Source organism: Faecalibacillus sp. MSK20_93, assembly GCF_020589945.1.
Taxonomy (GTDB): domain Bacteria; phylum Bacillota_I; class Bacilli_A; order Erysipelotrichales; family Coprobacillaceae; genus Faecalibacillus; species Faecalibacillus intestinalis.
Genome location: NZ_JAJDKA010000006.1, coordinates 1 through 57671 on the forward strand (window position 1 = coordinate 1; position 57671 = coordinate 57671).

55 protein-coding genes, 1 tRNA gene, 1 pseudogene and 1 other annotated feature (1 of these 58 running past the window's edge) are annotated in these 57671 nt (G+C 29.8%); of the genes and pseudogenes, 6 read left to right on the forward strand and 51 right to left on the reverse strand.

The window, feature by feature from the left end; all coding sequences use genetic code 11:
- Positions 1-115 precede the first annotated feature (115 nt).
- From LJD34_RS03140 to LJD34_RS03200, 14 genes are all read right to left on the reverse strand, one after another.
- Complete coding sequence (locus LJD34_RS03140) at positions 116-424, reverse strand: type II toxin-antitoxin system RelE/ParE family toxin (RefSeq protein ID WP_227359154.1); 309 nt, start codon at positions 422-424, stop codon at positions 116-118.
- The gene (locus tag LJD34_RS03145; RefSeq protein ID WP_032089823.1) at positions 417-707 is read right to left on the reverse strand and encodes a hypothetical protein; all 291 of its coding nucleotides are present in this window, start codon (positions 705-707) and stop codon (positions 417-419) included. The genes LJD34_RS03140 and LJD34_RS03145 overlap by 8 nt, the downstream gene beginning before the upstream one ends.
- A 79-nt stretch (positions 708-786) precedes the next feature.
- Entirely contained in the window at positions 787-1449 is a 663-nt protein-coding gene (locus tag LJD34_RS03150; RefSeq protein ID WP_227359155.1) for a hypothetical protein, read from the reverse strand.
- Positions 1450-1508: 59 nt separating this feature from the next.
- A complete protein-coding gene (locus tag LJD34_RS16725) occupies positions 1509-1622 on the reverse strand; it encodes a DUF3789 domain-containing protein (RefSeq protein WP_370747613.1) in 114 nt (37 codons plus the stop codon).
- Between the two features lie 93 nt (positions 1623-1715).
- Entirely contained in the window at positions 1716-2795 is a 1080-nt protein-coding gene (locus LJD34_RS03155; RefSeq protein ID WP_227359156.1) for a hypothetical protein, read from the reverse strand.
- 22 nt (positions 2796-2817) lie between these two features.
- Entirely contained in the window at positions 2818-3057 is a 240-nt protein-coding gene (locus LJD34_RS03160) for a hypothetical protein (RefSeq protein WP_146137645.1), read from the reverse strand.
- Positions 3058-3641: 584 nt separating this feature from the next.
- The gene (locus LJD34_RS03165) at positions 3642-4598 is read right to left on the reverse strand and encodes a ParB/RepB/Spo0J family partition protein (RefSeq protein ID WP_227359157.1); all 957 of its coding nucleotides are present in this window, start codon (positions 4596-4598) and stop codon (positions 3642-3644) included.
- Positions 4552-5373, reverse strand: coding sequence for a ParA family protein (locus LJD34_RS03170; protein ID WP_227359158.1), 822 nt, complete (start codon positions 5371-5373; stop codon positions 4552-4554). The genes LJD34_RS03165 and LJD34_RS03170 overlap by 47 nt, the downstream gene beginning before the upstream one ends.
- 109 nt (positions 5374-5482) lie before the next feature.
- On the reverse strand, positions 5483-5935 hold the full coding sequence (locus LJD34_RS03175) for a hypothetical protein (RefSeq protein ID WP_227359159.1): 453 nt from the start codon (positions 5933-5935) through the stop codon (positions 5483-5485).
- 239 nt (positions 5936-6174) lie between these two features.
- Positions 6175-6251: transfer RNA gene (locus LJD34_RS03180), tRNA-Arg, on the reverse strand.
- Between the two features lie 133 nt (positions 6252-6384).
- Entirely contained in the window at positions 6385-7482 is a 1098-nt protein-coding gene (locus LJD34_RS03185; protein WP_227359160.1) for an AI-2E family transporter, read from the reverse strand.
- Between the two features lie 26 nt (positions 7483-7508).
- The gene (locus LJD34_RS03190; protein ID WP_117812544.1) at positions 7509-7691 is read right to left on the reverse strand and encodes a hypothetical protein; all 183 of its coding nucleotides are present in this window, start codon (positions 7689-7691) and stop codon (positions 7509-7511) included.
- A 22-nt stretch (positions 7692-7713) separates the two neighbouring features.
- A complete protein-coding gene (locus LJD34_RS03195) occupies positions 7714-8298 on the reverse strand; it encodes a phosphatase PAP2 family protein (RefSeq protein WP_227359161.1) in 585 nt (194 codons plus the stop codon).
- Position 8299: 1 nt separating this feature from the next.
- Positions 8300-9271, reverse strand: coding sequence for a glycosyltransferase family 2 protein (locus tag LJD34_RS03200; protein WP_032089814.1), 972 nt, complete (start codon positions 9269-9271; stop codon positions 8300-8302).
- Between the two features lie 110 nt (positions 9272-9381).
- Here LJD34_RS03200 and LJD34_RS03205 point away from each other — a divergent pair, with 110 nt between their 5' ends.
- Positions 9382-9660, forward strand: a complete 279-nt coding sequence (locus tag LJD34_RS03205; protein WP_227359162.1) for a hypothetical protein — start codon at positions 9382-9384, stop codon at positions 9658-9660.
- 10 nt (positions 9661-9670) lie between these two features.
- On the opposite strand, the gene LJD34_RS03210 is transcribed toward LJD34_RS03205, so the two are convergent.
- A complete protein-coding gene (locus LJD34_RS03210) occupies positions 9671-10264 on the reverse strand; it encodes a viroplasmin family protein (protein ID WP_227359163.1) in 594 nt (197 codons plus the stop codon).
- Positions 10265-10372: 108 nt separating this feature from the next.
- Here LJD34_RS03210 and LJD34_RS03215 point away from each other — a divergent pair, with 108 nt between their 5' ends.
- Complete coding sequence (locus tag LJD34_RS03215) at positions 10373-11272, forward strand: diacylglycerol/lipid kinase family protein (protein ID WP_227359164.1); 900 nt, start codon at positions 10373-10375, stop codon at positions 11270-11272.
- Between the two features lie 60 nt (positions 11273-11332).
- Here the strand turns inward: LJD34_RS03215 and LJD34_RS03220 are convergent, their stop codons facing one another.
- The 4 genes from LJD34_RS03220 to LJD34_RS03235 all read right to left on the reverse strand — a co-directional run bounded on the left by LJD34_RS03220 (position 11333) and on the right by LJD34_RS03235 (position 16204).
- Positions 11333-11974 carry an Rpn family recombination-promoting nuclease/putative transposase gene (locus tag LJD34_RS03220; RefSeq protein WP_318532708.1) on the reverse strand — a complete coding sequence of 214 codons (642 nt, stop codon included), beginning with the start codon at positions 11972-11974 and terminating at the stop codon, positions 11333-11335.
- 162 nt (positions 11975-12136) lie between these two features.
- Positions 12137-13987 (reverse strand): ABC transporter ATP-binding protein, encoded by a 1851-nt coding sequence (locus tag LJD34_RS03225; RefSeq protein WP_412301606.1) that lies wholly within the window; start codon positions 13985-13987, stop codon positions 12137-12139.
- Positions 13987-15717 (reverse strand): ABC transporter ATP-binding protein, encoded by a 1731-nt coding sequence (locus LJD34_RS03230; protein WP_032089808.1) that lies wholly within the window; start codon positions 15715-15717, stop codon positions 13987-13989. Before LJD34_RS03230 ends, LJD34_RS03225 begins: the two co-directional genes overlap by 1 nt.
- A 43-nt stretch (positions 15718-15760) precedes the next feature.
- On the reverse strand, positions 15761-16204 hold the full coding sequence (locus LJD34_RS03235) for a MarR family winged helix-turn-helix transcriptional regulator (protein ID WP_227359166.1): 444 nt from the start codon (positions 16202-16204) through the stop codon (positions 15761-15763).
- Between the two features lie 124 nt (positions 16205-16328).
- On the opposite strand from LJD34_RS03235, the gene pepT reads away from it, so the two are divergent.
- The gene (pepT, locus tag LJD34_RS03240) at positions 16329-17552 is read left to right on the forward strand and encodes a peptidase T (RefSeq protein ID WP_227359167.1); all 1224 of its coding nucleotides are present in this window, start codon (positions 16329-16331) and stop codon (positions 17550-17552) included.
- A 147-nt stretch (positions 17553-17699) separates the two neighbouring features.
- Here the strand turns inward: pepT and LJD34_RS03245 are convergent, their stop codons facing one another.
- From LJD34_RS03245 to pflB, 13 genes and pseudogenes are all read right to left on the reverse strand, one after another.
- Positions 17700-18989 (reverse strand): PTS sugar transporter subunit IIC, encoded by a 1290-nt coding sequence (locus LJD34_RS03245; RefSeq protein ID WP_022001620.1) that lies wholly within the window; start codon positions 18987-18989, stop codon positions 17700-17702.
- 12 nt (positions 18990-19001) lie between these two features.
- Entirely contained in the window at positions 19002-20405 is a 1404-nt protein-coding gene (locus LJD34_RS03250) for a 6-phospho-beta-glucosidase (RefSeq protein ID WP_199664653.1), read from the reverse strand.
- Positions 20402-21250: a MurR/RpiR family transcriptional regulator gene (locus LJD34_RS03255; protein WP_227359168.1), complete on the reverse strand. Its 849-nt coding sequence runs from the start codon at positions 21248-21250 to the stop codon at positions 20402-20404. Before LJD34_RS03255 ends, LJD34_RS03250 begins: the two co-directional genes overlap by 4 nt.
- A gap of 333 nt (positions 21251-21583) precedes the next feature.
- Entirely contained in the window at positions 21584-22513 is a 930-nt protein-coding gene (locus LJD34_RS03260) for an ABC transporter ATP-binding protein (protein WP_032089804.1), read from the reverse strand.
- Positions 22513-23598: an ABC transporter ATP-binding protein gene (locus LJD34_RS03265; RefSeq protein ID WP_032089803.1), complete on the reverse strand. Its 1086-nt coding sequence runs from the start codon at positions 23596-23598 to the stop codon at positions 22513-22515. Before LJD34_RS03265 ends, LJD34_RS03260 begins: the two co-directional genes overlap by 1 nt.
- 2 nt (positions 23599-23600) lie before the next feature.
- Positions 23601-24533 carry an ABC transporter permease gene (locus LJD34_RS03270; protein WP_227359169.1) on the reverse strand — a complete coding sequence of 311 codons (933 nt, stop codon included), beginning with the start codon at positions 24531-24533 and terminating at the stop codon, positions 23601-23603.
- Between the two features lie 2 nt (positions 24534-24535).
- Positions 24536-25480, reverse strand: coding sequence for an ABC transporter permease (locus LJD34_RS03275; RefSeq protein ID WP_032089801.1), 945 nt, complete (start codon positions 25478-25480; stop codon positions 24536-24538).
- Positions 25481-25568: 88 nt separating this feature from the next.
- Entirely contained in the window at positions 25569-27188 is a 1620-nt protein-coding gene (locus LJD34_RS03280) for a peptide ABC transporter substrate-binding protein (RefSeq protein ID WP_032089800.1), read from the reverse strand.
- A 304-nt stretch (positions 27189-27492) separates the two neighbouring features.
- Entirely contained in the window at positions 27493-29115 is a 1623-nt protein-coding gene (locus LJD34_RS03285) for a peptide ABC transporter substrate-binding protein (RefSeq protein WP_227359170.1), read from the reverse strand.
- 210 nt (positions 29116-29325) lie between these two features.
- A pseudogene (locus LJD34_RS03290) lies at positions 29326-30918 on the reverse strand (peptide ABC transporter substrate-binding protein).
- Positions 30919-31003: 85 nt separating this feature from the next.
- Positions 31004-31879, reverse strand: a complete 876-nt coding sequence (locus LJD34_RS03295; RefSeq protein ID WP_147580572.1) for an ROK family protein — start codon at positions 31877-31879, stop codon at positions 31004-31006.
- Positions 31880-32008: 129 nt separating this feature from the next.
- The gene (pflA, locus tag LJD34_RS03300; protein WP_147580573.1) at positions 32009-32764 is read right to left on the reverse strand and encodes a pyruvate formate-lyase-activating protein; all 756 of its coding nucleotides are present in this window, start codon (positions 32762-32764) and stop codon (positions 32009-32011) included.
- Between the two features lie 62 nt (positions 32765-32826).
- On the reverse strand, positions 32827-35091 hold the full coding sequence (pflB, locus tag LJD34_RS03305; RefSeq protein ID WP_032089796.1) for a formate C-acetyltransferase: 2265 nt from the start codon (positions 35089-35091) through the stop codon (positions 32827-32829).
- Between the two features lie 236 nt (positions 35092-35327).
- Here pflB and LJD34_RS03310 point away from each other — a divergent pair, with 236 nt between their 5' ends.
- Positions 35328-36017, forward strand: a complete 690-nt coding sequence (locus LJD34_RS03310) for a BglG family transcription antiterminator (RefSeq protein WP_052010826.1) — start codon at positions 35328-35330, stop codon at positions 36015-36017.
- Positions 36018-36042: 25 nt separating this feature from the next.
- On the opposite strand, the gene LJD34_RS03315 is transcribed toward LJD34_RS03310, so the two are convergent.
- From LJD34_RS03315 to LJD34_RS03350, 8 genes are all read right to left on the reverse strand, one after another.
- A complete protein-coding gene (locus tag LJD34_RS03315; RefSeq protein ID WP_227359171.1) occupies positions 36043-38529 on the reverse strand; it encodes an ATP-binding cassette domain-containing protein in 2487 nt (828 codons plus the stop codon).
- A gap of 142 nt (positions 38530-38671) precedes the next feature.
- On the reverse strand, positions 38672-39313 hold the full coding sequence (deoC, locus tag LJD34_RS03320) for a deoxyribose-phosphate aldolase (RefSeq protein WP_022002489.1): 642 nt from the start codon (positions 39311-39313) through the stop codon (positions 38672-38674).
- On the reverse strand, positions 39291-40757 hold the full coding sequence (locus tag LJD34_RS03325; RefSeq protein ID WP_032089793.1) for a UDP-N-acetylmuramoyl-L-alanyl-D-glutamate--2,6-diaminopimelate ligase: 1467 nt from the start codon (positions 40755-40757) through the stop codon (positions 39291-39293). The genes deoC and LJD34_RS03325 overlap by 23 nt, the downstream gene beginning before the upstream one ends.
- Positions 40757-42037, reverse strand: coding sequence for a tRNA (N(6)-L-threonylcarbamoyladenosine(37)-C(2))-methylthiotransferase MtaB (mtaB, locus tag LJD34_RS03330; protein WP_227359172.1), 1281 nt, complete (start codon positions 42035-42037; stop codon positions 40757-40759). The genes LJD34_RS03325 and mtaB overlap by 1 nt, the downstream gene beginning before the upstream one ends.
- Positions 42038-42045: 8 nt before the next feature.
- Positions 42046-42798, reverse strand: coding sequence for a hypothetical protein (locus tag LJD34_RS03335; protein ID WP_227359173.1), 753 nt, complete (start codon positions 42796-42798; stop codon positions 42046-42048).
- Positions 42795-43535 carry an RsmE family RNA methyltransferase gene (locus LJD34_RS03340; RefSeq protein ID WP_032089791.1) on the reverse strand — a complete coding sequence of 247 codons (741 nt, stop codon included), beginning with the start codon at positions 43533-43535 and terminating at the stop codon, positions 42795-42797. Before LJD34_RS03340 ends, LJD34_RS03335 begins: the two co-directional genes overlap by 4 nt.
- A gap of 182 nt (positions 43536-43717) precedes the next feature.
- Complete coding sequence (gene clpB / locus LJD34_RS03345; protein WP_032089790.1) at positions 43718-46285, reverse strand: ATP-dependent chaperone ClpB; 2568 nt, start codon at positions 46283-46285, stop codon at positions 43718-43720.
- Positions 46286-46526: 241 nt separating this feature from the next.
- Positions 46527-46811: a DUF4143 domain-containing protein gene (locus tag LJD34_RS03350; protein WP_394802867.1), complete on the reverse strand. Its 285-nt coding sequence runs from the start codon at positions 46809-46811 to the stop codon at positions 46527-46529.
- A gap of 78 nt (positions 46812-46889) precedes the next feature.
- Here LJD34_RS03350 and LJD34_RS03355 point away from each other — a divergent pair, with 78 nt between their 5' ends.
- Positions 46890-47129 carry a hypothetical protein gene (locus tag LJD34_RS03355; protein ID WP_147580578.1) on the forward strand — a complete coding sequence of 80 codons (240 nt, stop codon included), beginning with the start codon at positions 46890-46892 and terminating at the stop codon, positions 47127-47129.
- Between the two features lie 108 nt (positions 47130-47237).
- Here LJD34_RS03355 and LJD34_RS03360 read toward each other — a convergent pair whose 3' ends face one another.
- The 4 genes from LJD34_RS03360 to LJD34_RS16580 form a co-directional block, all read right to left on the reverse strand.
- A complete protein-coding gene (locus tag LJD34_RS03360) occupies positions 47238-48524 on the reverse strand; it encodes a diguanylate cyclase domain-containing protein (RefSeq protein WP_032089787.1) in 1287 nt (428 codons plus the stop codon).
- Entirely contained in the window at positions 48511-49056 is a 546-nt protein-coding gene (locus tag LJD34_RS03365) for a V4R domain-containing protein (protein ID WP_052010824.1), read from the reverse strand. The genes LJD34_RS03360 and LJD34_RS03365 overlap by 14 nt, the downstream gene beginning before the upstream one ends.
- A 361-nt stretch (positions 49057-49417) precedes the next feature.
- The gene (locus tag LJD34_RS16730) at positions 49418-49738 is read right to left on the reverse strand and encodes a MetQ/NlpA family ABC transporter substrate-binding protein (protein WP_412301610.1); all 321 of its coding nucleotides are present in this window, start codon (positions 49736-49738) and stop codon (positions 49418-49420) included.
- A gap of 310 nt (positions 49739-50048) precedes the next feature.
- Positions 50049-50627, reverse strand: coding sequence for a LytR/AlgR family response regulator transcription factor (locus tag LJD34_RS16580; protein WP_227359190.1), 579 nt, complete (start codon positions 50625-50627; stop codon positions 50049-50051).
- Positions 50628-50836: 209 nt separating this feature from the next.
- On the opposite strand from LJD34_RS16580, the gene LJD34_RS03380 reads away from it, so the two are divergent.
- The gene (locus LJD34_RS03380; RefSeq protein WP_147580581.1) at positions 50837-52000 is read left to right on the forward strand and encodes an FprA family A-type flavoprotein; all 1164 of its coding nucleotides are present in this window, start codon (positions 50837-50839) and stop codon (positions 51998-52000) included.
- A gap of 24 nt (positions 52001-52024) precedes the next feature.
- Here the strand turns inward: LJD34_RS03380 and LJD34_RS03385 are convergent, their stop codons facing one another.
- The 7 genes from LJD34_RS03385 to LJD34_RS03415 all read right to left on the reverse strand — a co-directional run.
- Positions 52025-52438: a peptide deformylase gene (locus LJD34_RS03385; RefSeq protein WP_227359174.1), complete on the reverse strand. Its 414-nt coding sequence runs from the start codon at positions 52436-52438 to the stop codon at positions 52025-52027.
- A gap of 2 nt (positions 52439-52440) precedes the next feature.
- On the reverse strand, positions 52441-52962 hold the full coding sequence (locus LJD34_RS03390) for a nitroreductase family protein (protein WP_227359175.1): 522 nt from the start codon (positions 52960-52962) through the stop codon (positions 52441-52443).
- Entirely contained in the window at positions 52962-53249 is a 288-nt protein-coding gene (locus LJD34_RS03395; RefSeq protein ID WP_227359176.1) for a putative quinol monooxygenase, read from the reverse strand. The genes LJD34_RS03390 and LJD34_RS03395 overlap by 1 nt, the downstream gene beginning before the upstream one ends.
- 86 nt (positions 53250-53335) lie before the next feature.
- Positions 53336-54202: a shikimate dehydrogenase gene (locus LJD34_RS03400; protein ID WP_227359177.1), complete on the reverse strand. Its 867-nt coding sequence runs from the start codon at positions 54200-54202 to the stop codon at positions 53336-53338.
- A 41-nt stretch (positions 54203-54243) separates the two neighbouring features.
- Positions 54244-54477 (reverse strand) — a binding site (T-box leader).
- A 98-nt stretch (positions 54478-54575) separates the two neighbouring features.
- Positions 54576-56309, reverse strand: coding sequence for a hypothetical protein (locus tag LJD34_RS03405; RefSeq protein WP_032089780.1), 1734 nt, complete (start codon positions 56307-56309; stop codon positions 54576-54578).
- A gap of 142 nt (positions 56310-56451) precedes the next feature.
- A complete protein-coding gene (locus tag LJD34_RS03410; protein WP_032089779.1) occupies positions 56452-56856 on the reverse strand; it encodes a GNAT family N-acetyltransferase in 405 nt (134 codons plus the stop codon).
- 9 nt (positions 56857-56865) lie between these two features.
- Positions 56866-57671: the 3' portion of an AEC family transporter gene (locus LJD34_RS03415; protein WP_022002318.1), read on the reverse strand. Its footprint extends 118 nt past the window's final position; 806 of the gene's 924 nt are visible here — the last part of the coding sequence; its start codon lies beyond the right edge, outside the window; the stop codon is at positions 56866-56868.

The following is a 57671-nucleotide window of genomic DNA, read 5'->3' on the forward strand; positions in this document are numbered from 1 at the left end:
ATATTTTGAATTTTCAGTAATTATCTATGATAAACTATTTACTTATTCTTTATCCGTATTTAATTCTATCATGTTTCTACATAATTTGATAATGATTTACTTATAAATCTAATTTCTACGAAAATAATTGACTTACATAGTTTTGAAGTCTATGAAGTATTCTTACGATATAGACATCCTCATTCTTTACCATGTAAAAGACAACATAGTTTTTATAATGAACATATCTGTACCCACTGTTTACATCATTTTCAAGATACCATATATTTCCAATATCTGAATGACTCTTTAGATTTTCTATCTTATCTAAAATTCCTGACACTGTATTCTTTGCAGCTATTGGACTACATAATTTATATTTAATATAATCATAAATTTCATCAAGATCTCGTTGTGACTTTGGTGAATAGTGTATCTTATTCATTTTCAAATCTTTCCTTAAAATGTGATCTCATTGAATCTTCATCAATCCAGCCTTCTTCATTTGCTGAAGCTAAGCCTTCATTTAACATTTTCATTACTTCCAGTTCTGCTACCATCTTGTCATACTTCCTCGCTTTTCTTGACATTTCTTCTTGTTCATTTATATCCATAATAGTATAACAACCATGTCCATTTTTTGTTAAATAAACAGGAGAACCAACAGTAACATCTTCAAGTACTGCACTATAATTTCTTAAATCAGAGATAGGTTTTATATTTGGCATATTCTCTCCTCCTTTTATTAAAATCATTATACTATTATTTTACGTCATATTCAACGTAATATACTTCGTAAAATTTCACTTAACTTTTTATCCAATTTTCATTTGTACCATATCGATAATGAGAAGCTCCACATACTTCTTCATTTCCAGCACAATGTCCTTCATCTAATAATTGATTAATCAAAGTTTTAACTGAATAATCATTGCTACTATAATAAGACTCATAATCTTTATAATCTATTGAATGTGTCAGTTCTTTTCCACAATCACATTTAACCCAATATGTCACTTTTAAAATCTTTGTTTGTTCTTCCTTTTGAGGTTGTTGTGCATTAGTAGTATTTCCACTTGATGCTGGCTGACTTGGTGTTACAGAAGAAGGCTGATTGCTTTCAACAGGCTGTATTGGTGTTTGTTTTGTTTCAACTTTCTTTTGTGTTTTATTTTCATTAGTATTTTGATTACTCGCTTTCTCTTGAGTGTGCACATCACTTTTTACAGATTCTTGATCTTCCTGAATCGTATTTTCTTCTGCTATTTGTTTGGATGTATCATTTACAGTTTCATCACTTTCATTGTTTTCATCTTTGGATACATCTTTTTTCTTTGATTTCTTTTTTGATGCCTCTTTTTGTGAAATAACTACTTCTTTTTTGTTTTCTACATGGTTGTTCATTGGTAGTGCATTACAAACAACCAACAGTGTAGATAATGCCAAAACTATAACATTCCTTTTTTTCATACTTTCTTCATCTCCTTTTATTCATCATTATTTATTTCATATACAGTTTAGACTTCTGTTTACTTATTATCAAATTTACTATTTCCTTTATTAATTTGTAAAAAGCACATTGTGAAAACACCTATTAGTGCACCAATTTGCATTGAAACAATAATAATTATTACTTCCTTCATAATATCCACCTTCCTTCAAAAAAAGACCTATAGTCATTGCTATAGGCCTTTTAACATATTTAGTTCTGATGTTAACTATTAAATTATTTCATTTTATGGTCTTGGTTTTAATCCATAGTAGATACCTAATCTTTCTGCTTTCCTCATTTGATAAGAATAATACAAGCCTGCAAGCGACAAAGTAGGTATTACATTTGCAAGTGTATCAAAATAGTAAACAACTCCAGATAAAACTGAAGAAAATAATCCAGTTGCTGCTCCTGAACCACTTAATTTATCTAATATATTTTTCACAAATCCGAAATACGTACTAGAAACCATCCCTTGTAATCCAGGTTCCAATTGGCTGTTCATATAATCTATTATTTCTTCTTCTTTTGTTTTTCCATTATCTAAAGCACCAGTAAATGCATTATACATTTTGGCACTTGTTGCTAAAATATCAGTACTATTTGTTATTCCAGCTGCATCAAGAGCTGTTATATATTTTGAATACTCATCATCCATATTTTCTTTTATTGATCCAAGCAATTCATTCATAAGTGTATAATTAGCACCATTTTCAATAAAATTCTTTATTCCGATTGTATAAGTTCTAAATGCTTTATAAATAGCGACACCTGCTTGTGCTTTATAAAATTGTTCATATGCATCTATATCATTTTGCGAAATAATATTTGCATATACAGGATGTCCGAAATTTTTTTCATCTGAAAAACTCTTATCATAGTTTATATTTTCAATATAATGAGAGGTATACAAATACAAAATATATATGCTTTCATCATGATTTCCATCGTTATATTCATTATCATATACAGATCTAATATATTTCATTCGATCTTTTTGTTCCCCTTTAGATGCAGGTGGGTTTCCATCATACAAATCTCCACTTCGTGATGATTGTATATTTACTTTTTTTGGTATAGATGTATCGAATAAATTATTTTTATCTAATGATAAAGTATCTAATAATTCATCGTCCGTTTGAGTTAGTGTAATTAAATTCAATAATTGTCCCGATGTAATACCAGCTGAATTATACTTATCTGAAATATCGATTATTTGATCAGTCACTTCATTTAATGTAATTTCATCTTCCGCATTTACTGTTGGAATAGTTATTAATATCATACCAGCCGTAACAATTCCAATAAGTATTTTTTTAATCATAAGTTTTCTCCTTTCTTTTCTCTTAATCAACATCTAAACTAAATAATGTAAACTGATTATAATTATTAAAACGGACAATCTTTTCCTTTTTATTTTGTAATCTTATTAGATAACTATTTTCTTGATTAACTTCATATGAATCTATTTTTCCAATAATATCTTCAATAACTTTAAAATCTTCTCCAATATCATTCTGATTTTTCATCATAAAAGTTGTATATCCCTTATTTCGACGAACGAGCGAATACTCTTTTGTTTCCAAAACATTACACTCTACATATGCTTTCGTCATGTATAAGTAATTTGCTTGTTTGAAGAAAGAAAAACTTAATCCAGATAACAGCAGAGTAATCGTCCAAAAAATAATAGATATCTTCTTAAAATGAAAATCGAGATAAACTAATTTTCGTCTCAACAAAAGTAATGTAAAATAAACTAAACCATCGAAGGATATTATATTAAGATATTTTTCAGCAATGATAATAAACAACAAAACTGGGTACAAAATCAAAAAATAATTTTCGCCCAATATCTCATACACTCTATCTGATAGTGTTGGATATATATACTTTTTCAAAGACCTCACAAGAATTCACCTCCATTTTATCTTTATTAAATTTTACTATGTAAGCTTTTTCATTGTCAATTTATATAATTATTCACATATATAAAATAAAAATTGTTTATTTTTCTCTTCTATACTAAATATTACTTTTCCCAGTAAGATAACAGGAAAGGGGTTCTTAGGGGAAAACCGAGTCACATTTCCCCACAAAAAAACAGACTCCCCCTTCACTAAGTCTGCTGAAATAAAATGTACAAAAAATACAGTTATATATGTAACTGTCATCTTTCTTGCTCTTTATTTCTTCTTTTTGCCCATCCTTTTAAAAGTTTCAATATAACTTCACTTTTTTCTCTAGGCGTATAGTTTTTTGGAAAGTATTCATTAATATCCTCCATTTTAAACGACAATTTTTCTTTCTGATTCGCTTTTTCTTCCGTCATTATTGAATAAATAACATTTTCATCTAGACGATTTTCTCTTGACAACTCCTTCATTCTTATTGTTTGAGCATGTGAGGGTGTTAAATCAAGTCCTTCTATATTTTTTACAACAAGTTGTTGATTTTCTTTTGAAAGATATGAAAGTTCTACAGCAGGATTAAATGCAATCTTTTTTCCATCACTTCTTATACCATCGACCATATCACGTAATGGCTCAATTAATTCTGTTAAACGTATAAAACGATGAATTTGATTTTTACTTTTTCTTTCTTCTTCAGCTAGTACCTCAATAGATTTTTTACCTTTTAAATGGTTCCCAACTTGGGAACCATTATCCTTAGGTCTCCCACTTTGTCTAATCATTGCATCTAATTTCATCTTATAAGCAAATCCTCTTTCAGTTGGCAAGATATTTTCTCTTTGTATATTTGAATCTACCATAATAATTGTTGCTTGGTCATCAGTAAGTTCTCTTACAATAACCTGTATCTTTTCTTGACCATTTACCATTGCTGCATTCATTCTTCTGTGACCAGAAATCATTTCGTATCCGTGACCATTTGGATGTGGTCTTACAAGAACAGGAACTAAAATACCATTTTCTGAAACACTTTTAACAAGTTCAGACATCTGTTCATCATTTCTAACTCTAAATGGATGATTTTTAAACTCCTGAATATCTTCAACAGGAACTTCCATTATCTTCTCCAGTTTTGCTTCCTGTCTTTGTTCTTCGTTGGTAAATAAATCATCGTACGTAGGAACTCTTATGTCGTTTATGCTCTTTTTCGGCATTTAAGATGACCTCCTTTGTAAAAGCTTCATAAGCTTTAGTTGCTGCACCTTTTGGATCATATTGAAATATGCTTTCTCCTATACCTGTACTTTCTGCTGCCTTTGTACATCTTGGAATTGTTGTATCAAATACCTTGATATGACCTCCAAAATTTTCTCTAACTTCGTGTGTGATTTTCTTTGATAGATTGGTTCTTTCATTTGTCATTGTAATCAACACACCTTCAATTTTTAAATCAAGGTTAAGGTTTCTTCTAACCATATTAATTGATCTTAATAAGTCAGCCATACCTTCAACTGCATAAGGTTCTGCTTGTACAGTTATAACAACTTTATCTGAAGCAGTAAGAGCATTAATAGGTAGATTATCCAGTGATGGATTTGTATCTATAATGACATAATCATAATCATCTTTTACGGTATCAATAAATCTTTTCAATACCGTTTCTCTACACATAGCACTTTCTAATTTAGAATTTATTCCTGCAAGAGAAATATTTGATGGAACAATATCAACATTTTCATTACTGTGAAGTATTAGCTGTTCTCTATCAAGTGGTATATCTTCAATAACTGATACAATAACATCCTTCATAGATAAAGGATATTGTGTTCTGTCATAAAATCCAAATGCTTTTGTTGAATGTCCTTGTGGATCTAAATCTAACAGCAATACCTTTTTGTTATTTAATGCAAGACATGCACTTAAACTGACAGATGTCATTGTTTTACCTACACCACCCTTTTGATTTGCAATTGCTATTACTTCGCTCATTTGTAATCACTCCTATCTTTATATATAGCATTAAATTGACCTCCTTTCTTTTTTGCCAATCAATGATTGGCTATGTAAAAAAGCCATCTACTATGATGACTTTTATATGCTATCTTTCTTGTTGTTTATGTTTTGTATTTTTACTGTAGTCTTTTAATGGAACTTTCTTATCCATTACATGCTCTCTAAGTTTAAAAAAATTATCATGACTTTCAGAAGCAATGATATAGTCAAAACAGAATTTTCCTCTGTCGGCTGATGGTTCAACTGTGCTTAAATACCTTTTACTATTAAAAGAAGAATATATAAAAGCATCTCCAACCACTAAATCTTTAGCAAGTCTTATATTACCCTCATAGAATAAAACGAAGGGTGGACATGCAATTTGTTTCAAAACTGTAGGATAGTTGTTATCTAAAATTGTTACATACTTTGTTTTCAATCCTCTTTTTAATTTAATAAATTCATTTTCATCTACAGGAACTTTTGCTTTTATATCATTATATATTTTTTCAAAGTCACCATCATGCTTCAAAGCAAAATAAAGCAATACATTATTCATAAATTCATCACCTCCTTTATATGAAAAAAGGAGATCCATTTTGAATCTCCTATGCTTATTAAATTGTTTACTTAGTCCCTCTCAATTTCTAATATGTTACCTAGTTTGTTAGAAAAAACCTATTTTTGTTAGATAAAAATTCAAGAAAAGTTCCACACTTTGTTAGAAAGAAAAAAGGATATTTAATAAGTAATAATACTTATCAAACATCCTATTTTTAATAGAAAAACCAATAAAAATGGCGGCACTTATGGGATTTGAACCCATGACCTTACGCTTAGGAGGCGTATGCTCTATCCAGCTGAGCTAAAGCGCCACATCTTTTTTCTGCCCGTTATAGCTCATTTAGGCTAGATACTGCTCTACGCTTAGGAGGCGATTGCATTATCCAGCTATGCTACGAGGACAAAGCCTCTATTATCCTAACAAATATTTATTTAAAATACAATCTATGTATCTAATTCTTTCATTTTATTACGAAAGTCAATGATATCATTAAAAAGCATACGAATGACACAAATCATTGGTACTCCTAGGAACATTCCAATAAAGCCAAAGAAATGTCCAAAGACGGTAATAGAAAGTAAAACCCAAAATGGTGAAATACCAACAACATCTCCTAAAATCTTTGGTCCTAAGAATAAACCATCAAATTGTTGTAAAGCAAAGACAAAAACTAAGACTGCTAAAGCATGGAATAAATCTCCTGTCATCAAGGCTACAAGAACAGCAGGAAACCCACCGATAAATGGTCCAAAATAAGGAATCATATTCGTAATCAAAATAAAGACAGCAAGAATTGGGAAGAATTTTACTTTTAAAATAGCGAGTCCAATAAATGCGATAATTCCAATAATTAACGAATCTAAGAATTTTCCATAAATAAATTGTCCAAAGATTTGATGTGATCTAACTGCATAATCATGAATAAGTTCTATTTTTTCTTTTGACATAAAAAGTGAACATAAACGATCAAAGATACTTACTAATTTTTTTGCTTCAATTAAAACATAAGGTGTAAATATTAAACCTAAAACAGCAGTAATAATCGTACTACCTGCTTTAAAGATTGTTCCAAGTGTTGCAATAGGATCTATAGCTTCAATTGAATTAACATATTTAACAACCATTTCATCTATTTTAATAATAACTTCACTTGCAAGATTGCTTCCTAAATAAGTTTCCAATGTTTTTTCAAAGTTTTTAATATACAAAGTTAAATTATCCGCAATATTGACAACATAATTGACAAGTGCAGGAATAATAGTAATTAATAATATCACAATAATTAAAACAAAGACAACAAAAACAAAAATAGAAGAAATTGTATGACTATATTTAATAAGCTTTTTATTTTGAAAAGAGTCTAAAAACATTTCAAATTTATAAACCAATGGTTGTAAAAAATAAGCAAGTATTGCTCCTACAATCAAAGGAATAAAAGCTGATAAAATATTGGAAAATAATGAAATATCAAATGTTTTATAAATAAAAATAATAACACACGCACACAAAATAATTCCTACATAATTCTTTACTGTCCTCATTTTAAACCACCTCAAACTTTTTTCCATTATATCACACTCTCTATATTTTTACGATGCTTATTCCAACTTCTTAATAATCTTCTTATATAATAAATACTCATTTTTTCATAAACTTCTTGAGTCTTTAAATCTACTAAACAATAATCTTGTTCATATTTTATAATGGTCAAACCATAATGATATAAACCACTAATGATATCAATATCCAATAAAAAACCTCCTTTACACATTCTATGTATAAAGTGAGGTATTATAATAAATAAATAATAAATAGCTTAAAGACAACAAAAAGCCACCTATAACATCAGAAAAATAATGTACACCTAAATAGATACGACTTAATCCTATTAAAAAAATCATCATCATTAAAAATATTTCTATTACTTTTTTATATTTTATAGAGCTTTTTTGAACTTCAAGAACTAACAATCCATAACCAATCATTGCTGACATACTATGACCACTTGGGAAACTATAGTTTGTTTCTTTAACTAAATGATATATTTGAGGTGGTCTTGGTCTTTTAACCAAAGCTTTAATTATACGATTCATTCCTTGAATAATTAACAAGTGAATTCCTACCCAAATATCTTTTTTATTTTTTAGAATCACTAAAGTTAAAACAAGAATTACATAAAACCAAGTACTTCCAAGGGTTGAACAAAGTTTAAAAAAGGATGTCATAAAATCACATTTTAAATTTTGAACCAAATGATAAATGAACCAATCTATTGATTGAATGACTTGATATTTAATCAAAAAGTAATCAATGATAAATAAGCAAAGAGGAATCATAAATAAAAATTTCTTTTTCATCTTATTCTTCTATTTCTAATTGATAAACTTTTTCAAAGACTTTAATAAGCATACCATAAAGCTTTTCATTACTACTACTGATTAAAAAACCATAAACACGCTTTGTGAGTGCTTTATATAATTTAGGATCATTAAATCCTAAATGTACATTTAAAAGTTCAATTTGTTCCTTTTGATTTGATTTTAATAACAAATAAACAGTAATAACATATACCTTAGATAAATATTCAATAACATAACTTCTTTGTCTTCGGCTCTTTAAAGAATAAACATCATATAAATCCCATAAGCTTTTCATTAAATCAACATAACTATTTGATTTAGAAATATGAATTTTTCGACGTGTTCCATAACAATGGAAAGGAACATTTAAATAATACATTGATTTAATATAAGGAATTGTTCCATAAACTGTTAATTCATTATAAAAAATATTTTCTTCATCTGTATTTATCTTTTTTAAAGTACTTGTTTTAATAATGACTGAACCTAAATCAATTTGAAAATGTTTATGAAACGCTTTAATATTATGCCATTCAAAAATTGTTTCCATTGGAAAAACATTTTTATAAGAGACACGTTTTTCTTTTTCTTGGGGAATAACATATTTATAATCAGTAACAAGCAAATCTAAATTAGCTTGAATTCGAATAAAGTCACGAATCGTTTCAATAACACTTACGAGTGAAGGTTGATCTAAATAATCAAAGCATTGAAGTATTTTGAAATAAAGGCCCTCACTATGTTCTAGAGCTATTTTTAAAAAAGGAACATCTTCCCTTGTTGTAATAACTTTTACAGTTTCAGGATAAGCTTCTTCATATTCTTTAGCTACTTGTAATGTTTCGTCATGTGAATGACGATCGACAATTAATACTTCTACTTCATCTTTCATTAAAAGACATGAATTAATGGCTTTATGCATTTCCATGATTGAGTTATAACAAGGTATACATACTGTTAATAATTTCATAATTTAATCCTCCAAAAATATTTTATCATAATTTATCTATTAGTTCACGTTTTATTGCATTTACCTTGATTTTATGCTATTTTATTAAGGTATCTAAAGGAGGAAATTATATGCATTTTGTTATTAATGTATTTGTTGCTGGAGTATGTTTTATCTCTCTTATTTTATTTAAAGAGATTCTTAATAAAATTGTGAAAGTCTTATTAAGTGTTATTGGATGTGGTACATTATCTTATGCACTTGCTATTCTTGTTAAAAAATGTGGAGAATGGTTTGGATGTTGGTCTGGTGATGCTCAATATATCAAAAGCGATTTCTTATGGATTTTTGCTATTGTTCTAGTTGTTTATATTATTATTAATATTATTGCTAAAAAAAATAAAGCTTAATTTTCAAGCTTTATTTTTTTATACCCACTGCTTTTTTAGCCAACCCATCAGCCACTTCGTTATAATAATCCCCACTGTGTGCTAAAACCTTTTGAAAATAAATATCTATCTCTTTTTTCATTTCTTGTATTGTTTTTACATAATTTTGTGTTTGTTCTTTATTTGCTTTCCATAGACCCGTAGCCCACTTTTCAATACCTTCATAATCATAATAAATGCAAATAGACTCATAATGATGATCAATTGCATAAGCAATAGCTTTCATACACCCAAGAATTTCTCCTGAAACATTTCTCATAGATGCATAATCTGGTTGATTTCCTTTTCCAAGTAACTGTTTAATGACTTGTTGCCCTTCAATTAAAACACAACCATAGCCATATTCTTTTGTTTTAATATTATAACTACCATCAACATAAGCAAGTAAAGTTAAATCATCACTCACTTTTCTTTCTTCTTTTTTTATAAATGCTTTTGCCTCTTCTTCATTTGTAAAAGATTTATAAACAGCTCCTGAATAACCATTAACTTGTTCTTTACATTCATCCCAAGTATGATAAATTCCTGTCTTTTTTCCTTCTTTTACTGCATAAAATTTTGCCATAATAAACTCCTTTGCTTATTCTATTTTATTATAATCATTGAAACAATGATTGTATATCTTTTTTAATTGTTTTAAAATGTATATAGGATATTTAAGTGAGGTAGTAACATGAAACGTTGTCTTATTATTATTAATCCATCATCTGGAAAACATATTATTCAAAATAAACTAGATCGTATTATTGGTCAATTAACATTACAAAACATTGTAGAACATTTTGAAATATTTTATACAGAAAAAAAAGATGATGCCTATTATAAAACAAGAGATTGTGATGAGAATCAATATGATTTTATCATGTCTGTTGGTGGTGATGGTACTTTAAACGAGGTTATTTCAGGAATGGTAGATAGTCATAAAAAAATACCATTATGCATATTAGCGGCAGGCACAGTAAATGACTTTGCTAATTATTTAAATATTCCAAATTCAGTAAATGGTATTGTAGAAATGATTAAAAACTTTAATGTTATTTCGAGTGATGTAGGAAAAATTAATAATCAATATTTCATTAATGTTGCTGCTGCAGGAATGTTTTCAGATATTTCTTTTGTGGTATCAAAAGAAGAAAAGAAAAAGTTTGGTCCATTAGCTTATTATTTTAAAGGCATGACCCAACTTCCTCAACAGTTATCAACAAATCTTCATTTAAATGTAACTGTAGATAATGAATCTTTTGAAGAAGATGCTTACATATTTGCCATCACAAATACCAATCGTGTCGGTGGCTTTGATGGTATCATTCCTTTTGCGGATATTAATGATGGAAAACTCGATCTTGTTATTGTAAAAAGATGTTCAATCACAGATTTAATTGCACTCATTAAAGATTATCGTTTTGGTAAACATGATAAAAGTCCTTTTATTCACTATGTTCAAGGACATCATATTCACATTACTTGTGATCAAGTTCTTACAATGGATATAGATGGTGAAGAAGGCACACATCTTCCAATTGACGTACATACTTTACAAAAATCAATTCAATTATTAGTTCCTTTAAAATAATTAATTATATAAAAAAGGTTTCACTATTATATTTGATAACAGTTGAAATCTTTTTTAGTTCTAGTTAATAATTCTTAAAACATCTTCTTCACTATTGATGTTAAAGATATTTAATGTAAGAACATTTAATTTTTCTAACGATGTATTTGTAAGTCTTTCTTCTAAAGGATTTGATAAAGTTCCTAATTTTACTTTAAGTAGTTCTTTTAAAGTATTGAGTTTTCCTTCATCTCTCATTCTTTGAAATAATTGATCCATTGCCTTACACATATTGATTTCATTTCCTTCTGGTAAGTCTTCTCTTCTAATATTTGTACACGTAAATGTTGCCGCCATCATGAAGCTTTCTGTTTCAATTTTACGATTTTCTCTTAATCCATCATAACTTCCTGCAAACATACTTTGACTAATTTCTACGACATCTCTTAATCTTCGATTCATAAGCTTTCTTGCATCCATTGTTTTAAGGTCGACAACAGGTAGTCTCCAATCATTGATATAAGGTTCCATCTCTGATGGTATACTTTTCAATGTTTCTAGCAACTTCCATTCTTCATCTCCCGTATAGAACACAAAACTTCCTACTGGATAGACTTCTTTTTTACTTTCAACTTGATTGATATAAGTCGTCGCATCATAGTTGAATATGCGAAAAATCATATTTTTATCAAAAGTGCTTTGGTGTTCAACTCCGATAATCACATAATCTCCATGGATGTCCGCTTTTCTTATCACACCCCGATATCTTTTGATTTCTGTTGGATCATCTACATTTCCTATCAAGGTCAACAGATCATTTTATCTTTCTCTTTTCCTTCTTTCAATGGACGGATAGTCCAAAAAATATAAAAAGCTATTGATGGATTAATCCATTTCAATAGCTCCAGTATATAATTGATAGTATTTACCTTTTTCTTTAATAAGTGATTGATGATTTCCTCTTTCAATAATATGTCCTTGTTCTAAGACCATAATACAATCACTATTTTTAATTGTTGATAAACGATGGGCAATAACAAGTGTTGTTCTACCATGCATTAATTTATCCATTCCATCTTGTACAAGCTTTTCTGTTCGAGAATCAATAGAAGAAGTTGCTTCATCCAAAATAAGTGCAGGAGGATTAGCAACAGCAGCACGCGCAATCGCTAATAACTGTCTTTGTCCTTGCGATAAGTTCGCCCCATCTCCTGTAAGCATTGTTTGATAACCATCTGGCAAATGTTTAACAAAGAGATCGGCATTGGCAAGTTTTGCTGCTTCAATACATTCTTCATCCGTAGCATCAAGGCGTCCATAGCGAATATTATCCATAACTGTTCCAGTAAATAAATGTGTATCTTGTAAAACCACACCTAATGATCTTCTTAAATCATCTTTTTTAATCAATTTAATATCAATTCCATCATAAGTAATCGAACCTTTTTGAATATCATAGAAACGATTAATTAAGTTTGTAATTGTTGTTTTACCTGCACCAGTAGCCCCAACAAAGGCAATCTTTTCACCAGGATTAGCATAAACATCTACATTGTGTAAAACCATACGGTCATCAAAATAACCAAAGTCAACACCTTCTAAACGAATATCACCCTTCATTTCTACAAGTTCAACATGACCATCGCTTCTTGGATGTTTCCAAGCCCAATGTCCTGTTCTTTTATCTGTTTCAACCATTTTTCCATCAACAGTTTCTACACAACATAAAGTAACCACACCTTGATCATCTTCACTTTCTTGATCTAATAAATCAAAGATACGACCAGCTCCTGCTTGTGCCATGGCAACAGCATTGATTTGTTGAGAAATTTGTCCAATAGGTTGGTTGAAACTTTTATTCAATGTTAAGAAAGCTACAAGGGTTCCAATTGTTAAAGCAAAATGTCCATTTAAAGCAAGGATTGCGCCAACAATTGCACAAATGATATAAGAGATATTTCCAAGTTGTACTGTAACCGGCATTAAGATATTCGCAAATTTATGAGCTTGATAAGCACTTTCTCTTAATTCATCGTTTAATTTTCTAAAATCAGCAATTGCTTGATCTTCATGGTTGAAGACTTTAACAACTTTTTGACCAGAAATCATTTCTTCAATATAACCATTCACTTTACCTAAATCCCCTTGTTGTTGAACGAAGAATTTACCTGATAACGATCCAAGTTTTCTTGATACAACAAGCATAATCATAAGCATACATACACTTAACACAGTTAAAGGAATATTTAAAATGATCATTGATACAAATGTTGTCACAATAGTCATACAACTTGAAATAAGTTGTGGAATAGATTGTGAAATCAATTGTCTTAATGTATCAATATCATTTGTATAGACTGACATTGTATCTCCATGAGGAGTTCTGTCAAAATAACGAATTGGTAAAGATTCCATATGTTCAAACATTTCAATTCTTAAATCTCTTAAGAACCCTTGTGTTACATAAACCATAATACGGTTAAAGGTAAAGGCACAAACAACACCACAAGCATAAAGTGCACCCACACGAATCAAAGCATGGAATAGTCCACTAAAGTCAGGTGAAGAACTCTTTAAAAGGGGAACAATATAATCATCAATTAATGTTTGCATAAACATTGTTCCTTGAACATTAAATAAAGCATTTCCTACAATACATAGAAAAACAACAATTAAATGGATTTTATATTTACTCCATAACATTTTAAGTAAACGTTTCATTGTTCCTTCTTTCATTATTCTTCCTCCTTCCCTTTCATTTGTGTTTCATAAATTGTACGATAAATTTCATTTGTTTCTAATAATTTATCATGTGTGTCAAAACCATCCACGACACCATCATTTAAAACAATAATACGGCTTGCATTTTGAACAGATGATATACGTTGTGAAATAATAATTTTTGTTGTATCGGGAATACGTTCATTGAATGATTCTTGAATACTTGCATCTGTAGCTGTATCAACAGCACTTGTTGAATCATCTAAAATTAAAATCTTAGGATTTTTAAGTAACGCTCTAGCAATACATAAACGTTGTTTTTGTCCACCTGAAACGTTTGAACCACCTTGTTCAATATACGTATTATAACCATCTTCAAAACGATCAATAAACTCATCAGCGCACGCTAAACGACAAGCTTCTTTACATTCTTCTTCTGTTGCATTTTCATTACCCCAACGTAAATTTTGTAAGATTGTTCCACTAAATAAAACATTCTTTTGTAAGACAACAGAAACTTCATCTCTTAAAACTTCAAGATCATAATTACGAACATCTTGTCCACCAACAACAACGCTACCTTCGTCAACATCATATAAACGAGAAATAAGGTTGACCAAACTACTTTTAGCACTTCCGGTACCACCAATAATTCCAATTGTTTCACCACTTTTAATATGAAGATCAACATCTTTTAAGACCGCTTCTCCACTACCATGTTTATAAGAAAAAACAACATGATTGAAATCAATTGAACCATCTTTTACTTCAGTTAAAGCTTCTTGAGGAGAGACTAAATCAGATTGCTCATTAATAACTTCTGCAATACGTCTTCCTGAAGCAAGTGACATCGTAATCATAACAAATGCCATAGAAAGCATCATAAGAGACATCATAATATTCATAACATAGCTAAATAAACTTGTAAGTTCACCTGTAGTAAGAGTCCCACCTACAATTGCTTTAGCACCTAACCATGAAAGCATTAAAATTGAACCATAAACAGCTATTAACATAGCTGGGTTATTATAAGATAAAACAGATTCCGCTTTGACAAAAAGTTTATAAATGTTTTGTGCTGCTTTTTTAAATTTTTCATTTTCATATTTTTCTCTAACAAATGATTTAACAACTCGAATACCAACAACGTTTTCTTGAACACTTTCATTTAAAGTATCATATTTAGGAAAAACATCATTAAAATATTTTGTGGCATGATACATAATTATTGTAAGGACCGCTACTAAGAAAACAATGGCAACAACAAAAATCATACTTAATCTAAAGTTGATCATCATTGCCATGGTAAGGGCACAAATAAGTGACATTGGCGCACGAATGCACATACGAATAATCATTTGATAAGCCATTTGCACATTTGTCACATCTGTCGTTAAACGTGTTACAAGTCCTGCAGTACTATATTTATCAATGTTTGAAAAAGAGAATGTTTGAATGTTTGTATACATGGCATCTCTTAAATTGGCTGCAAAACCCGTTGAAGCTTTAGCTGCATGGTTACCAGCTAAAAAACCAAGTGATAATGTTCCAATTGCAATAACAAACATGAATGTTCCATATTTTGTAACATTAGACATATTACCTGCCTCAATCCCTTTATCAATAAGACTTGCCATTAATAAAGGAATAATGATTTCTAAGATAACTTCTAATGCCGCAAATAACATTGTAAGTAATGAATCTTTTTTATATTCTTTGATTTGTTTCATTAAAGTTTTTACCATAATTGACGTCCTTTCCTATTCATTTACCGAACTTCATGAATATTTATAAATCTTCTTTTATGTTATTAATTAATTTATCGGATATTTTAATAAACGTATTTATTTCTTCTTCAGATAAATCTTTAATAAGTTTTTGATGCATTTCTTTCATCTTATCTTCAATTTGTCGATTATGATTTCTTGAAGATTCTGTTAAAACGATTTTCTTTAATCTTGCATCATATTCTACTTCTTCTCGTTCAATCATTCCCTTTTTACACATCAATTTCAACATTTCTGATGTCGTAGAACGATTGATTGAAAATTCTTTTTCTATATCTTTAGGAAATGTATCAAGCCCACTATCTTCTCTATCTTGAACAAACCCAATAATCCAACAATGCATTAAAGTTACACGATCAGGCCTCTGACCTGTTTTCTTATCCATTGTTTTTCTCATTAGGTTATTTATGGTCTTAATACGATGTCCAATGGGATCTCTATACATATCATTCCTCCTATATTGTTCGGTTACGAATTGTATGGTAACATACAATTTAAAATTTGTAAACTTTTTTCATAGAAGTTCTTTATAAGTCGTTGTATAATAGAAAAGAAAGTGAGGAAGACAAATGGAAATTAAAGAAAGGTTTTTAAATTATGTGAATTTTGACACACAATCAGATAGTTATTCACATACTGTTCCTTCAACTTCAAAACAATTAAAATTAGGAAATTATTTAGTTGAAGAATTAAAATCATTAGGAATTGAAAACACAAAAATAGATGAATTTGGTGTAGTTTATGGAACAATTCCTAGTAATAATAATCATCAAGGAGATGTTATAGGTTTTATTGCCCACATGGATACTTCTCCTGATGCAAGTGGTAAAGATATTCATCCACAAATTATCAAAGATTATCAAGGTCAAAAAATTACTTTAAATGCAGATAAAGAACTTTATCTAGACCCTGAACAATATCCTCAACTCTTACAACTTATTCATCATGATTTAATTACTACAGATGGAACAACTTTATTAGGAGCTGATGATAAAGCTGGTATTGCAATCATTATGCAAATGGTGGAATATATTTATAATCATCCAGAATTTAAACATAATGATATTCAAATTGCTTTTACACCTGATGAAGAAATTGGACATGGTAGTGATCACTTTAATGTTGATTACTTCAATGCACAATATGCTTATACCATTGATGGTGGAGATATTCACATTGTTGAATATGAAAACTTTAACGCATTTAGTGCCGAAGTGAAAGTCCATGGAAGAAGTATTCATCCAGGAAGTGCTAAAAATAAAATGATCAATTCAACGCGTGTTGCCTATGAATTTGATTCACTTTTACCTGTGCATATGCGCCCTGAATCAACAGAAGGTTATGAAGGATTTAATCACCTTCACTCGATTCAAGGAACTTGTGAAGAAACAGTTGCTGAATATATTATTCGTAACCATGACTTACAACAAGCAAATAAACAATGCCAAGACTTTAAAGACATTGCAGAGTTCTTAAATAAAAAATATGGTTATAAAATTGTTGAAGTAACGATTACAGAAAGTTATTTAAACATGAAAGAAGCTCTAAAAGATCATATGTTCATTGTTGAACAAGCTTTAGCTGCCATTAAAGAAAATGGTTTAGATGCTTATTGTTCACCAATTCGTGGTGGTACAGATGGTGCACGTTTAACATTCAAAGGACTTCCTTGTCCTAATCTTGGTACAGGTGGTTTTAACTATCATGGACCCTATGAATATTGTTCACTTACTATGATGGAAAAACAAGTTCAAATCTTACTTCATATTTTAAAAAACACTGCTTCTAAATAAGCATTAACAAAAAATCGTGTGGATTTCTTAGACAATAAATAAAGCAAAAGTATTAACTTAATTTCTTAACTTAGTAGCATTACAAAAAAAGCCGTGATTTTTCACGACTTTTTGATATTAAAATTAAATATTTGTATTTCTTATAATTTACTTTTGATTTTCTTTATTTAATTCCAAAGTATCTATTTTTTTAATAAATGGTAAATAAATAACAAAAGATACAACAATCATCACAAATTGCCATAATGCAACACGCCACCCACCAATCAAAAGTCCTGATATAATTGGTGGTGTTGTCCAAGGAACCATAACCCCGCTAAATAATGGTAAAATTCCCATATACATTAATAAGTAACTACTTATACCTATAATTAAAGGAACAAGAACAAATGGAATTAATAAATATATATTAAGTACAATTGGTGTCCCAAAAATAATTGGTTCATTAATGTTAAAGATATTAGGTACAATGGATAATTTACCTAAGCTACGTAATGACTTTGATTTGGCAAAAAATGTAATATAAATCACTAACCCAATCACAATTCCAGCACCAGACATACATAAGAAATTGTCCCAAAATTGTTGTGTAAAAATATGTCCACCATTTTGAATTGTAAGAGGCAATCCTGAATCTATAATTTTTTGATTAGCTGCCATATTTGCTTGTAAAATTGGTGAAAGAATTCCTCCACATATAGAACCACCATGGACGCCTGTCCACCATAATAAAGACATAACAACTGTCATAATAATAACGCCAAAGAATGAATCTGTAATTCCTTGTAAAGGAATTTGAATTACCGAATAAATAAGCTCTGCAAATGTTGTATTAAATATAAAGTGACATATAGCATAAATAATTGCACAAATAGTAATAATAATTCCAGTTGGTAATAGTGACGAAAATGAATCTGCAACACCACTAGGCACACCATCTGGCATTTTAATGCTAATATCTTTTTTTACACATAAAGAATAAATATATCCAACTAAAAAACCAATTAAAATAGCACAAATCATTCCTTGACCAGCAGTCCAATCTTTAGAAATAATTCCTGTAACTGATTCCCCACTGTCTAATACCTTAGAAGATGGAGTTAATAAAATAAAAGCTGCTAAACCAGTTAAAGCGCCATTTATAGCTGTTATTACTTGATCATTCTTCAAATAAGAATAAGTAATTCCTATTACTGTAAAGAAGGCCATTAATGAAAACGTAGAAGAATATACTTGAGAACATACATCTCCTATTCCACTTTCACTAATTACTTTACTTACTGATTCAATTGGTAAGTTGGCAATCAACAGGAACAATGATCCTATCATTAAAAAAGGTAAAGAAAACATCATTCCATCCTTTAAAGCCTTTATAACTTTTGTATTTGTAAACTTCGATATATAAATAACTAATGTTTCATTTATAAATTTGTTCATATTATTTATCTCCTATAAAATTTCACCATTTGATGAAATAACTCTTTTATACCATTCAAAAGAAGCTTTTCGATATCTTCTTCCACTACCTTTAGCTTGATCATCTAAATCAACATAGATAAATCCATATCTTTTTGCCAATTCACCAGTAGAAGCACTTACAATATCGATTGCTGACCAAGGAGTATATCCCATGACTTCTACACCATCTAACTCAATTGCTTTTTTCATTTCTGAAATATGGTTTCTTAAGTAATCAATACGATAATCATCATTAATGATTCCATTTTCTAATTTATCATAAGCTCCAAAACCATTTTCAACAATAAACATTGGTTTTTGATATCTTTCATAAACTTCATTTAAAATAATCCTTAATCCTGTAGGATCAATAGCCCAACCCCAATCACTTTTCTTTAACAATGGATTTTGTACTTCAATAAAGTCATGTATTTTATCATATTCTGCAATCGTTGATTTATAATAACTAAACCCTATATAATCCACAGTACCTCGTTTTAAATCTTTTAAATCTTCATCAGTTATATCTAATTGAATATTACTCCTTTCCCACTTTTTTAAAGTATAGGTTGGATAATATCCCCTTACATGAACATCACTAAAGAAATACCTCTTATCCATTGCTTTAATTCCTGCAAGAATATCTTGTGGATTACAAGAAGAAGGATAAATTGGGCCAAAATGCAACATGCAACCTACTTGCATAGAGGCATTAATTTCTTTTGCTCTTTGAACTGCTCTAGCACTTGCAACAAACTGATAATGAGATATTTGATACATTGTTTGTTCAATATTTTCATTATCTTCATATAAAACACCTGCTCCAGTCCAAGCATTAAAAGGATTATCGGTATCTATAAGATTATTAATTTCATTAAATGTCATCCAATATTTGACCTTTTTGCTATATCTTTTAAAACATGTAATCGCATATCTTTCAAAGAATGTAATTAATTGTCTATTTCTCCAACCACCATATTTTTTTGCTAAATAAAGAGGCATTTCAAAATGAGATAAAGTAACAATAGGCTCTATTCCATATTTTAAACATTCATCAAAAACATGATCATAATACTCTAGCCCTTCTTCATTAGGCTCTAATTCGTCACCTTGAGGATAGATCCGTGGCCACGAAATACTTAAACGGAAACATTTAAAGCCCATTTCAGCAAATAATTTAATATCTTCTTTATAATGATGATAAAAATCAATTCCATAATGGTTAGGATAATATTTATCATCTAATATTTCATAAGAAATTTCTCGAGGGTGATCAACATCACCAGCTGACATAACATCGGTTACACTTAATCCTTTATGTCCTTCTTGATAGCCACCTTCGTATTGATTAGCAGCAACAGCACCACCCCATAGAAAACTTTTATTCATAATCATTCTCCCATTTTAAATTTATCAACTGCTTTTGTTGTTTCTTCTAAATAAGAATAATTACTTATCAATTTTAATGAAGTAAATATATTAAAAACATACTGTAAAGAAGCAATATAAACAGCGTTAGATAGTTCAATTGTATTTTGAGTGGTCATAATCACAATTGTTTCATCACAATATTTACAAATTTCTCTTTTTTTATGATCACAAATCACAATTGATTTAGCATGAGATTTACGAATATCCTTTGCTATTTTTAACATTTCCTTATTTTGACCTGTATGTGTTAAATAAATGCAAACTGTATCGTTTGGTTTCCTTTGCTTTAAGTATTGAAGATGCATTGGATTTAAACTGTTATATGCTTTAGAAATAACCCCTTCTTCTTCAAAATTCAAACTATAAATTTCTGCTAAAGAAAAATTAATACCAGTTCCATAAATTTCAATATATTTAGCATTTTTAATAAGTTGATAAATTCTTTCTATAACTTGTCTATCTAGTAAACTTTTTGTATACTCTATCGCTCTTTTATGTAAAAGTTCGATTTTATTTAAAGCATCATCAATTGAACTCTCACTTGAAAAAGGTTCAATTTTAAAATCATTTTTCAATTCAAGTAAATGAGAATATTCAGCCGCATATTGATATTTAAATTCTTTATATCCATTAAAGCCCAGTTTCTTACACAACCTAGAAATCGTTGCACTACTGGTATAACTTAATTTTGCCAGTTCATTAATATTCTTTTTTAAAATATCTTCTTGATTATTTATTATATAATCCACTAAATACTTTTCTTGAATTGTTAAATGGTCTAATGTTTTCATTTTGTCAATAATCATCATATTTCCTCTTTTCACCGGTTAAAAGATTCAAATTAATTATCTTCTTATCTAGAAGACATCTTCATCATAATTAACAACAACTTGTAAGTCAATCTTCTGTAAGCATTTGCAATCAAATCGAAAAAAACTTTCAATTTCACAATTATTAACAATAAAAATTGAAAGAAATTATCAAAAAAGGTTGTTACGAAATTCAATAAATAATTTCATAACAACTTTTTTATTTTGTATTATTTTTATTTATATAAAAAGAGAACAACATTTCGCATTCGTTCTCTTTTTTTGAAGATTTTCTTACAATATTTTAGGTTGCCTTCTTAAGTGCCTCCTAAACTATTTTTTTGTCCATTTTTCAAATTCTTCATCAGTAGCTAAAACATAATGAGTTCCATCTACTAAATGTTCAGTACCTTTTGTATAATCGACTCCACTTTCTTTATAATCGTAAGTAAATGATTTACGTACTTTTTCTACACGTGGATTAGGATGAGGAATAGCACTTAATAATGATTTTGTATATGGATGAATTGGATTATCAAAGATTTCTTCAGTAGTTCCTGTTTCTACTAAATGTCCTAAGTGTAATACCCCAATTTTATCACTGATATATTTAACCATTGATAAGTCATGTGCAATGAATAAATAAGCAATTCCTGTTTCTTTTTGAATCTTTTTCATCAAGTTAACAACTTGTGCTTGAATAGATACATCTAACGCTGAGATTGCTTCATCAGCAATAATTAAATCAGGATTCATAATTAATGCTCTTGCAATACCAATACGTTGTCTTTGTCCACCTGAGAATTGATGTGGATAACGTGAAGCATGTTCTCTTGATAAACCAACAAGTTCAAGCATTTCATAGATTTTTTCATTTCTTTCTTCAATAGAAGAATAAGATTTATGAATATCTAAACCTTGACCAATGATATCAATAACTTTCTTTCTTGGATTTAAACAAGCCATTGGATCTTGGAAAATCATTTGCATCTTTGTATGTAATTCTTTAGATGTTTCCTTATCTAATTTTCCACCAATTTCTTTTCCATTGAAAACAATTGAACCAGAAGTTGGTTTATATAAACGAATAATACTTCTACCAGTAGTTGATTTACCTGAACCAGATTCACCTACTAAACCATAAGTTTCACCTGGCATAATATCAAATGAAATACCATCAACTGCTTTTACAGTAAAGTTACGATTAATTTTAAAATGTTGTTTTAAATCTTTAACGACAAGGATAGGTTCTTTATTTTCCATTATTCAACACCCTCCTTTTTCATTTTTTCTAATCTGTTTTTTAATTCAACTGGCATTTCAACTTTTGGAGCTTTTTCATGCATTAACCATGAAGCAACTTTATGAGTTGTACTACCAGGTACTTTAAACATTGGAGGTTCAATTCTTAAGTCAATATTTAAAGCATACTTATTACGTGGAGCAAAAGCATCACCTTTTACTTCATGTGCTAAGTTTGGTGGTGTACCAGGGATTGTGTATAATTCATCATCATCAGTATCTAAATCTGGCATAGATGATAATAATCCCCAAGTATATGGATGACGTGGATCATAGAAAATTTCATCAATGGTTCCAGTCTCTACGATTTTACCAGCGTACATAACATTTACATAATCAGCTACTTTAGCAACAACACCTAAGTCATGTGTGATATAAATAACTGATAAATCTTTTTTCTTTTGAATATCTTGAATTAATTCAAGAATTTTAGCTTGGATAGTAACATCCAATGCAGTTGTAGGTTCATCACAAATTAAAACATAAGGATCACAAGATAAAGCAATTGCGATAACAATTCTTTGTCTCATCCCACCAGATAATTGGTGAGGATAGTTTTTCATACGTTTTTCAGCATTAGTAATACCTACTAATTGTAATAATTCAACTGCTTTTTTATAAGCTTCTTCTTTTGGTGTATTGTAATGATGAATCATTGGTTCCATAATTTGATTTCCAATTGTCATTGTAGGGTTTAATGATGTCATTGGATCTTGGAAAACCATGGCAATTTTACGACCACGAATTTCACTTTGCATTTCTTTTTCACTTAATTGACAAATGTCTTTTGTGATTCTTTCACCTGTATTTTCATCTGTCCAAGTGTAGTTAATAGAACCACCATCAATTGAACCATTTCCAGCCATGATACCCATGATTGCTTTAGTAGTAACTGACTTACCTGATCCAGATTCACCAACGATAGCGATTGTTTCACCTTTATATAAATCTAAGTTAACACCACGAATTGCATTAACAATACCACTATCAGTTCTAAAAGAGATATTTAAATCTCTGACTTCTAATATTTTTTCTCTTTCTGCCATAATTACATCTCCTTCATAGTTGGATCAAGTGCATCACGAAGTCCATCACCAAATAAGTTGAAACTTAACATTAAGATAGAGAAAATAATAACTGGAATTACCATCATGTAAGGGTAAATAGTAATTGAGTTAAATCCATCATTAATTAATGTACCTAATGAAGCCATTGGAATTGGTAAACCTAAACCAACGAACGATAAGTATGCTTCATAGAAGATAGCATTTGGAATAGACATCATAATCATAATAATCATTTGACTATAAATATTTGGTAAAATTTCTTTAAAGATAATAAACATGTTACTAGCTCCTAAAGTACGTGAAGCTAAAACGAATTCTTCTTCTTTTACTCTTAAAACTTGAGCTCTTGTAATTCTTGACATACCAATCCATTCAGTAAATGATAAAGCCATGATAATTGTGAATAATGATGCTTTCATCACCATTAATAACAATGTTAATATTACTAAAGTTGGGATAGAGTTAATGATTTCTTGAATTCTTTGCATTACTGAATCAACTTTACCTCCAAAATAACCAGAGATCAGTCCGTATGTCATACCTACAATCACGTCAATGAAGATTGCAACAACGGCAATGAATAATGAATATCTTGTACCTGTCCAAACACGTACAAATAAATCTCGACCATAAGTGTCTGTACCAAAGAAATGTTCAGCACCTGGTGAAATACTTGCAATTTTTGTATTGATTGCATCAAATTTATATGATGAAAACATTGGAGCAAAAATAGCAAATACTGCGATAACTAAAATACAAATTAAACCGATAACGGCACCTTTGTTCTTTTTAAAACGATTTAAAGAATCTTTCCAAGCAGGAAGTGATGGAGCAACAATGTCTTTAGTAATGTCTTGTTTGTCTCCAACGAATTCAAAATCGTCTGGTAAAAATTCAATCTTTTCTAAATCCATTATTAATCATCCTTTCCTAATCTAATTCTTGGATCAATAATTCCATAAGAAATATCAATAATTAACATCATGAAAATGTACATTGCAGCATATAAGAATGAACAAGCTAAAATGATGTTGTAATCATTTGATAAAATACTATTAATTAATAATTTACCTAATCCAGGAACAGAACAAATCTTTTCAACAACCATAGTACCTGTCATTAAGTTTACTAAAATAGGTCCTAAAATTGTGATTACTGGAATTAAAGCATTTCTTAATGCATGTTTGAAAATTAAAGTTTTACGATCTAATCCTTTTGCTTTTGCAAGAGTCATATATTCACTTGTTAAAACTGAAACCATTTCAGTACGTGTAAAACGTGCAACGTTTGCAATAACACCAACAGATAAAGCTAAAATTGGCATAATTGATGATTTAATTGCATTCGATGAACTATATGAAGTTGGTAACAATCTTAATTTTGAAGCAAATAATAATAAAATTAACATTGCAAATACGAATGATGGGATGGAAACCCCAATTACAGAAATAACTGTAGCGATTGTATCCCAAATTGTATTTTTATGTAATGCAGCAAATACTCCTAAGAACATACCAATAACTGTTCCAATAATTACTGCACATAAACCGTAAATCATAGATAATTTTGCAGCACTTCCTACAAGTGAAGATACTTGCATATCTTTATATAAGTTAAATGAAACACCGAAATCCCCTGTTAACATATTTTGAATATAACGTACGAATTGAACCGGAATTGGTTGATCCAATCCATATTGTGCTTCAATAGCAGCTCTGGCTGAAGCACTTAATTTTTCATTGTTAATTGGAGAACCTGGTAAAAATTTAACCATTAAAAATAATACCATTAAAATAACGAATAATGTAATTAACGAAATAACTAAACGTTTTCCGATATATTTTAAGGTTGAATTACTCATCTTTTTTCCTCCTATATTTATTTAAAAAAGAAACACAATACAGAATACTATATTGTGTTGTCTTCTCTATGTTCTTTTTTAGATTGAACTATTTTGATACATATTCGAATGTATATGGAACACCAACTGGTTTAATACCTAAGTTTTTAACTTTTGTATTTTGTAAAGTAGCAGTTCCTTTTTCGAATACTGGAATATATCCTAAATCTTCACATAAGATTTTTTCTGCATCGATCATTAATTGCCAACGAGCATTAGCATCAGTTTCACTGTTAACTTTTCCCATGATTGAATCATATTCAGCATTTGACCAATGACCATAGTTGTTATTGTTGTCAGTTAAAGCTAATGTTAAATAAGTTGTAGGATCACCATAGTCAGGTCCCCAACGAGTTACTGATAAATCGAAATCTCCATTTTTTTGTTTGTTGTAGATACGATCTTGTTTAGTAGTAGCAACCATTTCAATTTTTAATCCTTTTAAGCTAGAGAAAGCGTTTTGTAAATAAGTTGCAAATACATCCATTGGAGATTCATCTGTACCATAAGTTAATCTTAAAGTAATTTCAGATTTTCCTAATTCTTTTAATCCTTCATCTAAAGCAGCTTGTGCAGCTTTTTTGTCATATGAAGTATATGTTGCAGCTTCATCACGGAAATCTTTTCCTTCTGGAGAAATTGATAATCCTGAAGGTACGAAACCTTTAGCAGCTTGTGAACCGTCTTTTAATACGTTTTCACATAAATCTTTTCTGTTGATAGCTAATGATAAAGCTTTTCTTACATTTAAGTTAGCTAAATCACTATTTTCTAAATTTGGTTGAATGTAGAATAAGAATCCTTCAGAAATATTTTTGAATGATTCATCTTTTTTGTATTTATCAACTAAGTCAGAGTTGATAATAGCGAAATCAGTTTCACCTGCTTCAAAAGCTTGAGCAGCAACTTTTGGCTCTTGAACTAATTTCATCACTAATTTGTCGATTTTTACATCTTTAGCAGCATAGAATTTATCATTTTTTTCGAATTCAGCTACTGAACCTGGTTCCCAGTTTGTCATAACGAAAGCACCGTTACCTAAAATAGAATCAGCACTCTTACCATATTTATCACCTTGTTTTTCACAGAATTTTTGGTTAATTGGATAGAAACATGGGAATGACATTAATTCATCAAAGAATGAAACTCTTGTAGTTGTAGTAATTTCTAACGTTTTGTCGTCTACAGCTTTTACCCCTAATTTGTTTAAGTCTTCATCAGTTAAATCTTGTTCTGCATCGATTTTATCTGATAATTCTTGAGCACCTGCGATGTTAGCAATACCATCGCAGAACATGTAATAGTAGTTTCCTTTCTTTTTGAAAATTCTTTGCCATGCATAAACGAAATCGTTTGCTGTCACAGCATCACCATTAGACCATTTAGCATCTCTTAATTTATAAGTGTGTGTTAAACCGTCTTCTGAAACTTCTGAAGATTTAGCAATACCATATGTAGTAGTACCATCTTTAGCAGGTTTCATTAGCCCATCAATAATTGCATGTAATGCAGTAAATGAGCATCCGTCTTCGGCATCTGATGAGTCTAAATTTTTGATATCTAATTCACTTGAATAAGTGTAAGTAGATGAATCATCACTAGATCCCCCACACCCAGCAAGAGTTAGAGCCATCATAGCACAAAGTACCATAGATAATAATTTTTTCATTTTTTCTCTTCCCTTCTATAAATCGCCTTTGTATACACTAATACATATACAATAAAAATTTATGCTTTAATATTAGTACAATGCGTTATAGAAGTCAACAAAAAAAACGAACTTTGTATACAAAATTGTATTATTGTTTATACAAAAAAATATTTTTCAATCTACATTCAAGAATAAAATAGAACAATTGTTTTTTATACATTTATTTTTGACGTTTATATTAATTGGAAGACAACATATTTTTTTATTCTTTTTTAAGAAGAAACACAATACCGAAATATTGTGTTTCTGTTGATTTTATCGACTATTTTGATACATATTGGAATGTATATGGAACCCCTACAGGTCTAATTACTAAACCTTTTACATCTTTATTTTGTAAAGTTGCAGTACCTTTTTCAAATACTGGGATGTAACATAAATCATCCATCATAATTTTTTCTGCATCAATCATTTCTTGCCAACGAGTATTAACATCAGATTCATTAGCAACTTTATCCATTAATGCATCTAATTCACTGTTTGTATATTTACCATAGTTGTTACCATTAGTAGAAATACCCATTGTTAAGTAAGTTGTAGGATCACCATAGTCAGGTCCCCAACGAGTTGTAGCTAAATCATAATCACCATTTTTTTGTTTGTTGTAGATACGATCTTGTTTAGTAGTAGCTACCATTTCTACTTTAATACCATCTAATTTACTTAAAGCGTTTTGTAAATAAGTTGCAAATACATCCATTGGAGATTCATCTGTACCATAAGTTAATCTTAAAGTAATTTCAGATTTTCCTAATTCTTTTAATCCTTCATCTAATGCAGCTTGAGCAGCTTTTTTATCATATGAAGTATAAGTATCTGCTTCATCACGGAAATCTTTTCCTTCTGGAGAAATTGATAATCCTGATGGAACAAATCCTGAAGCAGCTTGTGAACCATCTTTTAAGACGTTTTCACATAAATCTTTTCTATTGATTGCTAGTGAGATTGCTTTTCTTACATTTAAGTTAGCTAAATCACTATTTTGGAAGTTTACTGAAATATAGAATAAGTAACCTTCATTAATTTGTTTGAATGAATCATCTTTTTTGTATTTATCAACTAAGTCTGAGTTGATTGGAGCGAAATCAGTTTCACCTGCTTCGAATGCTTGAGCAGCAACTTTTGGATCTTGAACTAATTTCATTACTAATTTGTCAATTTTAACTGTTTTAGCATCATAATATTTATCATTTTTTTCAAATTCAGCTACTGAACCTGGTTCCCAGTTTGTCATAGTGAAAGCACCATTTCCTAAAATAGTTTTAGCACTCTTACCATATTTATCACCTTGTTTTTCGCAGAACTTTTCATTGATTGGATAGAAACATGGGAATGACATTAATTCATCAAAGAATGAAACACGAGTAGTTGTAGTAACTTCTAATGTTTTATCATCGACTGCTTTAACACCCATTGCATCTAAATCAGCATCTGTAATATCTTCTTCATTGTCAATTTTATCTGACATTTCTTGTGCCCCTACAATACTTGCAATACCATCACAGAACATGTAGTAATATTGACCTTTCTTTTGGAAGATTCTATGCCAAGCATAAACGAAATCATTTGCAGTAACAGGATCACCGTTAGCCCATTTAGCATCTTTTCTGATTTTGTAAGTATGAGTTAACCCGTCATCTGAAACTTCAGAAGATGAAGCAACACCATTTACGATATTACCTTTCTTATCTGTTTTCATAAGCCCATCAATAACAGCATGCATTGCTGTAAATGAGCATCCGTCATCGGCATCTGATGAATCTAAGTTTTTAATATCTAATTCACTTGAGAAAGTGTAAGTAGATGAATCTCCTCCTGATCCCCCACAACCAGCAAGAGTTAGAGCCATCATAGCACAAAGCACCATTGATAATAGTTTTTTCATATTCTCTCTTCCCTTCTTAAATTATCTTTTGTGCAATAAATCGACATGTTGTATACAATTTATCGATTTATTAACTTCATAATAGTGGATTAGTCTTTAAAAGTCAATACTATTTTGGATATTTGTATACAATGCAATATATTAATTTATTACCGTGATAGTTTTTTATTAAAAAAGACATCATATTTTCTTATTATGCCTTTTCTCTTTTTATTCAGTTTTTTCTACATATTCAAAAGAAATTGTTCTACATGGTTTAATAACTAGATTTTTTACTTTTGGATTTTGTAATGTTGCCGCTCCTTTTTCAAAAACAGGAATATATGCATAACCATCTAGTAAGATTTTTTCTGCATCTTTCATTTTTTGCCAACGAGTATTAGCATCAGATTCATTAGCAACTTTATCCATTAATGCATCTAATTCACTGTTTGTATATTTACCATAGTTGCTACCATTTGTTGATAATGCAATTGTTAAATAAGTTGTAGGATTTCCATAATCCGGTCCCCAACGTGTTACTGCTAAATCAAAATCACCATTTTTTTGTTTGTTGTAAATACGATCTTGTTTAGTAGTAGCTACCATTTCTACTTTAATACCATCTAATTCACTTAAAGCATTTTGTAAATAAGTTACAAATACATCCTTTGGAGATTCATCTTTACCATATGTAAATCTTAACGTAATTTGATCTTTTCCTAATTCTTTTAATCCTTCATCTAAAGATTCTTGTGCTTTTTTCTTATCATAAGATGTAAAGTTTCCAGAATCTTTTCTAAAATCAACGCCATCTGGACTCGTTGCTAAACCAGAAAGAATAAATCCTGTTGCTGCAAAAGAACCGTCTTTTAATATTTTTTCGCATAAATCATTTCGATTAATTGAAAGTGAAACTGCTTGTCTGATATTCGCATTAGCAAGATTTGCATTTTGAAAATTCACAGATAAATAATAAAGGAAGCCTTCTGGTACTTGTTTAAAAGCTTCATCATCTTTATATTTATCTACCAAATCCTAATTGATTGGTGCATAGTCTGTTTCTCCTGCCATAAATGATTGAGCCGCAACTTTTGGATTTTGAACAAGTTTCATCACAAGTTTTTCAATCTTTACAGTTTTTGCTTCATAGTAATCTTCATTCTTTTTAAATTCCGCAATAGATCCTGGTTCCCAATTTGTCATAATAAAAGCACCATTTCCTAAAATAGCTTTTGCGCTTTTACCATATTTATCTCCTTGTTTTTCACAAAACTTTTCATTAATTAGGAAAAAACATGGAAATGCCATTAATTCATCAAAGAAAGAAACACGTACAGTTATTTTTACTTCTAAAGTATAGTCATCGATTGCTTTTACACCCATAGAATTTAAATCATCATCCGTAAGTTCTTCACCTGCATCAATTTTATCTGATAACTCTTGAGCTCCTTCAATACTTGCAATTCCATCTACAAACATATAATAATAACTTCTCTTTTTTCTAAAAATACGTTGCCATGCATAAACGAAATCATGAGCTGTTACAGGATCTCCATTTGTCCATTTAAAATCTTTTCGAAGTTTGTAGGTATGTGTTAAACCGTCTTCAGACAATTCTTCACTTTTAGCAACCGCGTTTACGATATTTCCTTTTTTATCTGTTTTTGTAAGTCCATCGATTACTGCATGAATTGCCTTGAGTGAACATCCATCATCTGCATCTGACGAATCTAAATTTTTAATATCCAATTCACTTGAATACGTATAAGTCGTTATGTCATCTCCATTTGATCCAACACATCCCGTTAATGTTAAAACCATTAAACAACATAAAAATAATGAGAGTATTTTTTCATATTCCCTTTCTCCTTTTTTATCAAAAAAAGAAGTAGATTTCTCTACTTCATTATTTTACTACACTCATGGCAAGAGCTAAAGCTCCAACAACCCCAGCATTATCCCCTAATTCTGGATAAACGATATAATCTTTAATTTTATCAGTAGTCACTTCTTCTTTTTGAATATAACCATTTAAGAATTCTTGAGTATATTTATGAATCATTGGAAAAAGTTGTTTTTGATGCATAACACCACCACCTAGAATAATTTTCTTAGGTGAAAGAGTTAAAATATAATTTGCCATCGCTTGTCCAATATAATAAGCTTCTAAATCCCATGCCGGATGATCTCCTGGAAGTTCACTTCCTTTTACTCCCCATCTTGCTTCAATGGCAGGACCAGCTGCTAAACCTTCAAAACATGTTCCATGATATGGACATTTTCCTGAATATTTATCATCTTCTCTAACAATCATTTTCATATGTCCCATTTCTGGATGAAGTAACCCGTGTACAAGTTTACCACCAACAACGGCTCCTCCACCAATTCCTGTTCCAATTGTAAGATAAAGGGCACTGTCTAATCCTTTTGCCGCACCAAATGTTGCTTCACCTAAAGCAGCCCCATTAACATCTGTATCAAAAGCCATAGGAATGTCATATCTTTCTTTTAAAGCACCCATAATGTTATAATTATTCCATCCTGGTTTAGGTGTTGTTGTAATATAACCATAAGTTGGACTTGTAAGATCTGGATCAATAGGTCCAAAACTTCCTACACCTAATGCTTCAATTTCTTTTCCATCAAAGAATTTAAAAACATTTTCCATTGTTTTTTCAGGTGCTTCTGTAGGAAATGATTCTCTTTCTAAAACTTCTCCTTTTTCATTTCCAATACAAACTACAAATTTAGTTCCACCTGCTTCAATTGCTCCTAATTTCATTATTATATCTCCTTTTTTCCTTTACTCTTATTTTAAACAACTCTGATTATAAAGTAAATATGCAATTATAAATTGAAAAAGAGTTACATGATTTAGATGATAACTCTAAATTCATGAACTCTTTTTTCATTAATTATCTAAATATCTTGTATAACGATCTACATGTAATAATCTGTTAGCATTATCTACACGTTCTTTAGTTGGAGGTTTTATTCCTTCTAATTGATAAGGAATCTTCAATTCTTCCCACTTAAAGACACCTAAAGTATGATAAGGAAGTATTTCTACACGATAAACATTAGAAAGGGTAGAAATAAAACGATCTAATTCAATTAAATCTTCATCATAATCACTTCTTTCTGGAACAAGAACATGTCTAATCCAAATTGGTTTATTAATTTCAGATAAATACTTTGCCATATCTAAAATATTTTCATTACTTCTTCCTGTAAGTGCAATATGTCTTTCATTATTGATTTCTTTAATATCAACAAGTAATAAATCTGTATACTCCATCAGTTCATTAAATTTAGAAAAGAAAGGTTCTTCTCTAGTAAAACATCCACCACTGGTATCAATACATGTATTGATACCTTCTTTTTTTGCAAGTTTAAATAATTCTAAAACAAAATCTATTTGAGCTAAAGGTTCTCCACCACTAATCGTAATGCCCCCTTTTTTACCCCAATATGTTTTGTACTTCATTGCTTGTTGAAGCGCTTTTTCAGGAGTATATTCTTCGTATTTCTTTGAACCCCATGTATCAGGATTATGACAAAATTGACATCTTAAAGGACATCCATGTAAGAAATAAATATAACGTACTCCTGGACCATCGACTGATCCAAAGCTTTCTATTGAATGAATTCTACCAATTGTTTCCATTTTTCCTCCGTAACAAAACAACCTCATAAGAGGTTGTTTTCATTATTTGATTAAGTTATTGATTACATATGTTCATGACAAGTTCTTGCGATAACATCTAATTGTTGTTCACGAGTTAAGTCAATGAATTTAACAGCATATCCAGATACACGAATTGTGAAGTTTGCATATTCTTCTTTTTCTGGATGTTCCATAGCATCAATTAATTTTTCAGTTCCAAATACGTTAACATTTAAGTGATGAGCACCTTGTTCAAAATATCCATCCATAACTTGTACTAAGTTATTAACTCTTTCACCTTCATCATGTCCTAAAGCATCTGGGTTGATTGTTTGAGTATTAGAAATACCATCCAATGCCCATTCATATGGTAATTTAGCAACTGAGTTTAATGAAGCTAATAAACCATTTTGTTCAGCACCGTAAGATGGGTTAGCACCTGGTGATAATGGTTCACCTGCTTTACGTCCATCAGGTAATGAACCTGTAGCTTTACCATAAACAACGTTTGAAGTGATTGTTAAGATAGAAGTTGTTGGTTCTGAATCTCTATAAGTATGATGTTTTTTGATTTTAGCTAAGAATTCACCTAATAACCATACAGCGATATCATCAGCACGATCATCATCGTTACCATATCTTGGGAAGTCACCTTCAACTTCATAATCTACTACGATACCATCTTCATCTCTGATTGTTTTAACTTTAGCATATTTGATTGCGCTTAATGAATCTACTACATGTGAGAATCCAGCAATACCAGTTGCGAAAGTACGTTTTAGATCAGTATCAATTAATGACATTTGTGCAGCTTCATAATAATATTTATCATGCATATATTGAATTAAGTTTAATGTATTAACATAAAGATCTGCTAACCATTCCATCATTTGGTCATAACGTTCCATAACTTCATCATAGTCTAAGTATTCAGAAGTAATTGGACGATATTTTGGAGCCACTTGATCTTTAGTTTTTTCATCAATACCACCATTGATAGCATATGTTAAACATTTAGCTAAGTTTGCACGTGCACCAAAGAATTGCATTTCTTTACCAGTTTGAGTAGCTGATACACAACAACAAATTGAGTAATCATCTCCCCATACAGGACGCATTACATCATCATTTTCATATTGGATTGAGCTAGTATCTACTGAGATTTTAGCAGCAAAACGTTTGAAGTTTTCTGGTAATGCTTTTGTATATAAAACTGTTAAGTTTGGTTCTGGTGAAGGACCCATGTTTTCTAATGTGTGTAAGAAACGGAAACAGTTTTTAGTAACCATTGAACGTCCATCAGTTCCTAAACCTGCAACTTCAAGTGTAGCCCATACTGGGTCACCAGAGAATAATTGGTTGTAAGAAGGAATACGAGCAAATTTAACCATTCTACATTTCATAACGAAATGGTCTACTAATTCTTGTGCTTCTTCTTCTGTTAATGTTCCGTTAGCTAAATCTCTTTCTACATAGATATCTAAGAAAGTAGAAATACGTCCAACTGACATTGCAGCACCATTTTGAGTTTTGATTGCAGCTAAGTATCCAAAGTATAACCATTGGAATGCTTCATGAGCATTTTTAGCTGGTTTAGAAATGTCATATCCGTAGATAGCAGCCATTTCTTTCATACCTTTTAATGCTTTTACTTGTTCAGCAATTTCTTCTCTTTTACGAATGATATCTTCAGTCATTGATCCACTACCACAATGATTGAAATCATTTACTTTTTGTTCAATTAAGAAATCAATACCATATAAAGCAACACGACGATAGTCACCAACAATACGTCCACGTCCGTATGTATCAGGTAAACCTGTAATTACTTTATTATGACGAGCTTTTTTAATTTCTGGTGTATAAACATCGAATACTGCTTGGTTATGTGTTTTATGATATTTTGTGAAAATTTCATGTAATTTTTCATCTGGTTCATATCCATAAGTTGCAGCAGCTTGTTCTGCCATTTTGATACCACCATAAGGCATGAAAGCTCTTTTTAAAGGTTTGTCAGTTTGTAAACCAACAACTTTTTCTAAATCTTTCATTTCTTCATCGATATATCCAGGACCATAAGCAGTAAGTCCACTTACTACTTTAGTTTCACATTCTAATACTCCACCTTTAGCTCTTTCTTCTTTTTGTAACTTTTGAAGTTTTCCCCAAAGTTTATTAGTAGCTTCTGTAGGACCAGCTAAAAATGATTCATCTCCATCATAAGGTTTATAGTTATCTTGAATGAATTGACGAGTGTTTACTTCTTCTTTCCAAAGTCTTCCTTTAAATCCGTTCCATTCTTCATTGAATTTATCTGTTAAAGCCATTTTGTTTATTTCCTCCTAAATCAAAATTCCTTCATAATTATAGCACTTACATTTTGCATAGACAACAAAAACTTAAAGAAAATGATGAGCGCTTACATAATTATTTTACAAGTTTAGTATAACAGGAATCATTCCTAAAATCCAATCATATGCTCTTATAAAGAATATTTATTTTTTCCTAGCTTTTCTAATTGATTTAGTATATAGTTTACGTAGACATTTTAGGAGGCTTTTTTATGACATTAACAAACCAAGCTTTATCAAGCGCTGCTGATAAAGATTTAGAATTATCAAAACAAGTATGTCGCGAAGCAGTAAATGAAGTAATCGAGAAAAATCATTTAACATTATCTCCACAATTTACGCAAAATCTCGTTGTACATCTTGCAATTGCAATACTTAGAATCAAAACAAACAATTACATTCCTTTAAGTCAAGGACAAATCACATCATATAAAGCAAACACTAACTATGATTCAGCAGTTGAAATTTGTAATATTCTTAGTAAAAAATTTGATATTGAATTTCCAGAATCAGAATTAGCACTTATTTCAATGTACCTATCTAAAAATAACGTATTAGATGTTGAATTTAATGCTGGTGTTAATTTATTAGATGATGAAATTATTGATGTTCTACAAAACACTTTAGATTCTTTATTTAAACAAAAAGGTATAGATTTAAGAAATAATGAAAAATTACTTGTTTCTTTAGGATTACATTTAACACCTGCACTTGATCGATTATTAGATGATAGTCAAATCGAAAATCCTTTAACTGCAAAGATTAAAGAAAGACATCCTAAAGAATTTGCAATGGCAGAAATCTTAAATGACGCTATTGAATCTATTTATCATAAAAGATTTACTGAAGATGAAGTGGCTTATTTTGCATTACACTTTATTGTTTCAGCAAGACAAAAATAGAAGTTCACATTGAACTTCTATTTTTTTATAAATATTTACCTGTAATACTCTTTATATTATTTTTTATTTCTTCAACACTACCAGTAGCTACAATCATTCCACCATCTTGACCACCACCTGGCCCCATATCAATTATATAATCCGCATTTTTCATCACATCACGATCATGTTCAATGACGACGACTGTCGCACCTTGATCTACCAGTGATTGAAAAACTTTAACTAATATTTGAACATCTAAAGGATGTAATCCAATCGTAGGTTCATCAAAGATAAAAATTGAATCATTTTGAGACTTACTCATTTCACTTGCAAGTTTTAAACGTTGTGCCTCTCCACCAGATAAACTTGGTGTTTCCTCACCCAATGTCAAATATCCTAAACCTAAGTTTTCTAATACTTCCAGTTTTCGATAAACACCTTTTAAACCTTGACAAGCTTCTTTAGCAAAACTCACATCCATTTCCATCAATTCAGGTAAAGAATACTCTTTCTCTTTTGACGTTTTATATTTAATAAAATAACTTTCTTTATTATATCTAGAACCATGACAATCAGGACAAGTCACATGAACATCTGGCAAGAATTGTACATCCAAACTTAATGTCCCTGTTCCATCACAAGTTGGACATCTAAGCTTTCCTGTATTATAAGAAAAATCTCCTGCTTTGTACCCCTTAGACTTAGCGCTTTCTGTTTTGGCAAATCTTTTTCTAAGTTCATCATGAACATTAATATAAGTAGCAACAGTCGAACGAATATTAATACCAATAGGTGAAGCATCAATCAGTTTGATATGTTCTATTCCTTCCATTTGAACATCTTTAACATGATCAGGTAATGATGCGTCATTGATTTTAGTTTGAATCGCTGGTAACAAGCTTTCTAGAATCATCGTTGTTTTTCCAGAACCTGACACTCCTGTAACAACCGTTAATTTCCCTTTAGGAATATCTACTTCTAAAGGATGGACTGTATGTATTTGATTTGTTGAAAGATGAATTTTTCCAAATTCAAATAGTTGTTCAATTGGAGATATTGGACGCATTTTTTCATCATAATGATTTGTAAGGAATGGCCCAATCATTGACTTTTTATCATTTTTAATTTGTTCTATTGTTCCTTCCGTAAAAACATAACCTCCATTTTTTCCTGCTTCTGGTCCCATTTCAATGAGCCAATTCGCTTCTTTAATAATTTCAGTATCATGATCTACTAATAAAATAGAATTTCCATCATGAATTAAATCATTCATGACTCCTATAAGTCCATAAATATTAGAAGGATGTAATCCAATAGAAGGTTCATCTAAAACATAGAGAATACCTGTTGTACGATTTCTTACTGCTCTAGCAAGTTGCATATGTTGTCTTTCTCCTGTTGAAAGTGTAGAAGCAGCTCTATCTAAAGAAAGATAGCCCAATCCTAAATCTAACAGCCTTTTAGAAACATCTAAAAACGAATCACAGATTTCACGAGCCATTGGCTTCATTTCATCAGGCATTGAATCTGGAATACCTCTTACCCATTCTACTAAATCATTTAATGGCATTTGACAAGCTTTATCTAAACCAATTCCTCTAATCAAAGGTTTTCTTGCTTCTTTTGATAAACGTGTTCCCTGACATTCTGGACAAATTTCTTCTTTTAAAAACTTTTCAACTCTTTTCATTCCTTTATCATCTTTAACTTTTGATAAAGCATTTTCTACTGTATAAGTTGCATTAAAATAAGTAAAATCCATTTCTCCTGCATGATCCGTATTTTTAGCCTTATAAAAAATATGTTTCTTTTCCGCCGGTCCATAATAAACAATATTTTTTTCTTCATCAGTTAATTGATTAAAAGGCACATCTGTTCTTACTCCCATAGCACGACAAACATCTGTCATCAAAGTCCACATTAATGAGTTCCATGGAGCGACTGCTCCTTCATCTATGGTAAGTGTTTTATCAGGAACAAGCGAATCAATATCAACAATTCTAACAATTCCTGTTCCACCACATTTAAGACAAGCTCCTTGACTATTAAAAGCTAACTCTTCAGCACTTGGTGCATGTATTTTTTCTTTACAAATTGGACAGATGATTTCTTTTTCAGCAGCCACATTTAAAGTTGGTTCAATATAATGACCATTTTTACAACAATGCTTAGCAAGACGTGAATACATGAGTCTTAAACTATTTAAAAGTTCTGTCCCTGTTCCAAACGTACTACGAATACCTGGAACAGCCGGTCGTTGGTGAAGTGCTAAAGCCGCAGGAACATAAAGAACTTCATCTACTTGTGCCTTCGTAGCACTCGTCATACGCCTTCTTGTATAAGTTGATAAAGATTCTAAGTATCTTCTTGACCCCTCACTATAAAGAACACCCATGGCTAGTGATGATTTTCCTGACCCTGAAACACCTGTAATAGCAACTATTTGATTTAATGGTATATCAACATTGATATTTTTTAAGTTATGTACTTTTGCACCTCTTACTTTTATTTTCTCTGGTGTATTTCCCATATAATCCCTCATTTCTTCTTTAGTTATATATTATTTTTGGAATAAAAAAGTAAATGATATTCATTTCGAATACCATTTACATATTTTTCATTTTATACCTGTATTTTGTAAATAACATTAAAAAATTAAAATTACATCCAACTTATTTTTTAACTAAAGAACATCCTGCACTTGTTCCAATACGATCAGCTCCAGCAGCAACGATTTTCACCATATCTTCAGGTGTTCTAACACCACCTGCAGCTTTTACTTTTGCTTTTCCATGAACAGCTTCTTTCATGATTCTAACATCTTCAATTGTAGCCCCTCTTGTTGAAAAACCAGTACTTGTTTTTACATAATCAGCTTTTGCTTCTACGCATAATTCACATGCTTTTTTAATTTCATCTTCTGTAAGTAAACAAGTTTCTAAAATAACTTTTACTAATGTTCCATTAGCAGCTTCAACTACCGCTTTAACATCATCTCTTACTAAATCATAATTTTTATCTTTTAAAGCTCCGATATTCATTACCATATCAATTTCATCAGCCCCATTAGCAATCGCATCCTTTGTTTCAAATGCTTTCACTGCACTTGTATTAGCCCCTAATGGAAAACCAATAACTGTACATACATTGACATCACTATCTTTTAGATAGTCTGCACAATAAGCAACATGGCATGGATTAATACAAACACTTGCAAAACCATATTCCATTGCTTCATCACAAATTCTTTTAACTGTTTCTAAAGGTGTATCTGCTTTTAAAACAGTATGATCAATCATTTTGTTGTAGTTCATTTTCTTCTTCTCCTTCGTATACTCTTTTAATAGCTTTTAATGCTATCGCTTTATCTCCTTCATACTCTCTTTGACCAACTTCTAAGGCAATAAATTTTTCATGACCTTTTCCTAATAATAAAACAACATCTCCTGGACTTGCTTGTTCAATGGCTTGTTCAACAGCTACTGCACGATTAGGAATAATAATGCTTGGAATATCTGTAATCTCACTTTGAATTTCTTTACAAATTTCCTCAATATTTTCTCCTCGATCATCTAATTCAGTCAAAATCACATGATCTAAATATCTATTGGCCAATGCTCCTATTTTCTTTCTTCTTGCCATATGTCTTTTACTTGGTGCTCCTAAAACAGCAATAATATTCCCTCTAGAAACACGATCTGCAAATTTAAAAACATTTTCAAAATCTTTTGTATGACAACAATAATCGACAATAATCGTAATTTTATGTTTATTAGGAATAAGCTCCATTCTTCCATTAACTGGTTTTAAATCACTAATGGCTTCAATGATCATGCGATCATCAAATCCTAAACCAACAAGTACTCCTACCGTTGCTAGAACATTATAAATATTAAAATCAGCAATTGTTGGACAAACAATATGATATAGATTTCCTTTTAATGAAAGATCAAATTCACTATGATCAATATAAAGTTCTATATTTTTAGCCATAATTTCACTTTCATTTTTAATACCATAAGTCATAATTCTTGCTTTCGTAGCTGCTTTAAATTCAGCAAAAACTTCTTCATCTTTATTTAAAACAGCAATCGAATTTGTAGATAACATTGAAAATAGTTTTTTCTTACTTTCAATATATTGTCTTCTAGTTCCATGAAAATCTAAATGTTCATCAGAAATATTTGTTAAAACAGCAATATTAAAATCGACTGCATCAATTCTTTTAAGTGCCAAACCATGACTACTTGCTTCCATGGCAACAACCTTAACACCACGTCTTGCCATATCAAACAATTTCTTTTGTACATATAAAGTTTCTGGCGTCGTATAAGGGCACTGTTCTTCTACCCCGTCATACTCTAAAGAAATTGTTCCCATGTAAGCTGCTTTACAATAATGATCCATCACACTTTTAACCATTGAAGCAACAACTGTTTTACCACTTGTTCCAGTCACTCCAACAACACGCATTTTCTTACTTGGATAATCATAGAATACATTAGAAACTCTATTTAATTCATCTAAAGCATCTGCTACCTTAATATAAATAATGCCTGGTTGTTTTTCTATATCCTTGCTATGAACAATAACTTTTGCTCCTTGAAAAATAGCATCATCCACATAACGATGTCCATCTACACTCAATCCTTCAATACAAAAGAATATAGAATAGGGTTTTACATATCTTGAATCACTATGAATTGAGTATATTTTCATATCATTATCAATATCAAACAACTCATTTAATCGTTTCATTATACCACTCTTCCAATTAACATTTCATCATATAAATCAATTATAACATTCTTCAATTGACCTATCAATTGTTCATCACTTTGTACTTTTATAAGTAAATAATTATCTCCATGTCCCACATAATATCCATGATCTTCTTTTTCAAAAAGAACTCTTAAAGTTTTACCAATTTGAGATTTTGCATAATTTTCATTTAACTCATGAGATAATGCAATCAATCGATTAACTCTTTCATGTTTAATTTTTTCATCAACTTGTACCATACGTGCTGCTGGTGTTCCTTTACGCATAGAATAAGGGAAAACATGAAGTTGTGTATATCCCACTTTTTTAATAAATTCATAAGTTTTTTCAAACTCTTCTTCGCTTTCTCCAGGAAAACCAACAATGACATCTGTTGTAAAAACAATATCAGGAATCAATCTTCTAATTTTTGATAATTTTTCATAATATTGTTCACAATTATATTTTCTATTCATACGTTTAAGTGTTTCATCACACCCAGCTTGAAGCGGTACATGTAAATGATCCACAATAATTTTAGATTTTGAAATTAAATCAATAATATCATCAGTAATTTGACTTGTTTCAATAGAAGAAATACGAAGTCTCTTTAATCCTTCTATTTTTGTTAAATCTACTAATAAATCATAAAAACTATAATTTTCTAAATCTTCACCATATCCTGCTGTATGAATCCCTGTTAAAACAATTTCTACATATCCTTTAGCTACTAATTCCTTTGCTTGTTTAATAACACTTTCTGGTTTTCTAGATCGCACTCTTCCTCTAGCATAAGGAATAATACAATATGTACAGAAATTATTACATCCATCTTGAATCTTTAAATAAGCTCTCGTATGTAAAAAACGATCAATATTTAAATCTTCAAATTTTCTTAATTGTTTAACTTCAGAAACTTTCACAATTCTTTCATGTGTTTGTTGATACTTTTCTACTAAATCAACAATTTCATTTCTAAATTGTGTCCCTAAAATGATACTTACACCTTCAATTGCTTCAATATCTTGAGGTGCTACTTGACTATAACATCCAACAACACAAACGGTTGCTTGAGGATTTTTACGAATTGCTTTGCGTATCATTTGACGAGATTTACTATCTCCTGTATTTGTGACAGTACATGTATTAACAACATAAACATCTGCCACTTCTTTAAAATCAACTTCTTCATATCCAGATTCTTCAAACATATTTAGCATTGCTTGAGATTCATAGGAATTAACTTTACATCCTAATGTATGGAATGCAACTTTCATTCTTTCACCTACTTTAATTTTTTCATAATTTTTTTATGTACTTTATCACTTAAATAATTTAATTCATGTAATTGATTTATAAATTGTTGAGGTTGTTTATAATAAGTCATAATTTCTCTTATATCATCTAAAGATGTATTTCCTTGGAAATATTTATCAATTATTGGAAAACTATCTACTAAACCATATTCTTTCTTATCAAAAATATAGATTTTCTTTAAACCATCATAATAATAATATTCATAATTTTCATCTTCAGCTATTCCTTTTAAAGAAGAAAAAGCAGAACGTAATACTTTTAAACCATAAAGTTGATAAGGAATTTCTATATTTCTTTGATAATCTTTAACATACAATTGATGTTGTTTTAATGTTAATAACATATAATTATTTAAATATCTTTCATTTATAAAAGGTTCTAAATAAGGAATTAAAATAATTTGTTGATCAGCTTTCATAAGTTTTAAATTTTTTAACGTTTCACTAATAATACTATTAAACATTTTTTGTTTTTCTTCATAATTTAAATATTGAATAGCATCTTGTGTCTCATAAACAAATCGCTTATATTCCCCTTCTATTTTTGTCTTATTATAAATACCATTTAAAATCACTTCATATTTAAACATTTCTTCTTCATTTGTCATTTTAAAAGCAAAACCATCTTCAAGAAAAGTATCTTTTTGTCCTTCAATAAGACGAAACAAATCACATTTTTTTAATTTTAACTCTACCCCATATTTCTTTAATAATTTAATCATTTTATAAGCTCCCTTGAATAACCAATGACACTCATTAAATAAAGTGGTGCTGTTTCACTTCTTAAAATACGGTTACCTAATGAACAACATTTAACGCCCATCTCGTTTAATTCTTGAATTTCACTTTCATCAAAGCCACCTTCACAACCAACAATAATCAATAATTGATCCCCTGCTTTTAATTGTTGTAAAGTATGAAATAATTCACCATGTTCATGTTGTTTAGCAGTTTCTTCATAAGCCACTAAATTATAATCTTTTAAATAGGGTTTTAATTCTTTAATTGTTTTTACTTCTTCTATTGAAGGTATTCTATTTCTTCCTGATTGTTCACTTGCTTCTTTTAATATTTTTTGATAGCGGGGCAGTTTTTTATTGAATTTGTCTTTAGTAAGTTTAACAACACATCTTTTAGAACTTAATGGAATAATATGATGAACTCCTAACTCACAGGCTTTTTGTAAAACAAATTCAAATTTATCTCCTTTAGGTAAAGCATAAACAAGTGTAACTTCTACATCTAATTCATTATTAATATCTAATTTTTCAATTGGTAAAATTGTACCTTCTTGAACATTTTCAATTAAACATAAATATTGAATATGTTTTAAGTCTACACAAATAATTTGATCACCATTTTTATTACGCATTACTTTTTCTATATGATGTTGATCACTACTTTCTATTTTGAAAGATTTATTTAATTCGATATTTTCATTTATAAAATATTTTTGCATCGTCTTTCACCCCAACATATTCTAGCATAATATTTCCCCAAGAAAAAACAATTTTACATTTTTATTTATATTCCTACAATTTCAAAAAGAAAAGTACGATTTTTCGTACTTAATTAGCTATTATTTTCTTTCTAAATACAAAATAGTTTTATAAAAAAAGAAGTAGCTTTTATACTACTTCCTTATTGAGCTTTTAAAACAAATCCATCTTGATAATCAACTTCTACATGTTGTCCTTGATGAACTGTTCCTTTAATAATTTCTTTAGCAAGTTTTGTTTCAATTTGAGATTGAATAAATCTCTTTAATGGTCTTGCTCCATAGATTGGATCAAATCCTTCTTCTTGAATCATTTGATAAGCTTGATCAGTTAAAGAAATCGTAATCTTTTTATCTTGTAAACGATGAACTAATTGACCAATAAATTTATCAATAATTTTTCTTACTACTGAACTATCTAATGAATTAAACATAACAATTTCATCAATACGATTTAAGAATTCTGGTTTAAAGTGCGCTTTTAATTCTTCTTTGACAAGTTTTCTATTTTCTTCATTATTTCCTTCTAATAAATATTGAGAACCAATATTGCTTGTCATGATAATAATTGTATTTTTAAAGCTAACTGTATTACCTTTACTATCTGTAATACGTCCATCATCTAAGACTTGAAGTAAGATATTGAAAACATCAGGATGGGCTTTTTCAATTTCATCCAATAATACAATACTATAAGGATGACGTCTTACTGCTTCTGTTAATTGTCCACCTTCTTCATAACCAACATATCCTGGTGGAGCTCCTACTAAACGAGAGACACTGAATTTTTCCATATATTCAGACATATCAATACGCACAATATTCTTTTCAGTATCAAATAATTGTTCTGCTAAAGCTTTAGCCACTTCTGTTTTACCAACCCCAGTTGGACCTAAGAATAAGAAGGAACCAATTGGTTTTTCTTCATCATTGATACCAGCACGGCTACGTAAGATAGCATCTGTTACTTTAGTGATTGCATCATCTTGACCAATAACACGTACTTTTAATGTATCATCTAAGGCTAAAAGTTTTTCTCTTTCAGAAGCCATTAATTTATTCATTGGAATACCTGTCCATCTTGAAATAACTTCTGAGACATTATCAACAGTTACTTTTTCTTGAAGTAAAGCATCATCCGATTCTTTTGCTTCAAGATCAGCAATTTCTTTGGTGATTTTTGGAATATCACCATATTGAAGTTTAGAAGCTTCTTGTAAATTACCTTCTTGCATATATTTATCTTGTAAAGCTACAAGTTTATTTTTTTGATTCTTTAATTCTTTAATATGATCTAATGAAGACTTTTCTTCTTTCCATTTTGCTTTTAATGCTGTTTCTTGTTCAGTTAAAGAAGCAATACGTTCTTTAATATCATTTAAACGTTTTACATTATCTTCATTACTATCTTCTTTTTCAATCGAAATTCTTTCCATTTCTAATCGATTCTTTTCACGTGTAATACCATCTAATTCTTCTGGTAAAGAATCAATTTCCATACGAATTGAAGCGCACGCTTCATCGATTAAATCGATGGCTTTATCTGGTAAGAAACGATCCGTAATATATCTTTGTGATAAATTAACAGCCCCAATAATAGCACTATCATTGATTTTAACCCCATGATGTCTTTCAAAAGAATCTTTTAAACCACGTAAGATAGCAATACTATCATCAATTGTTGGTTCATCAACTTGTACCTTTTGGAAACGTCTTTCAAGAGCTGCATCTTTTTCAATATATTGTCTATATTCATCTAAAGTCGTTGCTCCAATACAATGAAGTTCACCACGAGCCAACATTGGTTTTAATAAGTTAGCAGCATCCATCGCACCATCTGTTTTACCAGCACCAACTAATTGATGGATTTCATCAATAAATAAGATGATATTTCCATTTGCTTTTTTAATTTCACCTAAAACTGCTTTCAATCTTTCTTCAAATTCACCACGGTATTTAGCACCAGCTACAAGTGAACCTAAATCAAGTTCATATAAAGTTTTATTTTGTAAAGAAATTGGTACATCATTTTTATAAATACGCCATGCCAATCCTTCAACGATGGCTGTTTTACCAACACCTGGTTCACCAATTAAAATTGGATTATTTTTTGTTTTACGTGACAAGATTTGAATCACACGACGAATTTCATCATCACGTCCAATAACTGGATCTAATTTTCCATTTTCCACATCTTTTGTTAAGTCACGTCCATATTTTTCTAATACTTCATAAGTATTTTCTGGATTTGGATTGTCTACCATATGATCACCCCGCATTTCTAAAATCACCTTTTTTGTATCCTTTTTATTCATACCTTCTTGGTTTAATAAATCTTTGACCCAATTTTCATTTATTTCAAATAAAGCCATAATGACATGTTCTACAGACATATATTCATCTTTAAACGATGTCATTTGACTATTTGCTTTCGCAAGTAAATCATTTAAGCTATAGCTTATTCTCATGCTATTGACATCAATATTTTCAAGTGTCGTTTTTTGTTGAAGCCTTTGTTCTAATACTTGAATGAAATGATTTTTATCTTTATTTAGCTTAGATAACACCCTTGGAAAAATACCACTACTATCATTCAATAAAACATACAATACATGTTCAATGTCAATTACTTGATGCTTATAACTTAATGCTAATTGACTTGCTTTTTGAATTGCCTCTTGCATCTTGGCTGTAAATTTTTCGATATCCATGTTATCACTCTCCTTTAGCACTCCTTTATCCCTAGTGCTAATTTTATTATATCCATATTTTTAGCACTGTCAACACTTAAGTGCTAAAAAATTAAAAAAATCCTCTTTAAAAGATCCCCTATTCTATATTATTTAACACTAATAAAACTATTCAATTAGCCCTAATAACCAATTTCGTGCATTAATACGTCGTATTCCTTCATATTGCACTTCAGGATCATCATCCATTGTAAGAATAACTTTAGGGTAATTCTTGAATAGCTTGAAGATGTCTTAACTCTCTTTGAAGTGTTTTTTCATCACGTACAGTTAATGCAACTTGATAGTATTCGATACCTTTAGAATTTTGCGCAACAAAATCCACTTCAAAATGATCAACTTTCCCTACAAATACTTTATTTTCTCTTCTTAATAATTCTAAATACACAACATTTTCTAAAATATGTCCAGCATCTATTTTTTGTGTTCCTAGTAACATATAGCGCATTCCAATATCTACAATATAGTACTTTTCAAGTATCTTCAAATATTCTTTTCTTTTGTATAACCATACTTTTAATTGCTTCACATTTTCATAATTTGTTCTTTTTATAGAGGTCATTCTTTGTATATTGGTTGTGGGAAAGTACTTTGGAAAATACTTGTTGCTTTAAAGAGACGAAACATTCATTTTTTAAATAAACAGTTATGTGTTCTTTCTCCTTTTTATTGGTTTAATACCGGTAGAAAAAGTATTCACTTTGCATGCCTTTTACCTCAAATCATGACATTTCCAATTTGTTTATTCTTTGGAACAACTGTTATTGGTATGATTTTGTTTACTTTTAAATCAAAATCAAATTGAATCGAACAAATTATCAATGTGATTGCTCTGGATGTTTTATTTTAGGTGTTCTTAGTCTTTTCTTTTTTGATAAATAAAAAAGTGAGATCACCTTGATCCCACTTAAAACTATCTTTCTTCATAATTCACTGCTTCATCGACTCGTGTAAGTATTCCTGCAAAAAGATTGGGTTCTTTAGCCGTTCTTCCTCTTAAGACATATCCTTCACAACGACATTTTATATATTTACCATTTTTTAAACGTGCACGATATGTTAAATCATGACATTCTTTCTTTCCAGAGAAAACTGCTTCAATATCTTCTTCATATTCTTTACAATCATCTGGATGAATATGTTCTTCCCATATTTTACCTGCATCATACATATATTCATAAGGCAAATCAAAGTCTTTGACAGCTTGTACGGACCATCTTGAAACATTTGTTTCCATATTACATATATAAGCATAGCGGTTGATTGATGTTTGAGAAAAAGCATCAAAAATACGACTATCTAAACCACTTTTATCAATATGATTACTGTATTTAGGTCGTCTTTGATCAATATAATGTTGCATTTTAAAATGATACATTTTTTTATCAGCAAGACTTAAATATTCACTAATTGTTTTGTTTTCTTTTTTATCAATATCCACACAACCAAAACTAAAATCACATGGATACGGTACTTTCTTTTTCATTTCTTCTCTAAATTGTAAGCGTATTTCTAGTAGACGTTCTTCACATATATGTGCATCTTCTTTTTTAGATAAAATAAGTAGTTCATCCCCACCAATTCTAAAAATAAATTCATCTTCTTTTAAATTCATTTTCAAGATTTGACATACTTCTTTAATATAGCGATTTCCTCCAGAATGACCATAATTATCATTTACATACTTCAAACCATCAATATCAATAAATACAATGGCACAAGGAATATCTTTATCCCAAAGCTTTTTAATCATTTGATTAAAAGCACGTCGATTCGCAGTTCCCGTTAAGACATCTGTATTACTGATATGTTCCATCTTTTCTCGATAATGGCTTAATTGATCAATCATTTCATTAAATGAATCAGAAAAGCTTCCTAAGCTTGAAACATGTTGTTTATAATCACCAGCCGCAACTCTTTGAGCAACCCATGATAAATGCTTTAAATTACTTTGAATGCTTTTAACAGGAGCCGCTAAATAATTGTGAGATATAGAAAATTCTTCATCTACTTCTCCTTGGGCCATTTTAGATAAAACAATCTTTTCATCTTTGATCACTTCACCTAAATATTCAATTCCATCTGCAAGCTGTGTTACATCATCTGAAAGTTCATCACGACAAAGTGTTGCTTCATCTGTGTTATATAAAAGTTGTTTAATGTAATCTAAGAAAAGTTCTTGATCCTTATCGATCATCATCTACTGTCCCTTTAAAACGACATACTCTACTTCCACTAGACCAGCAATCAACTTCTCTTACTTTAAAAGGCTTCTTGGTATATGCTTCTAAAATTCCCGCAAAAAAACCTTCATCATATTTACATACAACTTCACCTGTTGGTGGCAATCCACTACAATCAAGATCTTCATGAATTGTAATTACAAATTCACCTTTTTCAAAGTCCGCTTCTTCCATTCTTAAAATACCTACTTTTAAAGTTTCTAAAGTTTGAGCAAGCGTACTTACAAATGTACTTTCATCAGCATCAAGAGGCAATGCATTTTTCGCAAATTCACATCCTGCAAGATAACCAGCTTGTCTAAAAATTTCATCTGTTTTTTCAATACCAAAATTTTTAAACAAGACATCATTCATACTGTATTCTAATAATCTATAGACAAGAACCGGCATTTCCTCACCTAAATGTTCTCTTCCTTTTTTGATATTTCCTAATTTATCCCATTCAAATTGATAATGGCTTTCAAGAGATACTTCAAAGATATTTTTCATATTTTCCCTCCTAACATTCATATAAATATTTATCTTCATTATTCCTGAAGTTCTTTTTTCTCTTTAAAATTTGTTTAAGTTCGTAGCTTATTATATCATCATAATTTTAAAATACAATTTCAATTGTAAGCGTTATTATAAGGATATAAAAATATCTTTTTTTTCAAGGAATTGCATGTCAAAAAAAGAAATATTCTCTCTATAAAAAAAGAAATAAAAAGAAAATGAGTTTTGTCATTTTCTACGTCTTGTTTCTTTAATGACCATAATAATGATATTACACTATAATAGACCCATTACAATGATCCTATTTATTTCATCTGAAAAGATTTTACTTGTTTCTAAAGCATATACATTCTTTTCAAATAAAAACATAAAGTGTTTTCTTCATTTTTCCCCTAGCTAATGTTTTTAATGCTTTTAAAGAATCTACGTTTTTAGAATATAATGTAAAAGGAGCAGAAGATGTATCTCCAATAGTCGTTAAATCATGCCCTTGTTTTTTGCATTCATTTTCTAAATAAGCTTTATGTTGGAATGAATTTAAATCAATTTCACCATTATTTAAAGCCTCATTAGGTAAATTATAAGCATCTAAAACTTTTTGTACAGCTCTAAATGTATCTGCTGAACCACATGTACCAATTTTGATAACTTTTTTCCATCTTTGCTTGATTGATATCCTTCAATATCTTTGACAAAGTTTTTGCATTTGTATCTATAAATTGGCAAAATTGTTCTTTGAATTTTGAGATATAATATAACTACAATTATAATCAAATTCTATTTATTACATCATTTTATAAATTTCAAAATTCCTCCAACTTAAAAAGCATTAAAATACTTTTCTATTTTAATGTACCCTATTTCATAAAAGACTTTTCCACATGTTAAAAAGTACAATTGTTTTATTAACTAACAATTGTACCTTATAAATGATCATTCATTCTTTCTGAACTATAATACTTATGATATCTTTCAATAATTTCTTTTCATCCTCTTACTCTAATTGGTATTCTTATATCATTACTAAGAATAAAATCTGTTTTCGCATCTTTTATATAATCCATATTAACAAGATAACTTTGGTGACACCGAATAAATCTTTTTGAATTAATCGTTTTTTCTAATTCACTCAACTTTTCTGTTGTTTGAATCACTCTACTATCTTTTAAATGAATATTTAATACATGTTTATCACTTTCAACATACATAATATCATTAATTTCAAGATATCGATGTTGTTTTTTAACTTTAACAGCAATTCTTTTTTGAACACTTCTTTGTAATACTTCATCTAAAAGCAATGTTAATTTATTTGTATCATAAGGTTTTAACAAATATCCCGCAACATATACTTCATAACTTTCTACCGCATAGTCTGCATGAGCTGTAAGAAAGATGATTGGTGCTTTAAATTGAATATCTCTTAATTTTCTAGCTATCTTCATTCCATTCATAATGATATCTAGAAATAAGAGTTCTACTTCAATATCATCTAATAAATTATCTCCTAATTCATATTCAAAGATTTTAAATTCTTCTTCATTATTTTCAAAATATGTTTGTATAACAACTTTTAAAAGCTATCGATCCAATTTACTATCATCACAAATAGCTATTTTTCTCATAACATACTCCTTAATACTTTGATTTTATCGATAATAATATATCTCTCCTTTATTTTTGGTAAGAAATTTTTATAAAATATTATTTTCATATCACGAAAACAATATTTCATTAAGAAATTAGTGTTATAATGACTAAAAGGAGGATTATTATGAATAATGTTATAATTAGTGATTCGATTAAATATATTGGGGTTGATGATACAACACTCGATCTTTTTGAAAGTCAATATATTGTACCTAATGGGGTTAGTTATAACTCTTATCTTATTTTAGATGAAAAGATTGCAGTTATGGATACAGTTGATGCAAGAAAGACAAAAGAATGGTTTGATAATTTAGATAAGGAATTAAAGGAACATGTTCCTGATTATTTGATTGTTTCTCATTTAGAACCTGATCATTCCGCAAATATTCAATTATTTACAGAAAAGTATAAAGAAGCAAAACTTGTTTTAAGTGCCAAAGCAAAAGCGATGCTTCCTCAATTTTTTAATATTGAAGGATTAGATGAAAGATGTATTGTGGTTAAAGAAGGAGAAGAATTAGATTTAGGAAATCATCATTTGAAATTTATCATGGCACCGATGGTGCATTGGCCTGAAGTAATGGTTGAATATGAAACAACTGAAAAAATATTATTCTCAGCAGACGGCTTTGGTAAATTTGGGGCTTTATCACATGATGAAGATTGGGCTTGTGAAGCAAGACGTTATTATTTTAATATTGTTGGTAAATATGGTGCTCCTGTACAAACTTTATTAAAAAAAGCCAGCACTTTAGATATTAAAATGATTTGTCCTTTACATGGCCCTATTTTAAAAGATAATTTAGGATATTATATTGATAAATACCAAATTTGGAGTAGTTATCAAAGTGAAGATGAAGGTGTTTTAGTGGCCAGTGCTTCTATCCATGGAAATACCAAAGAAGTGGCTTTAAAAGTAGTTGATTTATTAAAAGAAAAAGGTGTTAAAGTTGCCTTCACTGATCTTACAAGAGATGACATGGCTGAAGCAGTTGAAGATGCTTTTAGATATTCTAAAATGATTTTAGCTGGAGCTACTTACGATGGTGGTGTCTTTAGTCCAATGGAAGATTTCTTACATAGATTACAACATAAAGGATATCAAAATAAAACTGTTGGACTTATTGAAAATGGTTCTTGGGCTCCTCTTGCAAATAAAGTGATGAAAGATATGCTTACTCCAATGAAAAATATTACTATTTGTGAAAATACGGTCACAATTAAATCTACTTATAAAGATGAAAATCAAGAGGCAATTAATCAACTTGTTGAAGAAATATGTCATTAAAAAAATCAGCTATTGCTGATTTTTTTATATGATTTTTCCTTCAAAATGATCAAGTTCATGTTGAATGATTTGAGCTGTATACCCTTTAAACGTTTTAATTTTCTTTTTAAAATCTTGATCTAAATAACTTACTTTGATACTTTCATATCTTTGTGTCTTTCTTACACCTTGTAATGATAGACAACCTTCTTCTATTTGATACGTTTTTCCACTTGTTTTTAAAATAACAGGATTAATTAAAATAAGATATTTATTTTCATCTAAAACAACCATCATTGTTTTTAAATATCCAATCATATTCGCTGCCATACCAACACATTGTTCTTTGTAAGCTTGAATTGTTTCTAATAATTCATTGGCGATATATAAATCCTCTTTTGTACATGACTTTGATTTTTGTTTTAAAAAGAATTCATCTTTAATAATTTCTTTAACCATTTTTACCACTTATTATAATGAACAACAGCTTCATCATAATATTCTTCTTTCTCTTTAATTTCATCTAGAGGATAACCAAAAGCAATAATTGAATGAGGAATTTGATCATTGGGTAAATCAAACAATTTACTTTGGGCAAAAACACGATCCATTTGTGGCCATGTACCAAGCCAAACACTTCCAATACCTAAAGACCAAACTGCTAAAATCATATTTTGTCCAGCAATAGAACCATCTACAGCAAAATAATCTTTAGAGAATTTAAATGCTTTTGAGTAATCTCCACAAATTAAAATAGCAAAAGCACATTCAAGTAATGGTTTCGCTGGTACACCATTTGCTTGATACATTTTATGAAGAACTTCTGGATCGTCAACAACGATAAATGACCAATCTTTTGAATTAACACATGTTGGTCCTGACATTCCTGCTTTTAAGATTGTTTTGATGTCTTTTTCATCTACTTTTTGATTTTTAAATTGTCGAACACTTTTTCTTGTAAAAATTGTTTCTAATGTATTCATTATTGCACCTCTTTATATTTAATTGCTCTTGAAGGTTTTGAAGCAAAGCTTTTGATTTGAGGAACAATTGTTGTAAAGTGTTTTGTTTGATTATGTTCATCAATTGCTTCTTGGTTTTGCCATTCTTCAATAAAAGTAAAATGACTATCATCATTAATATCTTGATAAAGATGATAAGAGATATTTCCTTTTTCTTCTCTACTTAAAATAATAAGTTCTTTTGTAAGTTTTAAAAATTCTTTTTGATATTCTTCTTTAATATAATTTTCTGCAACAATTTTAATCATAGTATACCTCCATTAGTTGATATATCAACAATATAATAAAATATTCTATTTGTCAAATAAAAAAATGCTATGCACTGCATAACATTTTAAAAGTCTAAAGCTTCTTTTACAACATCAATTGGCATATCTTGATCTGTCCATAATTTAAATGAAGCAGCTCCTTGATAAAGCATCATTCCTAGACCATTAATTGTTTTACATCCTATTTTTTCAGCTTCTTCTAATAATTGTGTTTTTTCTGGCATATAAATAACATCTGAAACAATTAAATCTTTTCTTAAATAAGAAGTATCTGGTAAAACCATTTTTCCTTCTAATTTACCCATACCTACATTTGTTGCATTTGTAAAAATAATTGACTCATTGATTTCTTTTCTTAATGTTTCATGATCATTTAAATCAAATAATTGTGCTTTACATTGAGTTTGTGAATTGATTTTTTCTACATTTTCTAAAGCACGATCCCATGAAGCATCTTTAATATTGAAAATACTGATTTCTTTAACACCATCTAATGCAGCTTGCATGACGATTGCAGTAGCTGCTCCACCTGCACCAACAATTGTCATCTTTTTACCAATAATATCAATTCCTTGATCTTTTAAAGCTGTCATATAACCTGTTCCATCTGTAATAGTTCCAGTTAAAACACCATGATCATTAATAACAGTATTAATAGCGCCACACATTTTAGCAATTGGTGTAATATGATCTAAATATTGACCAATTGTTGTTTTATAAGGCATTGAAACATTCCATCCTCTTACATTTAAAGCTTTGAAACCTTTTACTGCATCTTCTAATTGATCTGGTTGAATATCAAAAGCTAAATATGCATAATCTAAGCCTAAAGCACGGCATGCAGCATTGTGCATCACTGGTGATTTAGAATGTCTAATTGGTGTAGCAATAAGTCCTAATAATTCTGTATGTCCTGTAATTCTCTTTTCCATTTTTATTTCCCCCATATATTAATAAAAAAGTCTCTTCATCCCATAAGGACGAAAGAGACCATCGCGTTACCACCTTACTTCGTTATTATTTCACAATAATAACCTTACTAAGTACCTACATACTCATACACGTTAACGGGTGTTACCGGAGATATTTACTAACTTCAATACTCTACTCCAAGAGGAATTCAATCATCAAACATAACTTTTTTTCACCAACCAAAAGCTCTCTACTTATGTTTTAATCATCTACTACTTCTTTTCACTGTATTTATTTGTATTAAACCACTTCATCATTTATTTGTCAAAGATTTTTTATATCTATTAATATACCTAATAAAAGATATCGCCTACTATGACGATATCTTCTTAATTAAGCTGTTTTCTTTTTATTTAAATAAATTAAAACTATCAAACTTCCTACCAATAATAAAGTAATACCTATAATATTTGTATTATCACCTGTATTTACCTTTTTAACTTCTTGTTTATTTTCAGCTTTTACATTTTCTTGATTATTTGATATGGTATCTTTCTTTTCATTATTATCTTTTGTTTGTTCTTTAATGATTAAAGTTGTTGTTGCATAACCATCTTCAAAATAAACCTTGACCTCATGATTACCAACAGGTAATGATTCTAAATATTCCTTATTAAACGTAACAATTGTTGATCCTTTTATCACTTTATAATTTGTCTTAGAAACTTCTTTTCCATCTACTTCAACTTTTACATTTTCTGTATATTCATGATCTATTCGTATTGAAATATCTTTTCCACTTTTCTTAACAAAAGTTCCTCCTTCACCTTCAATAACTTTATATATGATAGGTTTCTTTACAAGTCCTTCAATAGCTTTATTAATTGCATCTGCATAACCATCTACCGTTGCTTGTTCGGTAATATTCTTTCCTTCTTCTACTAAAGCAAGAGCATCTTTTAATGTCTTTACTGTTTCATCTGCATAGATACTTAAATCACTTGGCACTTTTGCTTTTGCTTCATTGACTTTTGTGTAGTCAGCAGGTTTATATTTTAAACCTACAATAGCATTTTCAATTGATGTTGCATAACCATTAACAGCAATTTGTTCAGTAACATCCTTATCTTCTACAACAGCTGCTAAAGTATCTTGTAATGCTTTTACCGATTCATCCGTATAAACGCTTAAATCAGCTGGTACTTTTGATTTTGCTTCATTAACTTTTGTATAATCAGCTTTTTCAATTGTTACTGTTCCTTGCGTGTTACTTTTAGAATTCACATATAATTGGTTGCCTTCTTTTAAAATAATGTTTCCTTTTTTTATTGTTAAATTTCCATTTGCCAACGCTATACCTATTGAACTGTCTTTAAAATCTATTGTACCTGTTGTTTCAATGTAAACGTCTTTTTTGTATGTATTATTTCCTGAACACATTCCATATAATTTGGCTGATACATCAATATTCCCTCCAGTTATCTTTATTCCTGTCGTTGGATTTGGATGTCCTGTTCCTGTAGCAAATATACCTACTCTGTTTGAAATAATATCTACTGTCCCACTAGATATTTCGATACTTCCACATGCATAGAGTCCATCTGTCCAACCATCGTCACTTACCTGTGAGGTATCAACTTTGACATATCCACCGTCAACTTTTATAGTTTGCATAGTAATTATGCTGCCTCCAATAGCATTAACTGTTCCACTTTCAAATAAAAGATCATTAGCATCTATTGTTGGTAATTCTTTCTTAGAGTTTAATTCTAATAATCCATTGCCACCAAATATAATAAATCCCGGACCATCCTTTTTGCCATAAATGACTGTTTTGCTAGATATAAGCTTGTTATTTCCATTTGATACAATATGTATATCTCTATCAGATGGTAAAACAATGCTCTTGTTATCACCCGTATTAAAATTCACATTTGTTAATGTTAATGTATTTGTAGTTGAATTCCAACTCCATCCTTCTTCTTTATTTTCCTCATCTTGAATAAATTTGCTTACGTCTAATGTTGTTGTTCTTTCTATCGTACTTGTCGCAAATACTTTTGTTGGACAAAAGCATATAGCTACGATCATCAACAACATTGATAAAAATATTTTTTTGATTTTCATTTGAATTTTTCCTTTCTTTTTCTTAATTGAGACTTATTGTACCATATTAAATCATTAAATAATGAGACTATGTGTCTCCTTTGTCTAAATTGTAGCGTAAGCTCTTTCAATTGTCAATTATTGACATAATAAAAAGATGTTTTCACATCTCTTTTTTCATCCAAGTATGTGGACAATATTCATCATAATCTATTTCACCATAAGCTTTAAAGCCTAATTTTTCATAAAAAGGTTTAGCTTGTAATTGCGCATGTAAACAAACATTTCCTTGAATTAAAGAACAGGCAGTTTTAACAATATATTGTCCTACTTTTTTTCCTCGATATTCTTTAATAACTGCAATTCTTCCAAGCACATTTGACTTTAAAGATTCATCATAATAAAAACGACATGTTCCTATCGGTTGATTATTTCCAAAAACAACAAGATGTTGACAAAGATCATCTAAATCATCAAATTCATCTTTAAATCCTTGTTCTTCCATAAAAACTTTAATTCTAATTTCTTTTGCTTCTTGAGGCAATTGATCATAAATTTTATAATTCATATTTTTCTCCTATAATAACATTGTTGCGACAACAATTGGAATTGTAATCACTGATAATAAAGTTGAAACAACAATATTTCTTGTAACGATTTTTACATTTGCATTATATTGTGTTGCCAGCATTAAAACCATTGATCCTACTGGCATCGCATTTGTAATAATTGTAATATTAGCGTAATAAGCATCAATGTGTAATAAACGACACATGATCATTGTTACAAAAGGAACAATCATTAAACGAACAAAAGCAAAGACATAACTACGCCAATCTGTAAAACTATCTTTAATAGGATAAACAGCTAATGATGAACCAATCATCATCATTGAAAGTGGAGCTGTAAGTGAACCAACACTATTAATCGTATCCATAAGTACACTAGGAAGTTGAATATCGAATAAGTAAATAAATATTCCTACAAAAATCAAAATAATTCCTGGTGTTAATAATTGTTTAAAATTTAATTTAAATTCACTATCGTCTCCTTTTGTTAGACACATAATAGCGTATGTATACACAAAAAAGTTAAAAGCCATATGAATAAGTGATGCATAGAAAACAGCTTCTTGTCCAAAAACATCTAATAAAACAGGATATCCCATAAATCCTGTATTCGCAAAAACGACCATACATTCATAAACAGGCCAATCTTTTTTAGGAAATGGAAAGATTCGATTAATGATTTTCCCTAAAATAATAAAACCGATATACATTAAAATACCTGCACCTATCATTAAAAAGACAATACTTTTATTACTTCCTTCAACCCCCGCAATAGAACTAATAATCAACATTGGTGAAGCAACATTGACAATTA

What these genes read in the sequence shown, in the direction of transcription:
- LJD34_RS03140 (WP_227359154.1), bottom strand. Translation starts at nt 424, where the DNA reads ATGAATAAGATACACTATTCACCAAAGTCACAACGAGATCTTGATGAA.
- LJD34_RS03145 (WP_032089823.1), bottom strand. Translation starts at nt 707, where the DNA reads ATGCCAAATATAAAACCTATCTCTGATTTAAGAAATTATAGTGCAGTA.
- LJD34_RS03150 (WP_227359155.1), bottom strand. Translation starts at nt 1,449, where the DNA reads ATGAAAAAAAGGAATGTTATAGTTTTGGCATTATCTACACTGTTGGTT.
- LJD34_RS16725 (WP_370747613.1), bottom strand. Translation starts at nt 1,622, where the DNA reads ATGAAGGAAGTAATAATTATTATTGTTTCAATGCAAATTGGTGCACTA.
- LJD34_RS03155 (WP_227359156.1), bottom strand. Translation starts at nt 2,795, where the DNA reads ATGATTAAAAAAATACTTATTGGAATTGTTACGGCTGGTATGATATTA.
- LJD34_RS03165 (WP_227359157.1), bottom strand. Translation starts at nt 4,598, where the DNA reads ATGCCGAAAAAGAGCATAAACGACATAAGAGTTCCTACGTACGATGAT.
- LJD34_RS03170 (WP_227359158.1), bottom strand. Translation starts at nt 5,373, where the DNA reads ATGAGCGAAGTAATAGCAATTGCAAATCAAAAGGGTGGTGTAGGTAAA.
- LJD34_RS03175 (WP_227359159.1), bottom strand. Translation starts at nt 5,935, where the DNA reads ATGAATAATGTATTGCTTTATTTTGCTTTGAAGCATGATGGTGACTTT.
- LJD34_RS03185 (WP_227359160.1), bottom strand. Translation starts at nt 7,482, where the DNA reads ATGAGGACAGTAAAGAATTATGTAGGAATTATTTTGTGTGCGTGTGTT.
- LJD34_RS03195 (WP_227359161.1), bottom strand. Translation starts at nt 8,298, where the DNA reads ATGAAAAAGAAATTTTTATTTATGATTCCTCTTTGCTTATTTATCATT.
- LJD34_RS03200 (WP_032089814.1), bottom strand. Translation starts at nt 9,271, where the DNA reads ATGAAATTATTAACAGTATGTATACCTTGTTATAACTCAATCATGGAA.
- LJD34_RS03205 (WP_227359162.1), top strand. Translation starts at nt 9,382, where the DNA reads ATGCATTTTGTTATTAATGTATTTGTTGCTGGAGTATGTTTTATCTCT.
- LJD34_RS03210 (WP_227359163.1), bottom strand. Translation starts at nt 10,264, where the DNA reads ATGGCAAAATTTTATGCAGTAAAAGAAGGAAAAAAGACAGGAATTTAT.
- LJD34_RS03215 (WP_227359164.1), top strand. Translation starts at nt 10,373, where the DNA reads ATGAAACGTTGTCTTATTATTATTAATCCATCATCTGGAAAACATATT.
- LJD34_RS03225 (WP_412301606.1), bottom strand. Translation starts at nt 13,987, where the DNA reads ATGAAAGAAGGAACAATGAAACGTTTACTTAAAATGTTATGGAGTAAA.
- LJD34_RS03230 (WP_032089808.1), bottom strand. Translation starts at nt 15,717, where the DNA reads ATGGTAAAAACTTTAATGAAACAAATCAAAGAATATAAAAAAGATTCA.
- LJD34_RS03235 (WP_227359166.1), bottom strand. Translation starts at nt 16,204, where the DNA reads ATGTATAGAGATCCCATTGGACATCGTATTAAGACCATAAATAACCTA.
- pepT (WP_227359167.1), top strand. Translation starts at nt 16,329, where the DNA reads ATGGAAATTAAAGAAAGGTTTTTAAATTATGTGAATTTTGACACACAA.
- LJD34_RS03245 (WP_022001620.1), bottom strand. Translation starts at nt 18,989, where the DNA reads ATGAACAAATTTATAAATGAAACATTAGTTATTTATATATCGAAGTTT.
- LJD34_RS03250 (WP_199664653.1), bottom strand. Translation starts at nt 20,405, where the DNA reads ATGATTATGAATAAAAGTTTTCTATGGGGTGGTGCTGTTGCTGCTAAT.
- LJD34_RS03255 (WP_227359168.1), bottom strand. Translation starts at nt 21,250, where the DNA reads ATGATGATTATTGACAAAATGAAAACATTAGACCATTTAACAATTCAA.
- LJD34_RS03260 (WP_032089804.1), bottom strand. Translation starts at nt 22,513, where the DNA reads ATGGAAAATAAAGAACCTATCCTTGTCGTTAAAGATTTAAAACAACAT.
- LJD34_RS03265 (WP_032089803.1), bottom strand. Translation starts at nt 23,598, where the DNA reads ATGGCAGAAAGAGAAAAAATATTAGAAGTCAGAGATTTAAATATCTCT.
- LJD34_RS03270 (WP_227359169.1), bottom strand. Translation starts at nt 24,533, where the DNA reads ATGGATTTAGAAAAGATTGAATTTTTACCAGACGATTTTGAATTCGTT.
- LJD34_RS03275 (WP_032089801.1), bottom strand. Translation starts at nt 25,480, where the DNA reads ATGAGTAATTCAACCTTAAAATATATCGGAAAACGTTTAGTTATTTCG.
- LJD34_RS03280 (WP_032089800.1), bottom strand. Translation starts at nt 27,188, where the DNA reads ATGAAAAAATTATTATCTATGGTACTTTGTGCTATGATGGCTCTAACT.
- LJD34_RS03285 (WP_227359170.1), bottom strand. Translation starts at nt 29,115, where the DNA reads ATGAAAAAACTATTATCAATGGTGCTTTGTGCTATGATGGCTCTAACT.
- LJD34_RS03295 (WP_147580572.1), bottom strand. Translation starts at nt 31,879, where the DNA reads ATGAAATTAGGAGCAATTGAAGCAGGTGGAACTAAATTTGTAGTTTGT.
- pflA (WP_147580573.1), bottom strand. Translation starts at nt 32,764, where the DNA reads ATGGAAACAATTGGTAGAATTCATTCAATAGAAAGCTTTGGATCAGTC.
- pflB (WP_032089796.1), bottom strand. Translation starts at nt 35,091, where the DNA reads ATGGCTTTAACAGATAAATTCAATGAAGAATGGAACGGATTTAAAGGA.
- LJD34_RS03310 (WP_052010826.1), top strand. Translation starts at nt 35,328, where the DNA reads ATGACATTAACAAACCAAGCTTTATCAAGCGCTGCTGATAAAGATTTA.
- LJD34_RS03315 (WP_227359171.1), bottom strand. Translation starts at nt 38,529, where the DNA reads ATGGGAAATACACCAGAGAAAATAAAAGTAAGAGGTGCAAAAGTACAT.
- deoC (WP_022002489.1), bottom strand. Translation starts at nt 39,313, where the DNA reads ATGAACTACAACAAAATGATTGATCATACTGTTTTAAAAGCAGATACA.
- LJD34_RS03325 (WP_032089793.1), bottom strand. Translation starts at nt 40,757, where the DNA reads ATGAAACGATTAAATGAGTTGTTTGATATTGATAATGATATGAAAATA.
- mtaB (WP_227359172.1), bottom strand. Translation starts at nt 42,037, where the DNA reads ATGAAAGTTGCATTCCATACATTAGGATGTAAAGTTAATTCCTATGAA.
- LJD34_RS03335 (WP_227359173.1), bottom strand. Translation starts at nt 42,798, where the DNA reads ATGATTAAATTATTAAAGAAATATGGGGTAGAGTTAAAATTAAAAAAA.
- LJD34_RS03340 (WP_032089791.1), bottom strand. Translation starts at nt 43,535, where the DNA reads ATGCAAAAATATTTTATAAATGAAAATATCGAATTAAATAAATCTTTC.
- clpB (WP_032089790.1), bottom strand. Translation starts at nt 46,285, where the DNA reads ATGGATATCGAAAAATTTACAGCCAAGATGCAAGAGGCAATTCAAAAA.
- LJD34_RS03360 (WP_032089787.1), bottom strand. Translation starts at nt 48,524, where the DNA reads ATGATGATCGATAAGGATCAAGAACTTTTCTTAGATTACATTAAACAA.
- LJD34_RS03365 (WP_052010824.1), bottom strand. Translation starts at nt 49,056, where the DNA reads ATGAAAAATATCTTTGAAGTATCTCTTGAAAGCCATTATCAATTTGAA.
- LJD34_RS03380 (WP_147580581.1), top strand. Translation starts at nt 50,837, where the DNA reads ATGAATAATGTTATAATTAGTGATTCGATTAAATATATTGGGGTTGAT.
- LJD34_RS03385 (WP_227359174.1), bottom strand. Translation starts at nt 52,438, where the DNA reads ATGGTTAAAGAAATTATTAAAGATGAATTCTTTTTAAAACAAAAATCA.
- LJD34_RS03390 (WP_227359175.1), bottom strand. Translation starts at nt 52,962, where the DNA reads ATGAATACATTAGAAACAATTTTTACAAGAAAAAGTGTTCGACAATTT.
- LJD34_RS03395 (WP_227359176.1), bottom strand. Translation starts at nt 53,249, where the DNA reads ATGATTAAAATTGTTGCAGAAAATTATATTAAAGAAGAATATCAAAAA.
- LJD34_RS03400 (WP_227359177.1), bottom strand. Translation starts at nt 54,202, where the DNA reads ATGGAAAAGAGAATTACAGGACATACAGAATTATTAGGACTTATTGCT.
- LJD34_RS03405 (WP_032089780.1), bottom strand. Translation starts at nt 56,309, where the DNA reads ATGAAAATCAAAAAAATATTTTTATCAATGTTGTTGATGATCGTAGCT.
- LJD34_RS03410 (WP_032089779.1), bottom strand. Translation starts at nt 56,856, where the DNA reads ATGAATTATAAAATTTATGATCAATTGCCTCAAGAAGCAAAAGAAATT.